The sequence below is a fragment of the Castellaniella sp. S9 genome (assembly GCF_027257175.1).
In the GTDB taxonomy this organism is placed as follows: Bacteria; Pseudomonadota; Gammaproteobacteria; order Burkholderiales; family Burkholderiaceae_B; genus Castellaniella.
Window position 1 is genome coordinate 372,512 of record NZ_JAPFGD010000002.1, and the last position, 56,219, is coordinate 428,730.

Consider the following 56,219-nt stretch of genomic DNA (forward strand, 5'->3'; position numbering starts at 1 on the left):
TGCAGGCCGCGAGGTGGAGGGCTATTCCGGCTTGAGGTGGCTATTGTTCATGCATCCGCCGCAGTTCCTTGCGGATCACCTTGCCGGTCGTCGTCATCGGCAGTGAGTCCATGAATTCCACCAGGCGCGGATATTCGTGCGCGGCGGCCTTGCGGCGCACGTGGTCCTGGAGCTCGGCGACCAGTTCGGCGCTGCCCTGGTAGCCGCTGTTGAGCACGATGCACGCCTTGATGATCTCGGTGCGTTCGGCATCGGGCACGCCGATCACCGCAGCCATGCGCACCGCGGGATGGCCCAGCAGGCAATCCTCGATCGGGCCTGGGCCCACACGATAGCCCGCCGTGGTGATGACGTCGTCGCCGCGCCCCATGAACCAGATGAAGCCGTCGGCGTCGCGTTTGCCCCGGTCGCCGGTCAGCAGGTAGTCGCCGGCGAAGCTGTCGGCCGTGGCGCGCGGGTTCCACCAATATTCCAGGAACATGACGGGGTCGGGACGGTGCACGGCGATGTGGCCTTCGACGTCGTCGGGGAGGATCCTGCCCGCGTCGTCGATGATCTGCACGTCGTGACCCGGCACGGGCCGGCCCATGGCGCCGATGCGCGGCTCGAAGAGGGCGGCGCACGACGAGACGATCATGTTGCATTCGGTCTGGCCATAGAACTCGTTGATGGTCAGGCCGAAGTTCTGGCGGCCCCATTCGATGAGCTCCCTGCCCAGGGTTTCGCCGCCGCTGGCGATCGAGACGAGCGCGAATGGGCCATGGCGCCCCGGATCGCCGGCCGCCCGCAGCAGCTTGAGGGCGGTGGGCGGCAGGAAGGTATGGGTGACGCCATGGCGCGCCATGAGTTCGAGCGCAATGTCCGCGTCGAACTTGGGCAGGCGGCAGGTCAGTACGGGAATCCCATGATGCAGGGATGGCATCAGCACATCCAGCAGGCCGCCGATCCAGGCCCAGTCGGCCGGCGTCCACATGAGCTGCGCCCGGTCGGGAAAGAAATTGTGCGAGATCTCGACCCCCGGCAGGTGGCCCAGGAGCACACGATGGGCATGCAGTGCGCCCTTGGGCTTGCCGGTGGTGCCCGAGGTGTAGATGATGAGCGCGGGGTCCTCGGCCAGGGTGTCGACGGCGGTGAATGCGCCGTCCTGGTCCTCGACGGCCTGCCAGAACGCATGCAGGCCGGGGACCGCGGCGCCGCCATCGATGCTGAAGACGGACGCGAGTTCGGGCAAGCCCTCCCGGATGGCGGCGATCTTGTCCAGGCTGTCTGCGTTGGTGACCAGGGCGCGGGCGCCGGAATTTTCCAGCCGGTATTGCAGGGCCTCGGTGCCGAACAGGGTAAACAGCGGCACGGCGATGGCGCCGAGCTTGTAGATGGCGATGTGGGCGATCGCGGTTTCCAGCGTCTGCGGCAAGAGGATGCCGACGCGGTCGCCGCGATCCACGCCCTGGGCCCTGAGGGCCTGGGCGAACCGGTCGGACCAGGCCTTGAGCTGGTCGAAGGTATAGCGCCGTGCGCCGTCGGGCGTCTCGACGATCAGCGCGAGGCGCCCGCTGCCGTCGGCCCACTTGTCGCAGGCGTCCACGCCGATGTTGTAATGCTGGGGGATGGACCAGGTGAAAGCCTGTCTGGTGTGTTCGTAGTCGGCGCCGGCCTGCAGCATGGGTACCTCGCGAAAGTTATTCTGATTCTGGGTCGATGGTGCCTCTATCGTACTGCGATTGGCGCGCGCGTGGACCTGGACGGAAACCGCGGCGCCCCAGATCCTGGAGGCGCCGCGGCGGGGGCTGCGGTCGGAGACCGGTCCGCGCGAGGGCGGCCGGCCGGCGGGAATGCGGACCTCAGTCGATGAGCGTCCAGTCGCCGCTCTTGATTTCCAGCATGCGGAAGGCGCTGAGATCCAGGCCCATGTGATCGGTCGGCGACAGGTTGAATTCGCCGCCGGTGCCCATCAGGCCCTTGGTGTTCTCGATGGCGTCGCGGACCTTTTCCTTGTCGGTGCTGCCGGCGCGCTTGATGGCGTCGACCGCGATCATCAGGCCGTCGTAGGCATGGCCCCCGAACGTGGACACGTCGGATTTCCAGCGCTCTTTGTAGGCCTTGCTGTAGGCGGTGACGACGGGTTTTTGCGCGTCGCTGTCGGGCAGCTTGTCGGCCACCACCAGGGCCGCGCAGGGCAGGCGCACGCCTTCGGCGGCATCACGCGCGAGCTTGATGAACTCGTCCGAGCAGACGCCGTGCGCGTGGTAGAGCGGCAGCGTGATGCCGAGCTGCTTGTAGCTGCGGCTGGCCAGCGCCGGGCCTTGGCCCAGGCCGATGATGAAGACCGCCTGTACATCGCCGTTGTTCTTGATCTTGGTGAACTGCGGGCTCATGTCGGTGTCCTTGGGACCGTAGGTCTCTTCGGTCACGATCTGGATGCCATAGCCGTCCACCACCGCTTCGGCTTCTTTCTTGCCCGACTGGCCGAAGCCGCTGGTCTCGGTCACCAGGGCGATCTTGGTGATGCCCTGCTTTTTCATGTCCTCGAAGACCTTCTCGGCGGCCATCCGGTCGGTATGGGGCGTCTTGAAGAGCCATTTCTTGACCGGGTCGATGATCACGGTGGCGCCGGCCAGGGAGATGAACGGGATGCCGGCCTTGTCGACCAGGGGATACATCGACATGGTCGACCCGGTGGTGGTGCCGCCGATGATGAGGTCGACCTGATCGTCGTGGATCAGGCGCTTGGCAAAGCCGTTGGCCTTGTTCGAGTCGCTGCCGTCGTCATAGTAGACGAGCTCCAGTTGGCGGCCGAGCACGCCGCCTTCCTTGTTGATCGACTCGATGTACATCTCGAGGGTCTTGACCTCGGGGTCGCCCAGGAAGGATGCGGGGCCTGTGGCCGAGAGGACCGAGCCGATCTTGATGGGATCGGCGGCGGTCGCGCCGAGGCTGACCATGGCCAAAGCCGCGCCAGCCACCCAATGCTTGATAGTGAACTTCATGGTTTGTCTCCTTGAGGGTCGACTAGGTTTTCTATGACCAGGGCGATGCCCTGGCCGACTCCGATGCACATCGTGCATAGGGCGTACCGTCCGCCGCGGCGGGCCAGTTCGTACATGGCGGTGGTCACCAGCCGTGCGCCGCTCATGCCGAGCGGATGGCCGATGGCGATCGCGCCGCCGTTGGGATTGACATGAGGCGCGTCGTCGGGCAAGCCCAAGTCCCGCAGGACGGCCAGGGCCTGGGCGGCGAACGCCTCGTTCAGCTCGATGACGTCCATCTGGTCCAGCGAGAGCCCGGTCTGTGCGAGCACCTTGCGCGTGGCGGGCGCCGGGCCCATGCCCATGATGCGCGGCGCGACGCCCGCGGTGGCCATGCCGACCACGCGCGCCCGCGGCGTCAGGCCGTGGCGCCGCGCCCCTTGCGCCGACGCCAGCAGCAGCGCACAGGCGCCGTCGTTGACCCCCGAAGCGTTGCCGGCCGTCACGCTGAGGCCGGGACCGTTGATGCCCTTGAGGCGGGCCAGGCCCTCGAGCGTGGTGTCGGGGCGGGGATGCTCGTCGGTATCGAAGAGCAGGGGATCGGCCTTGCGGCGCGGGATCTCGACGGGAAGGATCTCGTCCTGGAACCGGCCGGCGGCGTGGGCGGCCGCCCAGCGCTGCTGGCTGCGCAGGGCGAAGGCGTCCTGGTCCGCGCGCGTGACGCCGAAATCCTCGGCCACGTTGTCGGCCGTCTGCGGCATGGAGTGCGTGCCGTAGGCCTCGTCCAGGCGGGGATTGACGAAGCGCCAGCCGATCGTGGTGTCGAAGATCGCCGCCTGGCGCGACCAGGCCTTGTCGGCCTTGCCCATGACGAAGGGCGCGCGCGACATGCTCTCGACACCGCCGGCGATCATCAGGTCCGCCTCGCCCGCCTTGATCGAGCGCGCCGCCAGCCCGACGGCGTCCATCCCCGAGCCGCAGAGGCGGTTGAGGGTGGTTCCCGGGACGGTATCCGGCAGGCCCGCGAGCAGCGCCGCCATGCGGGCCACGTTGCGGTTGTCCTCGCCCGCCTGGTTGGCGCAGCCGTACAGGACGTCATCGATGGCCGCGGCGTCCAGCCCCGGCGTGCGGCCCATCAGGGCGCGCATCGGCAGGGCGGCGAGATCATCGGCGCGGATGGCCGACAGGGCGCCGCCGTAGCGTCCGATGGGGGTGCGTATCGCATCGCAGATGTAGGCGTCCATGCCGGCCTCAATGTTGTTTCGGGCGCTCATCGAACACGCGTCGGGCCTTGCCGGTCTGGGTGCGCGGCAGGCTGCCGTAATGCGTGACCGAGACCTTGGTCGAAATGCCGATGTTGGTCTTGATGTGGTGCTGCAGGCGCTTGGCGATCTCGGAAATCTGCGCCGCGTCCAGCGCGTCGGCGTCGTGCTGCAGCTCGCAGCGGATCTCGACGTTGTCGAGGTGGCCTTCGCGCGTGAGCATGATCTGGTAGGTGCCCGCCAGCGCCGGATCGCGCAGGATCTGCTCCTCGATCTGGGTGGGGAAGACATTGACCCCGCGGATGATCAGCATGTCGTCCGAGCGCCCCGTGATGCGGCCCATGCGGCGGAAGCTGCGCGAGGTCGGGGGCAGCAGGCGCGTCAGGTCGCGGGTGCGGTAGCGGATGATCGGCAGGGCCTCCTTGGTGAGCGAGGTGAAGACCAGTTCGCCTTCCTCGCCGTCGGCGACCGGCTGGCCGGTCTCCGGATTGACGATCTCGGGATAGAAATGGTCCTCCCAGATCACCGGGCCGTCCTTGGATTCGACGCATTCCGAGGCGACCCCCGGGCCCATGACTTCGGACAGGCCATAGATGTCCACGGCGTCCAGGCCGAGCTTGCGTTCGATCTCGCCGCGCATGCCCTCGCCCCAGGGTTCGGCGCCGAAGATCCCCACCTTCAGCGAGATGTCCTCGGGGGCGATGCCCTGGCGTTCGAATTCCTCGGCGATCACCAGGGAATACGAGGGCGTCACCATGATGATGTCGGGACGCAGATCCTGGATGAGCTGGACCTGTTTTTCGGTCTGGCCGCCGGACATGGGGATGACGGTGCAGCCCGCGCGCTCGGCCCCGTAGTGGGCGCCCAGGCCGCCGGTGAACAGGCCATAGCCGTAGGCGACGTGGCAGATGTCGCCAGGGCGTCCGCCCGCCGCGCGGATCGAGCGCGCCACCAGGTCGGCCCAGTTGTCGATGTCGTTGAGCGTGTAGCCCACGACCGTCGGTTTGCCGGTGGTGCCCGAGGAGGCGTGGATGCGGGCGATGCGCTCGCGCGGCACCGCGAACATGCCGATGGGATAGTTCTCGCGCAGGTCCGCCTTGGAGGTACAGGGGAACTTGGCGATGTCGGCGAGGGTCTTGAGGTCGTCCGGATGCACGCCGCGCGCGTCGAAGGCGCGCTTGTAGTGGGGCACGTTCTCGTAGGCATGGCGGACGGTCCACTGCAGCCGCTGCAGTTGCAGTGCGGCGATTTCATCGCGGCTTGCGCGCTCGATGGGCTCGAGGTCTCCGGGTTTGGGTTGCTTGACGGGCATGGGGTGTCTCCTGGTGTGCTTGATCGTTCAGGCCTGGGGCGCCGGGTCGGATCCGTCCGCCAGCGATTCGGTGACCAGGCCCTGGATGCGGTGCGATTTGCCGCGGAACAGCGCGATGTCGCGTTCCCTAGTGAGGTTGCGCACGGTGATGTCGTAGACCCCGCTGCGGCCCGCCAGGGCGCGCTCGGCGGCGCTGGCCTGCAGCACGTCGTTTTCGTGCGCGGGAGCGAGGAAATCGATCTGGCAGGCCGAGGCGACCGTGTTGTGGTCGTAGCTGTTGCAGGCGTAGGCGAAGGCGGTGTCGGCCAGCGTGAAGATCATGCCGCCGTGGCACATGCCGTGGCCGTTGAGCATGTCGCGGCGCACCGTCATGGTCAGCGTGGCCGTGCCTGGGCCGACGGCCTGCAGGGCCATGTCCAGTGCATGGGCGGTGCGGTCGCGGCGCCACATGGCTTGCGCGGCGGCCTGGGCAACGGCCTGGGCGTCGTGGCGGGTCTGGGTGTTGCGGGCGTCAGTCATGGATGGGCCTTGCGGAATGAATGGCGTGCTGGATCAAAGGGGAAAGCCGGTAGCGGTCCTCGCCGTAGGCGGCGGCGACGTGGTTCAGGACCGTGCCGATCGACGCCGCGCCGAGGCGGTCGGCCCACTCCAGGGGGCCCAAGGGATAATTGACGCCCAGGCGCATGGCCTGGTCCACGGCCTGCGCCGTGCAGACGCCCTGGTTCACGGCGTCGGCGGCCTCGTTGGCCAGCATCGCGACCGTGCGCATGACGAGCATGCCCGGGACGTCGCCGATGCGCGCGACCTCGTGGCCCGCGGCCTGCAGCAGGCCCACGGCGTCGGCGATCGCATCGGCGCCGGCCTGCCGGGCGGCGGCGATCGCCACGCAGGAGGCCTGCGCGAAATCCAGCGCCAGGTCCAGCAGGACCGTGTCGGCCTGGCCGTTGTCGGCGGCGCGGCGGGTGGCGGTGCGGCCGTCGGTCAGGTACAGGGCCGCGCGGCCGATGCCGGCGATGCGCTGGTCGGGCGCCGCGGCGGCGCGCCGATGGGTGATGCCGCGCGCTTGGAGGCGGTCGGCCAGGGCTTGCGCCGCGGGGCTGTCGCCGTGGAGCGTGATGTCCGCGGGCGCGGCGCGCACAGCCTCGAGGCGCGGCGTAGGCCCCTGTGCCTGCGGCCGGTAGTCGTGGAAACCCTGTCCGGTCTTGCGGCCCAGTCGCCCGGCGTCGACCAGCTCCTGTTGGACCAGCGAGGGCTGGAAGCGCGGGTCCTGGTAGAAGGCGTTCCAGACCGAACACGTGACGGCGAAGTTGACGTCGTGGCCGATCAGGTCCATGAGCTCGAAGGGGCCCATGCGAAAGCCGCCGCTGGCGCGCAGGATGTGGTCCAGGGTGGCCGGGTCGCCGGCCTGCTCGAGCAGCAGGCGCAGGCCCTCGGCGTAATAGGGGCGGGCGACCCGGTTGACGATGAATCCCGGGGTCGAACGGGTATGCACCGGCGTCTTGCCCCAGGCGGCCGCCGTGTCGTGGAGGGTGGCGGCGGTGGCCGCGTCGGTGTCCAGCCCCGAGACGATCTCGACGAGCTGCATGCGCGGGGCCGGATTGAAGAAATGCATCCCGGCCAGTCGCCCGGGGTGTGCCAGCGCCGCGCCGATCGCGGTGATCGGGATGGACGATGTATTGCTGGCCAGCAGGCTATCGGACGCCAGGATCGTTTCCAGCCGGCGGAACAAGGCCTGCTTGGCCTCGAGCTGTTCGACGATGGCCTCGATCGTCAGCGCCGCGGGCGCCAGCGCCTCGAGGCTGTCGGCGATCGAGACACGCGCCCCGGCGGCTTGCGCCAGGCCGCTGTCCAGGCGGCCCTTGGCCGCGAGGCCGGCGAGCTGGCCGCGGATGCGTTCCGCGGCCTCGGCCGCGGCGCCGCCGCGCGCGTCGTGCAGCAGCACCTCGTGGCCGGCCAGGGCGGCCACCTGCGCGATGCCGGCACCCATGGTGCCGGCGCCGATCACCGCAATGCGGGCGTCAGTCTCCAGTCGGGCCAAAGGGTCAATCTCCGGTGAAGCGGGCAGGCCGTTTTTCGTTGAAGGCGGCCACGCCCTCGGCATAGTCGGCGCTCCAGCCCAGTTCGCGCATGAAGCCGCCCTCCATCGAGAGCTGCTGCTCGAGGGTGTGCATCGGGGCCGTATGCATGGCCTGGCGGGTGCGCACCAGCGCCTTGGTCGGGGCCTGGGCGAGCTGTCGTGCGATGCGGTCGACCTCGGTGCCGAAGTCGCCATCGGCCACGCAGGACCAGATCAGGCCCCAGTCCGCGGCGCGGCGCGCAGGGAGCTTGTCGGCCAGCAGCGCCAGACCCATGGCGCGGGCCATGCCTATGCGCTGCGGCAGGAACCAGGTGCCGCCGGTGTCCGGGATCAGCCCGATCTTGCTGAAGGCCTGCAGGAAGGCCGCCGATTCGGCCGCAACCACCAGGTCGCACGCCAGGGCGATCGAGGCGCCTGCGCCGGCCGCGATGCCGTTGACCGCGGCGAGGGTGGGCACGCGCAGGTTCTGCAGCGTCAGGACCAGGGGCTTGTAGAAATGCTCGACCGTGTGGCCGAGGTCGGGCATGCGGCCCGCCTGGATCTGCATGGCGCGATCCCCGAGGTCCTGGCCGGCACAGAACCCGCGTCCCGCACCGGTCAGCACCAGTACCCGCACGCCGGCGTCGGACTGGATCCGCTCGAGCGCGTGGCGCACCTCGGCATGCATGGCCTCGGTGAAGCTGTTGAGCTTGTCGGGGCGGTTGAGCGTGAGCCGGGCGATTCCGTCGGCGGATTCAAAAAGGATGTTGGCGTAGTCCATGGCGGTTCCCTGAGGGTTCAGACGTGGCGCCGGCGCTGCACGACGCGGAAGCGGTTGGCGACGAAGGCCGAATCGGCATAGGAGGCATTGGCCGCCGGGTTGCCGCCCGTGCCGTGGAAATCGGAGAACGCGGCCGATTGGTTGACGAACACGCCGCCGGTCAGGTTGATCGACAGGGCGACCTGGGCGCGCCAGGTCGCCTGCGTCATGGCCTCGATGACGGGCTCGCGCGTGCTGTAGATGGCGGCGGTCAGCGCCCCGTGGCGGCGGACGATGTCCTCGGCCAGGGCGATCGCGGATTCGCTGTCCGTGGCCCGCACCATGAAGCTGATGGGGCCGAATTGTTCCTGCGAATAGTGTGCGGCGTCGGCGGCATCGCAGGCGACCAGCACCGGCGTGCGCACGCGCGCCCGGGGGAAATCCGGGTTGTCCAGGGCCTTGGCCGCCAGGATGACCTGCCCCATGGCGCCGGCCGAGGCCTGCTCGATGCGCGCCAGGGTGTCGTCGGACTGGATGGCGCCCAGCACCGCGTGGGCGACCTCCGGCTTGGACAGGAAGACCTCGATCGCGGCGGCCAGGTCCTGGCCCACCTGCTCGAAGGTCTTGTGTCCCTCGTCGGTGTCGATGCCGGCGGCCGGCAGCACCAGGGCCTGCGAGGTGGTGCACATCTGTCCCGAATACAGCGACAGGGTGAAGGCGAGGTTGCGCAGCATGGCGCGGTAGGCGTCGGTGGATTCGATGACGATGGTGTTGACGCCGGCCAGTTCCGCATAGACCTGCGCCTGGCGGCAATGGTCGATCAGCCAGTGGCCGAAGGTATTGCTGCCGGTGTAGTCGATCGAGCGGACCTCGGGGTGGCGGAAGAGCGCCTGCGCCGCCTCGCGGTCGGCGGGCACGCACAGGGCCGCCAAGTTGGGATCGAGGCCGTGCTCGGCCAGGACCTCGCGGATCACGCGCACCGTGATGGCCGCCGGCAGGACCACCTGGCTGTGGGGCTTGAGCAGGACGGGGTTGCCGGTCGCGAGGGCGGCGAACAGCCCCGGGTAGGTGTTCCAGGTGGGGAAGGTCGCGCAGCCGATGACCACCCCGACGCCGCGTCCCACGATTTCGTAATTTTTCCGCATCACCAGGGCCGGATGCTTGCCTTGGGGCTTTTCCCAGGTGGCCTCATGGGGGATGAAGGACATTTCGCGCCAGGCGTAGGCGACGGCCTCCAGGCCGCGGTCCTGGGCGTGCGGCCCGCCGGCCTGGAACGCCATCATCCAGCCCTGGCCGCTGGTCATCATGACCGCGTGCGCGATCTCGAAGCTGCGGCGGTTGAGGCGCTCGAGGATCTCGAGGCAGACGCCCACCCGGCCCTCCGCGCCGACCGCCTGCCACTGCGGCATGGCCCGCAGGGCGGCGTCCACCAGGGCCTGGGGGTCGCATACGGGATAGCGCACGCCCAGCTCGACGCCGTAGGGCGAGATCTCGCCATCGTGCCAGCCGGACTGGCCGGGCTGGTCGAGTTCAAAGGAGCGGCCCAGGTGGGCCTCGAAGGCCGCGCGGCCGTCCGCGGGCGCGGCCTCCCCGTACGCCTTGGGACTGGGCGATTCGGAATAGGGCGACCAGTAGCCCCGTTCGCGGATGGCCGTCAGGGCGGAATCGAGGGTCTGTCGGTGCTTGTCCAGCAGTGCGTGCGGCATGAGGCCTCCTTGGCGGCGAATCCCGGTTTTCCGGGTGCGCCCCGGCTCAACGACCTTAACATTACGAACAAATTAGCGTGTTGTCAACGAAATGTATCGCTTTGGAGTGTGGTTATTTGTGGCCTAAAAGATTCCCGCCCATTGTCTGTGGAATTAAAAAATTCATATATATCAATGACATAATGATGATGTAGCCTCAGATTCATTTCGTATTCCCTGGCGAATGCTTTCATATAAAGGAAAACCCCAACCCGAAAGCGATACAAAATAACTTGACATCATCATGTCGTTCGTAACATGATGACGGCGTCCATTGCCACGGCCGGACGCCCCCCTTTGTTTCACCCACAATCAGACCCCCAATGACGGAGGAGTTATGTCAAGCAAAGAACGCTACGCGGACAAGATGGAGTTTCCGCCCGAGATCCAGCAGCCCAATGTCTATCCGCTGTCCTGGCACTCCAAGACCAAGAAACTCCAAGAAGTGTGGGAGGCCTCGCTGCGCGAGTACTGGGAGCCCGAAAAACTGCCCTGGGACACCCTGGACGTCGAAAGCTATTCCTGGGAGGAACGCGAGTGCATCGCCTACTGGTGGACGCTGCTGTCGGTCTTCGACGCCTCCGCGCCCCCGGTGTTCGCCGAGGCCCTCATCAAGACCTACGAGGTCCACGAGGAAGACCCGGTGCGCAAGTGCTTCTTCTCGGTCACCAGCGACGAGCAGAACCACGAGATCATGTGCGGCCTGTCCATCACCAAGCTGCTCGAGCATCCCGATCCCCTGACCTACGAGCCCAAGACCGACATCGGCAAGCGCCTGCAAAAGAACGCCCGCTGGCTGTATTTCAATGGCGCGCGCTACTGGAACGGCTACAAGCAGGCCGTGCCCAAGTACGACCTGGCGGTGCTGTTCAGTTCGTTCCTCATGGGCGAGATCGCCGCGGCCACCATCTTCAAGCAGATGTACGAGAACTCGCGCGAGCCCGTCTTCAAGGAGGCCTTCAAGAACATCGGCCGCGACGAGGGCCGCCACATGGCCATCTGTATGGCCGTGATGGAGCGCGACTATCCCGGCATCAGCGAGGAGCACAAGGCCGTCGTCACCAAGCAGATTCGCGCCGGCTACCTGTTCCTGTCGGCCGTGCTGTTCGAGCCCCCGATGGAATTCTGGGACCTGCCCGAGGACTTCATCGCCAACCAGCGCGAGGCCGAGCAGATCGCCCGCGATGCCGGATTCGGCATCCCCACCTACGAGGCCAAGCTCGAGAACTGGAAGAACGCCATGCTCAACCTCAAGGGCGTGCTGGACCGCTACGGCATCCCGTTCCCGGCGATTCCCGAGGTCGGCATCACCGGCGAGGAAATCTCCGACGTCGAGATGCAGGACATCATTCCGGTGTTCTAATCGCACCGTTCGATGTCGTGGGCCCATCCGGCGGACACCCTGATCCGGCGGGCGGGCCCTCTACCAGGGCGGTCGGCGAAGGCGCCGGCCGCCGTTCATATTGATTTCAGGAATTCCTATGGCACGCGTCACCATCGAGCCCTCCGGCAAGACCATCGAGGTCAAGGGCAACGACACTGTATTGATGGCTCTGGAAAAGGCGGGTTACGCGCTGCCGAACAACTGCCGGGCGGGCGCCTGTGGCGAGTGCAAGGTCAAGGTCCTGTCGGGCCAGTATGACCAGGGCATGGTCCTGGACATGGCGCTCTCGCAGGACGAGCGCCGCCAGGGCTATGGCCTGATGTGCATGGCCAAGCCGATCTCGGACGAGATGGTGATCGAGTGGGGCGACGCCGAAGCTCGGCCCAAGCTGTTCCCGCCGCGCGAGGGCGCGCTGTTCGTCGTGATCGACCGGCGCGAGCTCGCCTCGCGCATCATCGAACTGCGCCTGCGTCCGGTGGGCCAGCCCATCCGCTACTGGCCGGGCCAGTACGTGACGCTGGGCGACGAGCGCGGCGGCATCCCGCTGCGCGCCTACTCGATCTCGAACGCGCCGCGCCCCGACGGCGAGATCTCGCTGCAGATCTCGCGCGCCGACGGCGGCGTCACCAGCGCCTGGGTGCACGATACCGTCCAGGTGGGCGACAGTCTCAAGATCAACGGCGCTTATGGCACCTTCATCGGCGACCCTTCGGTCGAGACGCCCGTGCTCTGCCTGGCGGCCGGCACCGGCCTGTCGCCCATCATGGACCTGGCCGAGGCCGCATTGCGCCGCGGCTACAAGAAACGCGTGGACCTGGTTTTCTCCGCCAGGACGCGCGCCGACGTCTATGGCGTGGGCATGATGTCCTGGTGGCGGACCAAGCACCGAAATTTCGACTATAAAATTACGCTCACGCGCGAGCAGGCCGAAGGCTACCTGCACGGGCGGATCGACGCGATCCTGCCCAAGCTGTATCCCGACCTCTCTGCGCACAGTCTGTTCGTCGCCGGCAGTCCCGAGTTCGTGGACGCCTGCGTGGCGGTGGCCAAGACCCTCGGCGCGCGCGACGGCTTCATACACAAGGAAGGATTCTTCGCCCAGCAGCAGCATGCCGATGCCGAAGGCAGGTCTTTCTGAAACACACGACAGGACCCAGCGTCCCAGGGCTGACTTGATCCAATCCATTCAACGCCGCCTCGAGAGTTTCCGCCAACAGCGCCGCATGCGTGCGGGCTCCCTGATCATATCGGTCTTCGGCGACGCGGTCCTGCCGCGGGGCGGGCGCATCTGGCTGGGCAGCCTGATACGCCTGCTCGAGCCGCTCGACCTGAACGAACGCCTGGTGCGCACCTCGGTCTTTCGGTTGGCCAAAGAGGAATGGCTGCAGGCGCAGGCGCAGGGCCGGCGCGCGGAATACGTCCTGACGCACGCCGGGCGGCTGCGCTTCGAGGAGGCCTCGCGCCATATCTATGCCTCCTACGCCCCCATCTGGGACCGCCGCTGGCGCCTGATCCTGGTGGTGGGCGACCTCGATCCGCGCGAACGCGAGCGGCTGCGCCAGGCGCTTTTGTGGCAGGGTTTCGGCGCCTTGAACGCGGATTGCTTCGTCCATCCCTCCACGGACCTCGTGGCCGCCTTCGACACGCTGGTGGCCGACGGCCTGTCCGACCTGCTGGGCCGGCTGGTGCCGCTGCTCGCGGCCGACTCGCGGTCGGCCCTGTCGGCCTCCGATGCCGAGCTCGTCGCGCGCGCCTGGAACCTCGACAAGCTCGCTGAATCCTATAGCGGTTTCGTCTCGGACTATCTGCCGGTGCTCGCCGAACTGCGGCGGGACCGCTTTGCGCAGATCGATCCCGAGGAGGCCTTTCTGCTGCGGATCCTGCTGATCCACGACTACCGACGCCTGCTGCTGCGGGATCCGGAGCTCCCCGAGGTGCTGCTGCCGCAGGACTGGCCGGGACAAACGGCACGCATCCTGTGCCGCGAGCTGTATCGCCGCCTGTTCGAGCCCTCCGAGCGCCATCTGGACGAGCACATGCGCCTGGCCGACGGCTCCAACCCGCCCCTGCAGCCCGAAGGACTGGAACGCTTTCCCACCGACGATCCGCTGGCCGTGATCTCGCTCTGATCCGCTCCGTCCGGTGGCGGGCATCGCCGTATCGCCTCACGGGCGCCGGCGCGGGGATTTCTGCGCCGCGCACGACCCTTCATTTCCTATTTGATACATAAAATTCTTTTTATGGCATTTTTTTGTCATTCAAAAATAAGCGCCGTTTCACAGGCTGAGCTGATGAATCCATCAGGTGAGACGATCGTCATATTGATGGTTTTCCCCTATAAGGCGGGGAAGGTTGTCAGAATCGCTTGCGAAATCCTTCCAAATTCTCTACTTTTACACTGATACGTAATATGTGAGTGAACTCGATTAATTTGTATTATTAAGTCAGCCAGAGCGGCGGCCGCCACCGGCTCCCGGGACTGACTGTTTTTCCAGCACCCAAGGAGGCAAGACAATGACAGAACATGACGGCCGGCTCGCCGGCCCGATGGCCCCCCGGGGGGACACGTGATGCAGGCCGAGTTCTTGCAGTTTCTGTTTTCCGGGCTGACGGTGGGGACCACCTATGCGCTGGCCGCCCTGGGCTTCAACCTGATCTACAACGCGAGCAACGTCATCAACTTCGCGCAGGGCGAGTTCATCATGCTGGGCGGCATGCTGGCGGTGTTTTTCACGCAGGCCGGGGCGCACTGGGCGGTGGCCTTTGCGCTGGCGATCCTGGTGCCGGCGCTGGTGGGCGTGCTGCTGGAAAAACTGGCGATCGAGCCGGTCAAGGAGGCCGAGACCGTCACCCTGATCATCATCACCATCGGTGCTTCGCTGGTGATCCGCGGCGTGATCCAGGTGTGGCTGGGCAAGGGCGCGCACAGCCTGCCGCCCTTTTCCAACAACGACCCGATGTTCATCCTGGGCGCCATGCTGCTGCCCCAAAGCCTCTGGGTGTTCGGGGTGACGGCGATCGTGGTGGCGGTGCTCTGGTATTTTTTCAGCCGCACGCTGGCCGGCAAGGCCATGCTGGCCACGGCCTACAACCGCGTCGCCGCGGAGCTGGCCGGCGTGAACACCAACTGGGTGCTGTTCATGAGCTTTGCGCTGGCCGCGGCGCTGGGGGCGCTGGGCGGCATCCTGATCACCCCGATCACGCTGACCTCCTACGACGTGGGCATCATGCTGGGTCTGAAGGGCTTTGTCGCGGCGGTGGTCGGCGGCCTGGGCAACGGCCTGGGCGCGGTGGTGGGCGGCCTGCTGGTGGGCATTCTCGAGGCCATGGGCGCGGGCTACATCTCCTCGGCCTACAAGGACGCGATCCCCTTCGTGCTGATCCTGCTGATCCTGTTCTTCATGCCGCGCGGGCTGTTCGGCGGCAAATCGACGGACCGGGTGTGACCATGCGCAAGAACGCCTACATCGGCCTGGCCGTGCTCGTGGTGATCCTGGCCGTCATGCCCTTCATCGTGCCCAACAGCTACTACCTGGACATCGTGATCCGCATGTGCATCAACGCGGTCATCGTGCTGAGCCTGAACCTGCTGGTGGGCTATGCCGGGCAGATCAGCCTGGGCCACGCGGGCTTTGTGGGCATGGGCGCCTACGCCTCGGCGGTGCTGCCCACCCACCTGGGCTGGCATCCGCTGCCGGCGCTGCTCGCGGGGGCCGCCTGTACGGGGCTGCTGGCGCTGATCGTGGCGCGGCCCATCCTCAAGCTGCGCGGCCACTACCTGGCGATGGCCACCCTGGGCCTGGGCATCATCATCAACATCGTCATCCGCAACGAGGCCGCCTGGACGGGCGGCCCCGACGGCATGCCGGTGCCCTCGATGGCGCTCTTCGGCTTCGAGCTGGTGCGCGACATCCAATGGTACTGGGTGATTGCCGTCATCCTGGTGCTGAGCATCCTGGGCGCCATCAACCTGATCGATTCGCCGTTCGGGCGCGCGCTGCGCGGCCTGCACGGCTCGGAGGTCGCCTCGCAGGTCGTCGGCGTGGACGTGCCTCGCTACAAGGCGGCGGTGTTCGTGCTCTCGGCGGTCATGGCCAGCGTCATGGGCAGCATCATGGCGCACTACATCGGCTTCGTCAGTCCCGACGTGTCCAATTTCTTCCACTCCATCGAGCTCATCACCATGGTGGTGGTGGGCGGCATGGCCTCGGTGTTCGGCTCGGTGCTGGGCGCGGTGCTGCTCACGGCGCTGCCGCAGATGCTGGCGACCTTCGAGGGCTGGGAAACCGTGGTGTTCGGCGCGATCCTGATGCTGTGCATGATCTTCCTGCCGCGCGGCCTGGTGCCCACGCTGGCGGCGCGTTTCACGAAGGGGGGCTAGCATGGCCTTGCTCGAAGTCTGCGACCTGTCCATCCACTTCGGCAACGTGCGTGCCGTCCAGAACGTCAGCTTCTCGGTCGAGCAGGGGGTCGTGTATTCGGTGATCGGCCCCAACGGCGCGGGCAAGACCACGCTGTTCAACCTGATCACCGGCATCTACCGGCCCACGGCGGGCGCCATCCGCCTGGACGGCCAGGACATCCAGGGCAGCTCCCCCGACGCGCTGGCGCGCCGCGGCGTGGCGCGCACCTTCCAGAACCTGCAGGTCTGGATGAACATGAGCGCCATCGAGAACGTCATGGTGGGCGCGCACCTGCGCCTGGACCGCAGCATGTTCAAGGCGATGCTGCGCCTGCCGGCGCTGCGCAACCGCGATCGGGCCCTGCGCGAGGAGGCCGCCGAGCTGATGCGCTTCGTCGGCCTGGGCGGCTACGTCGAGGCGCGCGCCGACAGCATGCCCTACGGCGCGCTCAAGCGCCTGGAGATCGCGCGCGCCCTGGCGATGCAGCCGCGCATGATCTTCCTGGACGAGCCCGCCGCGGGCCTGAACCCCAAGGAGACCCAGGACGTGGACGCGCTCGTGCGCAGAATCGCCGCCTCCGGCATCACCGTCGTGCTGGTCGAGCACGACATGAAGATGGTGATGAACCTGTCCGACCGCATCCTGGTGCTGGACTACGGCAAGCGCCTGGCCGAGGGCACCGGCCCCGAGGTCCGCCAGAATCCCGAGGTCATCGCCGCCTACCTCGGCGGCCACGCCTGAAGGAGCCGACATGCACGCACTGGACATCATTCAGGAAGAACACCGCAACCTGTGGCGCATCGCGATCACCATCGATCTGGTGGCCGACGAACTGGCCGCGGGCAATACCGTGGACGTAGGCTTTTTCACGGCCTTGTTCGACTACATCCATGAATTCATGGACGGCTGCCATCACGCCAAGGAGGACGAATACCTGTTCCTGGCCATGCGGCGGCGCAGCGCCGAGGCGGCGACCATACTCGATCGCCTGCAGGCCGAGCACCGCAACGGGCCGGCCAACTTGCAGGCCCTGCGCGCCCAGCTGGCCGGGGGCACGCCGTCGCTGGTGCGCAACGAGGCCTTCATCGCCGGCCTGCGCGGCTATGCCCAGGACTTGAAGGGCCACATCCGGTCCGAGGAAAAGGACGCCTTTCCGCTGGCGCGCGAGGTGCTCGAGCCCGAGGACTGGGTCGGCATCAACGCGGCCTTCGGCGACAACACCGATCCGCTGTTCGGCGAGCAGGCACGCGCCGAGTACCGCGAGCTCTATCACCGCATCGCGACGCTGGCGCCCGAGTCCATCGGCCTGGGCGGCAGCAGCGCCGGCGGCTTGCGGCACCTGTCGGCTGCGGGGGCCGACAGCGCGCTGCTGCAGGTCACGGGGCTGGAGTCCTGTTACGGGCGCATCCAGGCGCTCAAGGGCATTGATCTGGAGGTGCGCAAGGGCGAGCTCGTGGCGCTCATCGGGGCCAACGGCGCGGGCAAGACCACGTTCCTGCGCACGCTCTCGGGCGTGCAGCCCATGAGTGCGGGCAGCATCCGCTTCAACGGCCAGGACATCTCGCGGCTGCGCTCCGATCTGCGCGTGCGCCGGGGCATCTGCCACAGCCCCGAGGGGCGGCAGGTCTTCGGGCCGCTGGCCATCGAGGACAATCTGCGCCTGGGCGCGTATACGCGCCCGCGCGGCCAGGCCGAGCAGGACCTGGAGCGCGTCTACGCCATGTTCCCGATTCTCAAGGAAAAGCGCCGCCTGCCCGCCGGCACCCTGTCCGGCGGCCAGCAGCAGATGCTGGCCATCAGCCGCGCCCTGATGGGGCGCCCGCGCCTGCTGCTGCTCGACGAACCCTCGATGGGCCTGGCGCCGCTCTTGGTCGAGGAGGTCTTCAACGTGATCAAGGCCCTCAAGGCCGAGGGCATCACCATCCTGCTCGTCGAACAGAACGCCTTTGCCGCCCTGGGGATCGCCGATCGCGCCTACGTGCTCGAGACCGGTCGCATCGTGCTCTCGGGCACGGGGCGCGACATGAGCCAGAACGAGCAGGTGCGGGCGGCCTACCTGGGCATGTGAGGGGCCGCAAGGCCGGCCATTGGATCCACAACATTCACCGCTGCAAGAGGAATTCATCATGAGCAAGCAATTCGCCTCCGTCGCCGACCTGGAGGAAAAAAAGACCACCTTTGCCCAGCTCTCCGAGCATTGCTGGTCCTACACCGCCGAGGGCGATCCCAATACCGGCGTGATCATCGGCGATGAGGCCGTGCTGATCTGCGATGCGCTGGCCACGCCGGTCATGGCCGCGCGCCTGATCGCCGAGATCCGCCAGGTCACCGACAAGCCCATCAAGTACGTCGTGCTGTCGCACTATCACGCCGTGCGCGTGCTGGGCGCCTCGGCCTATCGCGCCGAGGGCATGCAGGAGATCATCGCCAGCCAGGCCACCTACGAGATGATCGTCGAGCGCGGCGCCCAGGACATGCAATCGGAATACGAGCGCTTCCCGCGCCTGTTCCAGGATTTTGAGTCGATCCCGGGGCTGACCTGGCCGACCCTGGTGTTTCCCGACGAGATCACCCTGTGGATGGGCGAGGATCTGGAGGTCAGGATCATGCATCCGGGCCCGGGCCATACGCGTGGCGACACCGTGGTCTGGATGCCATCGGAGCGCGTGCTGTTCTCGGGCGACCTGGTCGAGTACGGCGCGGCCTGCTACACGGGCGATGCCCAGCTCGAGGAGTGGCCGGCGACGCTCGATGCGCTGGCGGCGCTGGGCGCCGAAAAGCTCGTGCCCGGGCGCGGCCCGGCGCTCGATACGCCCGAGAAAGTCGCCGCCGGCCTGGCCTACACCCGGGACTTCGTGACGACGCTGTACGGCTCGGCGCGCGAGGCGGTGGCCCGCGGCCTGGACCTCAAGGCGGCGATGGCGCACATCCGCGCGGCGATGGACCCGAAGTTCGCCGACGTGTTCATCTACGAGCACTGCTTGCCGTTCGACGTGGTGCGCGCCATGGACGAGGCCCAGGGCATCAAGCACCCCAGGATCTGGACGGCCGAGCGCGACAAGGAAATGTGGCACGCCCTGCAGGCCTGAACTTCGACACCATAAGAATTCGTATCGAGGAGACCCCCCCCCCATGCTCAGCACTTATCAGTACCCGAAGTATGAATATTCCATGCCGCCCGAACTGCGGGGCGGTGTGACCACGCGGCATCCCGTGGTCGTGGTCGGCGCCGGCCCCGTGGGCCTGGCGGCGGCCATCGACCTGGCCCAGCAGGGCGTCCCGGTGATCCTGCTCGACGACGACGACACGGTGTCGATCGGCTCGCGCGGGGTCTGTTATGCCAAGCGGGCGCTCGAGATCCTGGATCGCCTGGGTGTGGGCGACGAGTGCGTGGAAAAAGGGGTCAGCTGGAACGTGGGCCGCACCTTCTTTCGCGAGGAGGAGGTCTACAATTTCAACCTGCTGCCGCAGGCCGATCACAAGCGTCCCGGGATGATCAACCTGCAGCAGTATTACCTCGAGGAATACCTGGTGCGGCACGCGCAGGCCTTGCCCGATCTGGACCTGCGTTTTCGCAACAAGGTCATCTCGGTCAGCCCGGAGGCCGACGGCGTGGCCTTGCAGGTCGAGACGCCCGACGGCATCTACACGCTGGATGCCGACTGGATGGTGGTCGCCGACGGGGCGCGCAGCAGCATCCGCCGCATGATGGAACTCGAGGTCGACGGCAAGATCTTCATGGACCGCTTCCTCATCGCGGACGTGGTCATGAAGGCCGATTTCCCGGCCGAACGCTGGTTCTGGTTCGATCCGCCGTTCCATCCCGGCCAGTCCGTGCTGCTGCATCACCAGGCCGACAATGTCTGGCGCATCGATTTCCAGCTCGGCTGGGATGCCGACCCCGAGGAGGAAAAGCGCCCCGAGCACGTCATTCCGCGCATCCGCGCCATGTTGGGCGACGACCGGGAATTCGAGCTGGAATGGGTCAGCGTCTATACCTTCCAGTGCCGCCGGATGAGCAAGTTCCGCCACGGCCGCGCGCTGTTCGTCGGAGACGCGGCGCACCAGGTCTCCCCCTTCGGCGCCCGCGGGGCCAATTCCGGCATCCAGGACGTCGACAATCTGGTCTGGAAGCTGCGACTGGTGATCGAGGGCAAGGCGCCGGAGTCCCTGCTGGACACGTACTCCGACGAGCGCGTCTACGCCGCCGACGAGAACATCCTGAACTCCACGCGATCGACCGATTTCATCACCCCCAAGAGCCGCATGTCGCTGGTGTTCCGCAACGCGGTCCTGACGCTGGCGCGTGACTATCCCTTTGCGCGTGCGCTGGTGAACTCCGGGCGGCTCTCGGTTCCCAGCTGCCTCGAGGATTCGCGCTTGAATACGCCGGACACGGCCTCATTCCTGGGCGACATGGCGCCCGGCACGCCGGGCGACGACTGCCCGATGCGCGCTCAGGTGGACAATTTCTGGCTGCTGGACAAGCTGGGCAACCGTTTCCAGCTTCTGGTCTACGTCGAGGATCCCGCCAAGGTGCCGCAGGCGTCCGCCCTGCAGGCCCTCATGGCCGGCGACCTGCCCATCGAAGTCATCCTGGTGACCCCGCGCGGCGGCCGCTCGCCCGACGGCCTGCGCGTCTTCGAGGACTACACCGGACGCTTTGCCGAGCGCTACGACGCGCATCCGGGCACGACCTACCTGTTGCGCCCCGACCAGCACGTCGCCGCCCGCTGGCGCAAGATCGACCCGAACGCCGTGCGCAGCGCGCTGGCGCGCGCAACCTGCAAGCTCTAGGAGCCATCATGTCTCTCAATCTGCGGCCCAACCTGGGCGAACAAGGCAAGCGCTATATCCGGGCATACACGCCCGGCGATGATTTCTATGAGGAATTGATCGAGCTGCACCGCGACCTCAGCGAGGAGCAAAGCGCGCAGGTCAATGCGCGCCTGATCCTGCTGCTGGCCAACCATATCGGCGATCTGGCGGTCTTGCGCGAGGCCATGGCGATCGCGCGCAAGCACGTCTGAGCTTCAGGGTCCACGCGCCTGCGGGCCGCAAGCCGGTCCGTGGGCGGCCCTCAGTTCCAGCGGCCGTTGCGCCCGCCTACGCTGTGGCTGCCCGCGCCCAACAGGAGGACGGCGAGGCTGTTGAATAGAAAGAAACCCTGCAGTTCGAGGCCCCAGCCGCCTGACTGGCCGAGGGTGAACAAGTGGTTCATGTGAGCCAGGCCGATGGCGAACAGCATGTTGACCAGGGCGAGCAGGGCGCCCAGGCGGGTATACAGGCCGAGTATCAGCAGCACGGGTGCGAGGATCTCGCCCAGATAGGCGCCGTAGGCGATGAAGGCGGGCAGGCCGTTCGCGGCCAGGGCGTTGCCGATGCGAGCCACGCCGGTGTCCAGCTTGGACAGTCCATGCAACAGCAGCAGGATGCCCAGGTTCAAGCGCAAGACCAGTTTGCCCAGGTCGTCCAGAACGGTCGATGACATGTGCGGATCCTTGGAGGGCCTGTTGAGACTCCGGTGGTCGGGGCGACATGATTCGAACATGCGACCCTCTGCTCCCAAAGCAGATGCGCTACCAGGCTGCGCTACGCCCCGACGTTAGAGGGCCGATTCTAGCATGGGAGCCACGCAGGATTGGGGCCTTCAGGCCGGGGTCCGAAGCTTCAGTTCGGGCAGGGTATAGGCCTGGTGACGGTACACCCAGGCCGGCCATAGGGCGTGGGCCAGCGCCGTGCGCGCCAGGTCCGGGTCGGCAGGCATGGGCGCGTAGCCGTCCGGTGCGGTATATCGGTAGGTCCGCGCCGCCTGCTGCGGTTCCAGGACCACCAGCGTATCGCCGCTGAGGTAGCCGTAGTTGTCCTCGAATTGCATCATGGCGCGCCCGCCGCCGCCGCGGGTCAGGTCATGACCGATCATGGGGTGGCTGTCGCTCACGCCGATCAGCGACAGCAGCGTGGGCGGCAGGTCGATCTGGCTCACGATGCGCTCGTCGCGGCGGGGGGCGACGCCGCCGCCCAGGATCAGCGCGGGGATGTGGAAATGCCGCAAGGGCACGAGCTGCGCGCCGCCGACGCGCGAGTCATGGTCGGCGACGATCAGGAACACGGTGTGGTCCCAGTAGTCCGACTGGCGCGCCTGCTCGAAGAACCGGCCGATGGCCCAGTCCGCATAGCGCACGGTGTTCTCGACGGTGGCGGGGTTGCCCTCGACGGGAAAGCGCCCCGCCGGGTATTCCCAGGGCGTGTGGTTGCTGACCGAGAACGCCAGCGTCAGGGTGGGTTGCGCGCCGTCGGCCGCCAGCAGCGCGTGCAGCTTGTCGAACATGTCCTCGTCGCTGGCGCCCCAGGTGCCGACGAAGGCCGGCGACTCGAAGGTGGGCAGATCGTACAGTTCGTCGAAACCGTTGCCGAGGAAGAAGCTCTTCATGTTGTCGAAGTGGGCTTCGCCGCCGTAGATGAAGCGCGAGCGGTAGCCGTGCCGCTTCAGCAACTGGGCCAGTGTAAAGAATCGGCTCTGGGCATTGGTCAGGCGCAGCGCCGCATCCGAGACCGTGGGCGGGAAGCCGGCGCTCACCGCCTCCAGGCCGCGCACCGAGCGCGTGCCCGTGGCATACGCGCGCGTGAAGTTCCAGCCTTGCGCGGCCAGCGCATCGAGGCAGGGGGTCAGGCCCGCGCCGCCCAGGTTGCCGACGTACTGGGCGCCCAGGCTTTCTTCGACGATCAGCACCAGGTTCAGCGGCCGGGCCGGATTGCGGCTGGCCTGCTGGGCATGCAGCGAGGGAATGTCGGTGTCCGAGGGCGGCGGAAAGCCCGCCTGTTCATGCACCAGGGCGTGCATCTCGGCCTCGGGCATGTCGCCGTAGACGTCGGCCGCGGAGCGCTCGTTCTTGATGGCGTAGAGGGCGAACAGGACGCTGTAGAGCGAATTCAGGGGCAGGGTGTTGAGCAGGCTGTCGCCGCACCAGGCCACCGAGGCCGGGTTGATGGGACGGTGTCCCAGGGTGCCGCGGATCGCCAGCACGATGGCCGCCGCGATCGCCAGGCTGATGACGGGCCGCCACCAGAATCCCGGCAGCACGTCCGGTTCGGCGCGGCCGAACCAGGCCCACCCCAGGCCGATCGCCAGCGCCAGCACGAGGACGGCGGCCAGCAGGACCAGCTTGTAGCCCTTCCAGAGCATGCCGAAGACTTCCTTGGGGTACTTCAGGTACTCGATGTAGAGGCGGTTGGGCCGGCTGTCGTATTCCAGGATGAATTGCGGCGTCGAGACCTCCAGCAGCACCATCAGGATCCAGGCCGCCATCAGCCAGGCGCCGGTGATCGCGATCGCCAGCGGACTGTCGCCCACCCAGGGTGCGAGCAGGGCCGGGATGCCGGCCCACATGGCGACCTGGTTGAGGTCGATGCGCAGGCCCCAGGCGAGGATCTTGCGCGGCCCTCCGGCGGCGCGCACGCGCGGCCACAGCCAGGCGATCAGCAGGATCCGGCTGAGCGTCAGCAGGATCAGCGCGGCGAGGGCGAAGGCCAGGACCTGGGTGCCCATTGCTCAGGGCACCAGGGCGATGCCGAAGCGCACCACCGGGCTGGCCTTTTGCTGGTATCCAAGCAGGGTTTCACCGTATCCGCGGAAGTACTGCGCGTACAGGTAGCCGTTCATGTGCAGGAAGGTATGCCGCAGCGGCCAGGCGGCCTCGAGCTGTACGGCGTTGCGGCCTTCGGAACCCTGGCGATAGAGGCCGCTGAGGGCCCAGCTGTCATCCTGCGCCCAGCGCAGCTTCCAGTCGATGCGGCCCAGATAGTCGGGATAGCGCATGTCGCGGTCGGTCGAGAAATAGTATTTGAACCGGGGCGTGAAGCTCAGTTGGCTGCCGCCCTCGAAGCGGTAGTTGAATGCCGGCTGGACGTAGAGATCGTTCAGCGAACGGGAATCGTCGTCGTTCTTGCCGTTGGACAGGTGCTCGACGCCCGCGTTCAGGCCGACCGACCAGTCGTGCGACCGGGATTCCCACAAGACGTCCTTGTTCCAGAACAGGCTGGGATTATAGGAGGTGTCGACGAAGGGGATGGAGTCCGAATGCAGGTCCCAGAGCGAGGTCTGGGTATAGCCGAAATACCAGTTGTCCATGAAGCCGGCCTTGGCCGGATCCTCGGGACTGAGCAGCCGGTACTTGAAGCTGAGCTGGAAGCGCGCGTCGGCGCCGTCGCGGTTGCCGACGATGAAGTAGATCGGCTCGTAGGGCGAGATCGCGTTGCGGAACGTGTCGAACGGCGAGGGCTCGCCCTCGGCGATGCCGGACCCGGACCCGGACCCGGATTCGGCCGCGGCCGCGGCCGCGGTGGCCATGGCGCCGGCGCCGGCCACCAGCTTGGCCCCCCCTCGGCCGGATCCGCCATCCACCACATCGAGGGCCAGCGCCGAGTCGGGCTGGCCCTCGATGCGCAGGCGCCGCAGCCCTGACGCGCCCTCGGGGGCGGTGGCGGTCCAGGCAATCTGCGCGAAGGTATTGGCCGGCAGCACGATCGTGTCCGGCGGGCTGGACAGGGTGAAGCGCAGGCTGCGCGAGCGGCCGGCCCCATCCTGCAGGCCGGCCTCCAGCGTGGCCGGCGGCACGACCGTCAGCGCGTTGCCCGTGTCGTTGAAGATCACGCCCTGCAGCTGGATAGCCTGCCCGGCCTGGACGCTGGGCTGGGTCAGTCGGTATACGATGCCGGCATGCGCTGCCGGAAGTGAGGCGGCTGCCAGCCAGAGCGGCACGAGGCGCCGGAAGAGCTTGCGAAGCGGCGGATGGATCATGGGCATGCCGGGCTATAAAGGGGATACTGCGGAACTTTAGCACTTGCGCGCTAAAATGCCCGTTTCCCGGTGTGACAGCACGCCGGCAAGCGCCGCCCTTAGCTCAGTTGGATAGAGCAACGGCCTTCTAAGCCGTAGGCCGCAGGTTCGAATCCTGCAGGGCGGGCCAGATCAGAACAGCCACAGCCGGACATGCACCCAGCCCGCATCCTGGGCCGCCTCTACGGCTTCGAACAGCGGGATGGACAGGAAGTAGGGCAGGGCGTCACGCATGGTTTTCCAGACCCCCGGCAAATCCACGGTGACCCGTTGCGGCGTGCGCCAGAGGCTCGGGCGCGGCCCAAAGCGCGGGACGCGCGCGCAATAGGCATCGTAGCCGGCGCCAAAGGCCGTGTGCAGCAGTTGCTCCTCCTCGGCCACGATCCAGCGGAACACCGCGAACGCCGCCAGGGCCAGCGCCAGCCCCACCACCAGGCTGCCCGTCTGCAGGCCGATGCCCAGCACCGCCAGGACGGAAAAGACGTACAGCGGGTTGCGGCTGACCGAATAGGGGCCGTCGGCGATCAATTCCGCCCCTTTGCGTCCGCCCAGGTACAGCATGCAGGCGCAGCGGCCGAGCAGGGCGAGGAGCATCAAGCCCAATCCCAGCCATTCGAGGCCCTGGTTGACCCAGCCGGCCTGCGGCCAGGCCGACGCGATCCATGGCGATGCGAGGACGGCCGCGACGCCCAAGAGGGTGAGCGCGTGGCGACGCAGGACCTGGGCCTGTGCCAGGCGCGCCCAGACGACATCGAGGCCGGGGCCCGCTCCTCGTATTTCCGAGGGCTTGGAGAAAAAAACAGGATTCGACATGGAGGCCTCCGTTGAGTGACGGAGCCACCTTAGCGCCATCGTCCCGAAAAACTTACGAATTCTGCTGACGGGATGCTGAAAATACCTCTGGGCGACGAGGCGCATCGGGAGGCAAAATCAGGCGGACCTCTGTCCAGCTTGGCGTGTCGGCATGCGATGAGGTGATGGCCAGCTCCCAGCCCTGCAGCTCACAGACGCGTTGCGCGATCGCCAGCCCCAGGCCGCCGGTCTCGGTCGGGCTGCTGGACTTCAGGTCGGTCCGGCCATCGCGCCACTCTCGAAGCCTGGCGAGCCGCTCGGCGGGGATGCCGGGGCCGTCATCGTGGAATCGCAGCGTCGCCGGTTGTGCGAGGCCGACGGTCAGGGTGGCGGGGGCGGCGTGCTCGATCGCGTTGCGCAGCAGATTGCGCAGCACGATGAGCAGCGCGTAGGGATCGAGCCGGCAGACGCTGCCGGGCGGGACCCGATTCAGCAGTGTGAGTCCCCGGGCCTGGGCCGTGGGCTGCATGGCGAACCAGGCCTCGTCCAGAGCGCCGGCCAGATCCACGGACTGGATGCGGGCAGGATCGATGCTGTTCATCGCGACGGCCCCCGACAGGCTGGCGGCCGCCGCATCGATCTGGGTCAGCATGCGTTGCAGCCGCTCGCACAGCGGTGAGTCGGACGCTGTTTCCAGCAGGGCCATTTCGACGTCCGTGCGCAGCGCCGCCAGGGGTGTACGCAGCTCGTGGCTCAGATTGGCGGCGAATTGACGCTCGAACGCCATCGAGCGGTCGACGTGATCCTGAAGGCAGTTGAAGGCCTCGATCAGTTGAGCGGCTTCGTCTCCGCGTGGCGCGGGCGCGGGCGCGCCGCCGCGGCTCCAGGCGGACAGACGCTCGGAGACGATGCCGATGGGGGCCACGACGCGGCGCGCCAGACGACGCGCCAGCAGCCACGCGCATATCAGGGCCGCCACGGCCCCCGCCGCCAGCACCCCGCCAAACGCCCGCACGCGGTCTTCATGGGCCGTGGCGTCGTAAAGGACGTAGAGCCGGCCCTGGGGAACCGCCTCGACCCAGGTATGCCAGGTGCGGCCGTCACGATGCAGCTCGCGGGCGCCCGCGGCCTGGTCGAACAGATCGTCCTCGGGCGGGCGCGCGTCGGCCGGCAGGACCCAGGCCTGGATCCTGCCGCCATCGCTGGCCCGGGCCGACAGGACGGTGGATGGATTTCGCTGGGCCCGCAGGTCGTCGCGCAGCGCCTGCACCTGGCCGGCCAGCACCTCGTCGACCAGGTCGTCCTCCATCTGGGCGAACGCCTCATAGGCGAGCAGGCAGATGACGAGCAGGAATAGCGCGACCGAGCCGGTCAAGGCCCAGGTCACACGATTGGCGAGCGACATCGGCCGCACGGCGCTCAGTCCGGTTGGCGGCTGCTGGCCAGTCGCCATCCCTGCCCCGGGACGACGACGATATCCGGCCCGCCGGCCTCGCGCAGGCGCCGGCGCAGCAGATGCACTTGATCGTGCAGGGCGCGCTCGGACGGCGGCCCGTCCGGCCACAGCGTGTCCTTCAGCCGCGCCTGGGACACCGGGCGGCCCGGCGTGCCCAGCAGCAGCTCCAGCAACAGCACCGATTTGCGCGGCAGCGGCAGGGCCTTGTCCCCGACGGTGGCCGCGTGCGTGCGGGGGTCGTAGCCGAGGTCTCCGAATACCGCGACCTCGGGTTCGTGCCCGCGTCCGCGGCGCAGCAGCACCCGCAGGCGCGCGACGACTTCGGCCAATGCGAAGGGCTTGATCAGATAGTCCTCGGCGCCGTGCTCGAAGGCGAGCAGCTTGTCCTCCATGCGATCCCGTGCGGTCAGAACCAGCGTCGGGCAGCGCAAGCGTTCGTCGCGCTGCATGGCGCGCAGCAGGTCCATGCCGCTCATTCCCGGCAGGCCCAGGTCCAGCACCATTGCCTCGAAGCCCGCTGCGCTCAGCATGGCCAGCGCCCCCTGGCCGTCATAGGCCGCATCCGGCGTGTAGCCCTGGCGTTCGAGGTAGCCGTAGAGATTCGCGGCGATCGTGGGGTCGTCCTCGACGATCAGGATGCGTGCGCTGGGCATCGGGGGCGATCCGGCTCGGCCGCCTGTCGGGTCAGGAGACCCGCGCGGCCTGCTGCAGCGCCTGCGCCAGATCCGCCTTCAGGTCGTCGACGTGTTCCACGCCCACCGACATGCGCACGAAATTGGGTTCGATGCCGGCGGCCCGCATGTCGGCCTCGGTCATCGAGCTGGCCCACATCGAGGCCGTGTGCACGGCCAGGGTCTCGACCCCGCCCAGGCTGACGGCCTGCGTCGCCAGACGCAGGGCCGAGACGAAGCGCTGGGTGGCATCGAACCCCCCACGCAGCGAATACGCCACCACCGCGCCGTAGCCTGTCATCTGGCGCGCGGCCAGTGCATGCTGCGGATGGCTGGCCAGGCCCGGATAATAGACCTTTTCAATCTCCGGCCTCGACTCGAGCCATTGCGCCAGGGCCAAGGCGTTGGCGTTGATGCGTTCCATGCGCAGGGGCAGTGTGCGCAAGCCGCGCAGCAGCAGCCAGGCGTCCATGGGCGAGAGCACGGCGCCCAGCGTGACATGCATGTGCCAGATCTGCTCGGCCAGGGCCTCGCTGCAGCAGATCGCCCCCGCCATCAGGTCGTGGTGGCCGCCCAGGTACTTCGTCGCGCTGTGCACCACGATGTCGATCCCCAGGTCGTGCGGGCGCTGGTTCAGCGGCGAGGCGAAGGTGTTGTCGGCGATGGTCAGAATGCCGCGTTCGCGCGCCAGCGCGGCGACCGCCGCCAGGTCGGTGATCGACAGGGACGGATTGACGGGGGTTTCCAGCATGATCAGCCGTGTGTCCGGGCGCAGTGCGGCGCGCAGCCCGTCCAGGTCGGTCTGATCAAAAAAGCTGACCTCGACGCCATAGCGGGTCAGGACGTCGGAAAACAGTTTCGACGTGCTCATGTAGTGGCGCTGCTGGGCCACGACGTGGTCGCCCGCCTTGAGCAGGGCCAGGACGGTGGTGCAGATCGCGCCCATGCCCGAGCCGGTCAGCAGCGCGGTCTCGGTGCCTTCGAGCTCGGCGAGGATGGCCTCGACGCGCTTGTGCACGGGATTGCCATGGCGGGTGTAGAAATTGGCCGGCCGGGGCGTGGTGGAGATCTCCGCGAACTGTTCCGCGGTATCGGCGCGAAACGTGGCGCTGTAGTGGATGGGGGCGACGACCGCGGCATCCGTGGCGAATGCGGCATCGCCGTGCAGCACCGTGGTTTCCCGATGCCAGTCGGGAAGGTTCGCGCAATCGCGCCGGGGGGCATTCATGGGGGCTCCTGTGGGCTTGGATGGGATAGCGCCCATCATACGCCCGCCGCCCCCAGCGCTATAGATAGGGACTGGCGAGCCAGATGACACGGTTGCGCAGCCGCTTGATGAAGGGGATCGCCGCCAGGGACTCGCGCGTGACGGCCTCGGCGTCGGCGATCTCGCGGTCGATGCGTGCCTCGATCTGGCCGGCCAGCTGCGGGTCGTAGACCTCCATGTCGAGCTCGAAATTCAGGCGCAGGCTGCGGGGATCCAGGTTCGAGGAGCCCACGTAGGACCAGCCGCCGTCGATGGTCAGGAGCTTGGAGTGGTTGAAGGTCGAGCGGCTGCGCCAGATGCGGCAGCCACCGGCCAGCACCTGGTCGAGCTGCGCGGTCATGGCGTAGTTCACCAGGCGCAGGTTATTGCGTCCGGGGATGACGATGTCGACCTGGATGCCGCGCCGCGCAGCCGTATTGAGCGCCCCCATCAGAATCTGGTCGGGCAGGAAATAGGGCGACTGGATGCGCACGTGGCGCTGGGCCACGGCCAGCGCGCCCAACAGGACGTTGTGGCTGGCGGCGATGAAGCGGTCGGGGCTGGAGCGCACGCAGCGGGCCGGTACGTGCGGCGCGGGCACGTCGGGGCTGGTCACGCACCATTCCTCGATGGGCAGTCGTTCGCGTGTGGTGAATTCCCAGTCGTTGGCGAACACGGCGAACAACTGCGTGGCCACGGGACCTTCGATGCGGAAATGCGTGTCGTGGGTCGCATGGCTGCCGGCCAGCGAGGCCATGAAGCCCTCGCGGATGTTCATGCCGCCGGTGAAGCCCAGGTGGCCGTCCACGAACAGGATCTTGCGATGGCTGCGCAGGTTGGCGTAGGGCATGCGCAGGCCCAGGGGGTTGGTCATGAACAGCTCCGCCCGGATGCCGTTGCGCAACAGCAGGCGGATGATCGGCGGATGCGAGTACTTGGAGCCGATGGCGTCGATCAGGACGCGGATCCTGACGCCCCGCTGGTGGGCGGCCCGCAGCGCCTCGGCGAAGCGCAGGCCGATGCGGTCGTGGTCGAAGATATAGGTCTGCAAGGCGATGCAATGCTGCGCGCCGTCGATGGCGTCGATCATTGCCGGGTAGGCCTCGTCGCCGCTGTCCAGCAGGGTGATCCGGTTGCCGTCGTGCAGGGGAAAGCGGCTGATGCGGTCGCAGAGCACGCGCAGCGATGCGAACTGCGGGCCGGCCCGCGAGGCGACGTCGGTGAAGGGCCTGCGGGCATGGTTGACGTAGTCCTTGATGCTGCGGCTGCGCTGGATCGACAGCTGGTCGTGGCGGATGCGGTTGATGCCCGCCACCAGGTACAGGACGGGGCCCACCAGCGGCGACATCAGAATCACCCCGACCCAGGCGATGGCGGCGCGCACGTCGGACTTGTTCATGGCGGCATGGATTGCCGCGGCGGCGCCGATGCCCAGCGACGCCAGCGCGGTCACGTGGGGCCAGTACTCGGCCAGGAAGGCGGTCAGCGCATCCATGGCGGTGTTCAGGCGCCGGGCGGCGTGCCGGGCCGCTGGACCAGGGAGTCGAACCAGTCGGCATTGGGCGCGCCCTGGCTAGCGTACGACTGGGCGGTCGAGTGCGCGCGCCAGACGCCGCCGCCGATGCCGGGGACCGGGCGGACCCGATACCAGAACCAGCGGCCGTCCGCGTCCTGCGCGGCCCAATTCCAGCCTTCGGGGGCCGCGGACCAGTCGGGTGCGGGGGGCGTGTCCTGCATGGCGATCCTTCGGTACGTCGCAAGAGGTCCGGGCGTGGACCTGCGGGTTCCCGCAGTTTACCCGGCCCTCAGCAGATTTTGCCGGATCTTGTCGTAGCCGAGGTTGAACAGGAAGCCGTAGGGCAGGTAGAACAGTACGAATCCGATGTCCAGCACCAGCGCGTGCCAGATCGAGACCTCGAGCCACCAGGCCACGAAGGGGATGGCGATGAGGATCAGGCCGAATTCGAAGCCGAAGGAATGCGCGATCCGGACCCGATAGCTGCGCTCGAATCCCCATCGCGCCTGGAGGCGGTCGAAGAGCCAGTTATAGAGCATGTTCCAGAGCACCGCCATGGTGGCGATGACGGCGGTCAGCACGCCCATGTCGAATATGGACTCGCCCGTGATCCAGGCGGCCGCGGGCGCCGAGATGCCGATGGCGAGGACTTCGAAGAGCAGGGCGTGGATAAGGCGTTCCGAGGGACTGCGTTCGTGGATCTGCATGGAGAGGGCTGGGATGGCGGTGTCGTCACCGCGAACTCGCGCATCAAGCGGGGTCGTCCTCGCTTGCGAGGCCTGACGGGCCTCTGGTCTCCTGAACTGGCGCCGAAACAGGGCCTTGAAGGAATTTTGGGGTGACCGATGGGGCTCGAACCCACGACAACCGGAATCACAATCCGGGACTCTACCAACTGAGCTACGGTCACCGCCGGCTCGGAAAAACGGGCAGGTATCCCGTCAGACCGAAGAATGGCGATTCTAGCATGAACCGGGGCGGTTTTGTGCCGCGCGCGGCAGCCCTTGATCACCGGCGCGTTTTCCTTCATGTTATGGTTGAACCCGGCACCGCGCGGGCGATGTCGGGACCTTCGCCGCGAACCGGGTGCCGCGTCTCGTCCTCGGGGCATGGCGCCAGTTACACAGGAATGCGCTCATGGCACAAATATTCGTCGTACACCCCGAGAATCCGCAATCCCGGCTGCTGCGCCAGGCCGGAGAACTCCTCGCCGAGGGCGGCCTGGTGGCCGTCCCCACTGACTCCAGCTATGCCGTGGTGGCCCGCCTGGACGACAAGGCGGCCGCCGACAGCCTGCGCCGGCTGCGCGGCCTCGACGATCGCCACCACCTGACGCTGCTATGCCGCGACCTGGCTGAAATCAGTCATTTCGCGCGCGTCGACAATGCCCAGTACCGCCTGCTCAAGATGGCGACCCCGGGGCCCTGGACCTTCATCCTCGAGGCCACGCGCGAGGTGCCGCGGCGGGTGTCGCACCCGTCGCGCAAGACCATCGGCATCCGCGTGCCCGACCATCGCGTCGCCCTGGCGCTGATCGAGGCGGCGGGCTCGCCGCTGATTTCCACGACGCTGATCCCTCGGGACGAGGAATTGCCTCTGAACGACGCCCAGGATATTTTCTCCCGCTACGAGCACGAGCTCGCCGCGGTGGTCGACGGCGGCCCCTGCCCCTTCGAGGCCACTACAGTCATCGACCTGACGGGCCCGGCCCCGCAGGTGGTGCGCCGGGGGCGCGGCGACCCGGCGACCCTGGGCCTGGCTTGATACTCGCGAAACCCGCGCCGGCGGGTCGGATCCCGGCGGCTGTCCGGCACGGAGCACCATGGAATCCTTGATCCAGACCATTACGGTCTACGCATTGCCGGTCCTGTTCGGCATCACCCTGCACGAGGCGGCGCACGGCTACGTCGCGCGCATGTTCGGCGATCCGACGGCCTGGCAGGCGGGGCGCATCAGCCTCAACCCCCTGCGGCATATCGACCCGATGGGCACGATCGTGGTGCCTATCGTGCTGCTGTTCACCTCCAAGCTCATGGGCGGGGGCGGCCTGCTGTTCGGCTGGGCCAAGCCGGTGCCCGTCGACTGGGGCCGCCTGCGCCGTCCCAAGCGCGACATGCTCTGGGTCGCGCTCGCGGGCCCGGCCTCGAATCTCGTCATGGCGGTCCTCTGGGCCATTTCCCTGCGCCTGATGGCGGGCACGGGAATGGCCGGCGGCGAGGGGGACTTCTGGGTCCGCATGGCCATCGCGGGTGTGCAGGTCAATCTGATCCTGATGGCCTTGAACCTGGTGCCCTTGCCGCCGCTGGACGGTGGCCGCATCGTCTTCAGCCTGCTGCCGCCGCGTCTGGCCTGGCAATACTCCCGGATCGAGCCCTACGGCCTGGTGATTCTGATCGTCCTGATGTTCACCGGCGTGCTGTGGGTGATCCTGCGGCCGCTGCTCGCCTTCGGCCAGTTGATCGTCAACGCTTTCCTGTGAGCCCGGACTATTCATCCGGTACACTGGCAGCTTTATAATCGGGGCCTCGTATCCCCAGATGCTCAGGAGGCAGCGCTCATCATGGCCCGCTCGGATTCATCCTCCCCCACCTTCCAGGGCAGCATGGTCGCGCTCGTGACGCCCATGCACCCCGACGGACGACTGGACATGGAGGCCTTCCGGAAATTGATCGACTGGCACGTCGAGCAAGGCACCGACGGCCTGGTGGTGGTCGGAACCTCGGGCGAATCGCCCACCGTGACGGTGGACGAGCAGGCCGAGCTGATCGCGATCGCCGTGCAGCACGCGGCGGGCCGGATTCCCGTGATCGCCGGCACCGGCGGCAACTCGACCGCCGAGGCGATCGAGCTCTCGCACCACGCCAAGGCGGCGGGCGCGGCCGCGGGCCTGTCGGTGGTGCCGTACTACAACAAGCCGACCCAGGAAGGCCTGTACCAGCATTTCCGCAGTGTGGCCGAGGCGGTCGACCTGCCGTGCATCCTGTACAACGTGCCCGGGCGCACGGTGGCCGACCTGTCCAACGACACCATCCTGCGGCTGGCGCAGGTGCCCGGCATCGTCGGCGTCAAGGACGCCACCGGCAACATCGGCCGGGGTGCCCAGCTCATCGCCGAGGCGCCGGCCCATTTCCAGGTGATCAGCGGCGACGATCCGACCGCCGCGGCCCTCATCCTGATGGGGGGGCGCGGCAACATCTCGGTGACGGCCAATGTCGCCCCGCGCCTCATGCATGAATTGTGCGCCGCCGCATTGCGTGGCGACGCAGCCGAGACCCGCCGCCTGAACGCCCGGCTCAGCGCGCTCAACCGCGTGCTGTTCCTCGAAGCCAATCCCATCCCCGTCAAGTGGGCGGTGGCTGAAATGGGCCTGACCCAGCTCGGCTATCGCCTGCCCTTGACGCCCCTGGACCCCCAGTACCGCGCCGTCGTGCGCCAAGCCCTGATTGATGCAGGTTCTCTCTGAATGAAGACAAAACGCACGCCGACCCCCTGGGTCCAGACGGCTCTTGGATTGAGCCTGCTGGCGCTGGCCGGTTGCTCCACCCTGGGGCAATTGACCGGCCAGTCCGAGTCCATCGAATACAAGAGCACGGTCTCCGGCGACCCCCTGGTCATTCCGCCGGACCTGACCAAGGCCAACCAGAGTCCGCATTACCAGGCGCCCGAAGGAACGGCCCGCCTCAGCGACTATGCCGCCAGCCGCCAGGCGCAGACCAACGTCTCCCCCGCGGACCGGGTCCTGCCGCAGCAGGCCGGGATGCAGGTCATGCGCGACGGCGCGCTGCGCTGGCTGGTCGTCGATCAGCCGGCCGAGACGCTGTTCCCCAAGGTGATCGAATTCTGGGGCGAACAGGGCTTCACCATCCAGTCACAGGATCCGCGTGCGGGGCTCATACAGACCGACTGGGCTGAAAATCGCGCCAAGATCCCCGAGGGCTGGCTGCGCAGCGCCCTGGGCAACGTCATCGACCAGGTGTTCGACAGCGGTGAACGCGATCGCTTCACGACCCGTATGGAGCGGGCCAACGGCAAGACCGAGATCTACGTCAGCCACCAGCACATGGAGGAAACGCCCACCGGCGATGGCGCCGGCTTCAAATGGGTGTACGGCAAGGAGGATCCGGGCCTGAATGCCGCCATGCTGGCGCGCCTGATGGTCTACCTGGGCGCCAGCGAGCAGCAGGCGCAGGCCCGGCTGGCGTCCGCGGGCGACGAGGCCGCCCCGGTGGCGGCGGCGCAAATCGGCGCGGGCGAGGCCGCTCTGAGCCTGAACGAGCCCTTCGACCGGGCCTGGCGGCGCGTGGGCGTCGCCATCGACTCAGCGCGATTCACCGTCGAGGACCGCAACCGCGAGCAGGGCGACTACTACATCCGCTATCTGGATACGGACACGGGTGAAAAGATCGAGCAGCCCAATATGTTCGGCCGCCTGTTCGGGTCGCGCAACACCGCCGAACCCCTGAAGCTCCGCGTCCACGTCGCCCAGGACGGCACCGGCACCCGGGTGACCGTGCTCGACGAGGCGGGCCAGCCCAAGACCGACGCCACCGCGCAGCGCATCATGACGGTGCTGTCCAAGCACCTCAACGAGACGCGCTGAGGCGGCGTCCCGGCCCTGTCCCGCGCCAGCGGGGCGGGGCCGCAAGGGGCCCGCGTCGGGGGCTTAGGCGGCCGCCAGGCGGGCGGTCGCCGCGGTCGCCGGCTCGCCGTCCAGGATCTCTCCGAACCAGGCCAGTTCCCGTCCCAGGGCGGCCACTTCGCCGACGATGATCAGGGCGGGCGAGCGGATGGCGTGCCGACGCGCCTGGTTCTCGACGTTCTCCAGTGTCGCGTACAGCGCCCGCTGTCCGCTGCGCGAACCGTTTTCCACGATGGCGCAGGGTGTGTCCGGCGCAAGACCGCCGGCCAGCAGCTGCGCGCGCAGGCCCGCCAGGCGCTCCACGCCCATGTAGTACGCCCGCGTGCGCCCGGATTCGGGCTCGGCGTCGGCGCACGCCCCGCCGCGGCGGTGTGCGGTGGCCAGGGTCAGCGACTGGGCGTGGTCGCGGTGGGTCAGCGGAATGCCGGCGTAGGCGCCGCAGGCGAGGGCGGCCGTGATGCCGGGAACCACCTCATAATCGATGCCGTGCCGCCGCAGGTGCTGCAGTTCCTCGCCGCCGCGCCCGAAGACCAGGGGATCGCCGCCTTTCAGGCGCACGACGCAGCGGCCTTGACGGGCGTGCGATACCATCAGTGCGTGGATGCGGGCCTGGGTGGCCTCGTGTCGGCCGCCGGGCGCCTTGCCTACGTCGATCAGCAGGGCGTCGCGCCGCGCCAGGGACAGGACCCCGGCATCGACCAGGCGATCGTGCAGGATGACGTCCGCCTCGTTCAGGGCGCGCAGGCCGCGCAAGGTCAACAGGCCGGGATCGCCGGGGCCGGCGCCGACCAGCAGCACCCGGCCACGCGGCGGCGCCGCCGCCTGCGCCAGTGCCTCGTCGAGCAGGCGTTCGGCCTCGTCGGGCCGGCCGCGGCGCAGGGCGCCCAGGACCGGACCGTCCAGCAGCCAATCGTAGAATGCCCGGCGCGCCCGCAGGCCCGGCCGGGCCGCGCGGATGGCGGGCCGCCGGCGTCGGGCCAGATCGGCCAGTGCGCCCAACGAGTGATCGAACAGGGATTCGATGCGCTCGCGCAAGCGGCGCGCGATCACCGGCGCGCTGCCGCCCGAGGAAATGGCGATCGTCACCGGCGACCGGTCCACGATGGCCGGCACCTGGACGCTGGACAGCTCGGGATCATCGACCACATTGCAGAACAGGCGGCGCGCAGCGGCAGCCTCCGAGACCTTGCGGTTGAGTGCGCGATCGTCGGTGGCGGCGATGGCCAGCCAGGCGTCGTCCAGCCAGGCGGGATTGAATTCTCCCAGGCGCAGGTCGATCTCGCCGGCGTGGGCGCGCGCCAGTACGCGGGGATGGGCCGCGCGCGCGCCCACCACGACGCGGGCGCCGGCGGCCAGCAGCAGGGCGATCTTGCGATCGGCGACGGGGCCGGCGCCAACGACCAGCACGCGGCGGCCTTTCAGGTCGGCGAACAGGGGGAAGTGATTCATACGGTCGGGGTGTGCGCCGTGATGGCCTGTGTGCGCACCAGAAAATCGCCGAAACCCTCGCCGGACTCGCGGCGCGCGGCGTATTGTTCGAACACGGCGTCCAGGCTGGACAGGATCGCCGCCTCGTCGATGTTCTCGCGGTACAGGACGTTCATGCGCTCGCCCGTGAAATCCGCGCCCAGGCGCAGGTCGTAGCGGCCCAGCGCGCGCCCGACCAGCGCGATTTCGCCCAAGTAGGGCCGCGAGCAGCCGTTCGGACAGCCCGATATCCGCAGCAGGATGGGCGCATCGGCCAGGCCGTGTTTCTCGAGCAGGGCCTCCAATTTGGCCAGCAGCACGGGGGCGTAACGCTCGCTCTCGGCCATGGCCAGGCCGCAGGTGGGCAGCGCGACGCAGGCGATGTGGTGGCGGCGGATGCCGCTTTGCTCGCGATAGCCGTCCAGCCCATAGTCCTCGACCAATGCGTCGATGGCCGGGCGGTCGGCCTCGTCGACGTTGGCGATCACGAGATTCTGGTTGCAGGTCATGCGGAACTCGCCCTTGAGGATCCTGGCGATCTCGCGCATGCCGGTCTGCAGGCGCAGGCCCTCGCGGTCCCACAGGCGGCCCGAGGCAATGTACAGCCCCAGGTGCCAGCGGCCGTCCTCGCCCTGGGACCAGCCGTAGCGGTCGCCGTTGCGCTCGAAGCGATAGGGTCGCGGCGCGTGCAGCGTCCGGCCGCTGCGGGCCTGGATCTGTTCGCGAAACCAGTCCACGCCCAGCCGGTCGACGGTGTATTTCAGGCGCGCGTGCTGGCGCGCCTGGCGGTTGCCGTGGTCGCGCTGCAAGGTCACGACGGCTTCGGCGACTGCGATCAGGTCGTCCGGCGCGACGAACCCCATCAGCGATCCCAGACGCGGATAGGTGGTGGGGTCGCCGGCGGTGGCCCCCATGCCGCCGCCGACGGCGACGTTGAAGCCCAGCAGCGCGCCGCCCTCGATGATGGCGATCAGGCCCAGATCGTTGGCGAATACGTCGCAGTCGTTGGTGGGGGGAATGGCGATGCCGATCTTGAACTTGCGCGGCAGGTAGGTCGCGCCGTAGATCGGTTCCTCGTCGAGCGCCTCGGAGACCTGCTCGCCGCCCAGCCAGATTTCCGCGTAGGCGCGGGTGCGCGGCAGGAAATGATTGGACAGGCGCAGCACCCACTCCTGGACGAGGGCGTGCTGGCTGGACAGATGGGGGTTGACCGCGCTGACCACCTGGCGGTTGACGTCGCCGCAGGCGGCGATGGTCGTCGCCCGCGCGTCGCGGATGCCCTGCATGAAGGCACGCAGGTCGCGCTTGACGATGCCGTGCCACTGGAAGGTCTGGCGCGTGGTGATGCGCAGCCCCCGCGTGGCGTACCGGCTGGCCAGCGCATCCAGCGCCAGCCACTGGGCGGGGCTGACGACGCCGCCGGGCAGGCGCGCGCGCACCATGAAGGCGTAGGCGGGCTCCAGCTTCTGCTTGCGCCGTTCCTCGCGGATGTCGCGGTCGTCCTGCATGTAGCTGCCGTGGAATTTCAGCAGCTTGGTGTCGGATTCGGGGATGGCGCCGGTGACCGGGTTTTCCAGCTCGCGGGCGATGGTGCCGCGCAGGAAATTGCTGGCGGCCTTGATGTCTTCCAGGGGGGACAGCGGTGAAATGCTCATGGGATCCTGCGTGGGTGGGGATTCAATAGACGTCGCGCGCGTAGCGGCCCTGCGCGGCCAGTTCGTCGAGCCATTGCCGGGCGCCTTCCTCGTCCAGGCCGCCCTGGTCGCGGGCGATCTCCAGCAGCGTGGCATGCACGTCGCGCGCCATGCGGGTCGCGTCGCCGCAGACGTAGACGTGGGCCCCGCCCTGGATCCAGTCGTAGACCTCGGCGCCGCGCTCGGCCAGGCGATGCTGGACGTAGACTTTCCCGGCCTGGTCGCGCGAGAACGCCAGGTCGATCCGCTGCAGGGCGCCCGCCTTCAGGGCCTGCTGCCACTCGGTCTGGTAGAGGAAATCGCTGCCGAAGTGGGGATTGCCGAAGAACAGCCAGTTGCGGCCCGCCGCGCCGGTCTCGGCGCGCGCCTGGATGAAGGCGCGGTAGGGGGCCACCCCGGTGCCCGCGCCGATCATGATGATGTCGCGCCCCGGATCGGCGGGCAGGCGAAAGCGCGTGTTCTCCTCGACGAATACCGGCGCTTTGGCGCCTTCGGGCAACTGGCTGAGAAAGCGCGAGGCCACGCCCCAGCGGTCCTCGCCCTCGCGCTCGAAGGCCACGTTCGCCAGCGTCAGGTGGACCTCGTCCTCGGCGACGGCGGCGCACGAGGCGATGGAATACATGCGCGGCGCAAGGGGGCGCAGGGCGGCCACCAGTGCGTCGGCCGGCCAGCGTGCGGGCCAGGCACGCAGGGCGTCGATCAATTGGTGGCCGGCCATGTAGGCGGCCAGCGCCTCGCGCGACTCGGGGCGCAGCAGGGTGTGGAGCCCCTCGTCGCCGGCGCGCTCGGCCAGCGCCTGCAGGAACGGCCGCGTCAGTACGGTCAGTTCCCGGTGGCTGCGCAGCCATTCGCCTAGCGGGCGTGTCGCGCCCTGGTGTTCGACCGGCGCGGCGGCGTCCAGCCCCGCGGCCTCGACCACGCGCGCCACCAGCGCCTCGTCCTGCACCGGCCAGACCCCCAGGGCGTCGCCCGGTTCGTAGTGCAGGCCGCTGCCTTCCAGGGACAGCTCGAGGTGGCGGATGTCCTTGTCGCTGTCGCGACCCGTGATGGGCTGGTTCAGCAGCAGTTCGGCGTGGAAGGGCTGGTCGCGGGTGACCTTGCCGGGCTGGACCCGCAAGGGCGTGACGGTCGCGCCGGCCGGCGCCTCGGCGGCCTTCAGCTGCTGGCGGGCATGCGCCAGGGCGGCGTCCTGCCACGGCGAGGCCACGGTTTCGATGTCCAGGTCGGCGGCGCCCGCCTCTTGCAGGCGTTCGGCCCCCAGTTCGGCCAGGCGCTCGTCGATTTTTTGCGAGATCCCGCAGAACGAGGGGTAGCTGGAGTCGCCCAGGCCCAGGACCGCGTATTTGAGCTTGGGCAGCTTGGGGGCGCGCTTGCCCAGCAGGAACTCCACCAGCGCGATCGAGTCATCGGGCGGCTCGCCGTCCCCCTGGGTGCTCATGACGATGTAGAGCAGTTGCTCTTCCTTGAGCTCGCGCGTGGGGTACTGGTCGGCGCGCACCAGGCGGGCCTCCAGGCCTTGCCCCTGCACGCGCTGCAGCAGGCCCTCGGCGATGCGCTTGGCGTTGCCGGTCTGGCTGCCGTACAGAATCGTCAGGCGCCGCGCGTTGGCGGGCGCGGCGGCGACCGCCAGCGGCGCCGGGGCGCGGGCCGATTGCCGGCCTTGCGCCACGCCGGCGAAATAGCCCGACAACCAACTGAGGGCCTGGGGCTCCAGGCTGTCGGCCAGGTCGGTGATCAGGGCATGTTTGGCTTCGGGCAAATAGGTCGGCGCGAGCATGGCGGTGGCCTTGTCGGTTCATCAAGCTCCTCATTCTATGGAGAGCCTTGGCTGGCGTGAACGACAGGATGCTCATGTCCTTATGCGGCATAAGCAAATGCCCGGCCGTAAGACCGACCGGGCATTTGCGCTCAGGCGGGCCGGGCTTGCGGGTACAGGCGATTGCGGTGCAGGGCGATGGCCTCGCGGCAAATGTCGCTCAGCGTGGTGTCGCCCCAGCGTCCCTCCGGGTGCGCCTCGAGGTAGTCCAGCAGGGCGCGGCGCATGCGCGGCTCCCAGAACCGGTGGATGTGGTCGGCGATGCCGTCCAGGCCGCTGGCCCGGTCGGGCATGGCCTCGAAGAAATGGCCGATGCGATTGGCCAGGCGGATGAGGTGTTCGATATTGGTCATGACGCGGTCCCATCCAGGCTCAGGTGCTCGGGGTGTGTGTATATCGTGTATCTGTTTTCGCGGGCGAAGCCGGCCAGCATCATCCGCGCCTCGTCGGCCAGGCGGACCGCCAGCGAGGTCGGGGCCGAGACCGCCACCAGCGCGCCGATGCCGGCCGCGTGGGTTTTTTGCACCATCTCGAAGCTCGCGCGGCTCGAGACCACGACGAAACCCCGGCCGCGCTCCACCGGCTCGCGCAGCAGCCGGCCGATGAGCTTGTCGAGCGCATTGTGGCGGCCGACGTCCTCATACAGGTAAGCGAGCCCGCCTTGCGCATCGGCCCAGGCCGCCGCATGGGTTGCACCTGTGAGATTGTGCAGGGGCTGGCGACGGCGCAACTCGCCCAGCGCCCGTTCGAGGGCGCGGCCCGTCCATGGCTGCGCCGGGACGGGCAGGGGCGGCAGGTCGCGGCGAACCTGCGCCAGGCTTTCGACGCCGCAGAGGCCGCAGCCCGTACGGCCCGCGAGATTGCGATGGCGCAGCTTGAGCGCGTGCAGCCGGGCCGCCGGGATCTGCACCTGGGCGACCAGCCCCTCAGCCGTGGCGTGGACGGCGACGTCGCGCAGTTCGTCGGCGGATTCGATGATGCCTTCGGTGAATGAGAATCCCAGCGCAAGCTCCTCGATATGCAGCGGCGAAGCGAGCAGCGCGGCATGGGCGATGCCGTTGTATTCCAGCGCGACCGCCTGTTCGCAGGCGATCGCGTCCTGGCCGGCGCGTGCACCGCCGGCCTGCGCGCGCAGCACGGGGCCGACGCAATGGCCGGCTGCGCTGCCGGGGTGGTCGGATAGCGGGTCGTAGTCGGCGGGATGCATGGGCGCAAGCCTACCGCTGCAGGGCGTCCATGGCCTCGCGCTCGCGCAGCAGCCGATCCTGCTGGCCTTCGGTGGCCTGCCAATCCTGTTGCCATGCGGAGGGCGCGGTGACCTTGCGGACCTGGACGGCGGTGACCTTGTATTCGGGGCAATCGGTGGCCCAGTCGGTATTGTCCGTCGTCAGGACGTTCGAGCCGCATTCGGGGAAATGGAAGGTCGTGTAGACCACGCCCGGCTGGATGCGATCGGTGACCGTGGCCTTGAGGACTGTTTCCCCTGCGCGGCTCTGGATGGCGACCCGGTCGCCCTCGACGATCCCGCGGTCCTCGGCGTCGTGGGGATGGATCTCGAGCACATCCTCGCTGTGCCAGGCATTGTTGGCCGTGCGCCGGGTCTGCACCCCCGCGTTGTATTGCGACAGGATGCGGCCCGTGGTCATGAGCAGGGGGAATTTCCGGGTGGACCGTTCCTCGGTGGGCACGTAGCGGGTGATCATGAAGCGGCCCTTGCCGCGCACGAATTCGTCGACGTGCATGATCGGCGTGCCTTCGGGCGCCTGGTCGTTGCAGGGCCACTGCACACTGCCGCCCAGCGCCGCGATGCGGCCGAACGACACCCCGGCGAAGGTGGGGGTCAGGCGCGCGATCTCGTCCAGGATCTCGCCCGGGTGGGCATAGTCCATGGGGTAACCCATCGCCCTGGACAAAGCGCAGGTGACCTCCCAGTCGGCCAGGCCGGCCTTGGGCCGCATGACCTGCCGCACGCGCGAGATGCGCCGTTCCGCGTTGGTGAAGGTCCCGTCCTTTTCCAGGAAGGACGAGCCCGGCAGGAACACGTGGGCATACTTGGCCGTCTCGTTGAGGAACATGTCCTGGACGATGACGCACTCCATGGCCTCGAGGGCGCCGACGACGTGCCGGGTGTTGGGATCGGATTGGGCGACGTCCTCGCCCTGGCAGTACAGGCCCTTGAACGAGCCGCTGTGGGCGGCATCGAACATGTTCGGCAGGCGCAGGCCCGGTTCGGGCTGCAGGGCGACGCCCCAGGCCTGTTCGAACAGGCCCCGGACCTGGTCGTCCGAGACGTGGCGGTAGCCTGGGAATTCGTGCGGGAACGAGCCCATGTCGCAGGAGCCCTGGACGTTGTTCTGGCCGCGCAGGGGATTGATGCCCACGCCTTCGCGGCCGATGTTGCCCGTGATCATCGCCAGGTTGGCGATCGCCATGATCGCCGTGGAGCCCTGGCTGTGCTCGGTGACGCCCAGGCCGTAGTAGATGGCGGCATTGCCGCCGGTGGCATAGAGCCGTGCGGCGCCGCGCAGGTCGGCGGCGGGCACGCCGGTGATCGATTCGGTGGCTTCGGGCGCATTTTCCGGCAGGCTGACGAACCGCATCCATTGGTCGAAGGCCTCGGGTTCGCAGCGCGCCTGGACGAAGGCGTGGTCCACCAGGCCCTCGGTGACGATGACGTGGGCCAGGGCGTTGAGCACCGCCACGTTGGTGCCGGGACGCACGGGCAGGTGGAAGTCGGCCTTGACGTGGGGCCCGTCGACCAGCTCGATGCGGCGTGGATCGATCACGATCAGGCGCGCGCCCTCGCGCAGGCGGCGCTTGAGCCGCGAGGCGAAGACCGGGTGGGCCGCGCTGGGGTTGGCGCCCAGGACGATGGCCACGTCCACGTGCATGACCGAGTCGAAGGTCTGCGTGCCGGCGGATTCGCCGATCGTGGTCTTGAGGCCGTAGCCGGTCGGCGAGTGGCAGACGCGTCCGCAGGTGTCGACGTTGTTGTTGCCCATGGCCGCGCGCACGAGCTTCTGGACCAGGTAGGTTTCCTCGTTGGTGCAGCGCGAGGACGTGATGCCGCCAATGGCGTCGACGCCGTACTTGGACTGGATGCGCCGCAGCTCGGAGGCCGCGTAGCCGATGGCCTCATCCCACGAAACCTCGCGCCAGGGATCGGTGATCTTTTCCCGGATCATGGGCTGGGTCAGACGGTCGGCGTGCGTGGCGTAGCCCCATGCGAAGCGGCCCTTGACGCAGGAATGGCCGCGATTGGCCTTGCCGTCCTTCCAGGGCGTCATGCGGATGACCTGCTCGCCTTTCATTTCCGCCTTGAAGCCGCAGCCCACCCCGCAATAGGCGCAGGTGGTGATCACGGCGTGCTCGGCCTGGCCCTGCTCGATGATGGTGTCCTCGATCAGCGAAGAGGTCGGGCAGGCCTGGACGCAGGCGCCGCAGGACACACAGTCGCTGTCCAGGAACCCGTCGTCCTGGCCGGCAATGATGCGTGAATCGAAGCCCCGGCCGCCGATCGTCAGCGCGAAGGTGCCCTGGACCTCGTCGCAGGCCCGGATGCAGCGGCTGCAGACGATGCATTTCGAGGGGTCGTAGGTGAAGTAGGGATTCGAGGTGTCGGCGCGGTCGTCGAGGTGGTTGGCGCCGTCGAATCCATAGCGCACGTTGCGCAGGCCCACCACCCCGGCCATGTCCTGCAGCTCGCAGTCGCCGTTGGCCGGGCATGTCAGGCAGTCCAGCGGATGGTCCGAAATGTAGAGTTCCATGACGTTGCGGCGCAGCGCGTGGAGCCGCGCGTTTTCCGTCCACACCACCATGTCGCCCTCGACCGGCGTGGTACAGGATGCCGGATAGCCGCGACGGCCCTCGATCTGCACCAGGCACAGCCGACAGGAGCCGAAAGCCTCGAGGTTGTCCGAGGCGCACAGCTTGGGAATGTTGATGCCCGAGAGCGCCGCGGCGCGCATCACCGACGTGCCGGCCGGCACGGCCACGGCGATGCCGTCGATGGTGAGCCGGACGAGTTCCGTGGATGGAGACGGCGGCGTCCCCAGGTCGCGGTCGCGCTTGACGACGGTTTCCAGCATGGCGGGCTCCTAGGCGGTTTGCGCTGCGGCGGGTACGCGGGCGAGGCCGAAGTCCTCGGGGAAATGTTCGAGCGCCGACAGCACCGGGTAGGGCGTCATGCCGCCCAGGGCGCACAGCGATCCGGCGACCATGGTGTCGCACAGCTCGCGCAGCAGCGCGGCCTGTTCCTCGCGAGCCTCGTCGCGGCGGATCTTGCCGATGACCTCGGTGCCCCGTACCGAGCCGATGCGGCAGGGGGTGCACTTGCCGCAGGACTCGATGGCACAGAATTCCATGGCGTATTCGGCCATGGCCGCCATGTCGACCGTGTCGTCGAAAGCCACCACGCCGCCGTGCCCGAGCATGGCGGAAATCCCGATGAAGGCTTCGTAGTCCAGCGGCGTGTCCCATTGGGATTCCGGCAGGTACGCGCCCAGGGGGCCGCCCACCTGCACCGCGCGCAGCGGCCGGCCCGATGCGCTGCCGCCGCCATAATCGAACAGCAGCTCGCGCAGGGTCAGGCCAAAGGCCTTTTCCACCAGGCCGCCGCGGCGGATGTTGCCGGCGATCTGGAACGGCAGGCTGCCGCGGGACTTGCCCATGCCGAAGTCTCGGTAGTGGGCGGCGCCCCGTGCGAGGATGATGGGCACCGTGGCGAGGGAAATGACGTTGTTGATGACGGTGGGGCAGCCGAACAGGCCGCGCACGGCGGGCAGGGGCGGCTTGGCGCGCACCATGCCGCGGCGCCCCTCCAGGCTGTCCAGCAGGGCCGTTTCCTCGCCGCAGATGTAGGCACCGGCGCCGCGCCGCAGCTCGATGTCGAAGGACAGGCCCGAGTCCTGGATGTTTTCGCCCAGCCAGCCGCCCTGTCGGGCCAGCGCCAAGGCGGCGGCCAGCACGGCCTCGGCCTGGGGATATTCAGAACGCACGTACAGATAGCCGCAGGACGCGCCCACCGCCAGCCCGGCGATGGCCATGCCCTCGATCAGCGACAGGGGATCGCCCTCCATCAGCATGCGGTCGGAAAACGTGCCCGAGTCGCCCTCGTCGGCGTTGCACACGATGAACTTGCGCGGCGCCGGCGTATCCAGCACGGTGCGCCACTTGATGCCTGTCGGGAACGCGGCGCCGCCGCGGCCTCGCAGGCCCGAGTCGGAGACCTCGGCGACGATGTCGGCGGGCGCCATGGCCAGCGCCCTGCGCAGGCCGGCAAATCCGCCGTGCGCCTCATAGTCCGGGATGCTGAGCGGGTCGATCACGCCCACGCGGGCAAAGGTCAGGCGTTCCTGCGTGCGCAGGAACGGGATATCGTCGGTCGGACCGTGGCACAAGGGGTGGTCCGCGCCGTCCGCACAGGCGGCCTCCAGGACCGAGGGCACGTCGGCGAGCGACACCGGTCCGTAGGCCACGCGGCCGGCCGGCGTCTGCACCTCGACCAGGGGCTCCAGCCAGTGCATGCCGCGCGAGCCGTTGCGCACGACGCGCAGCGCGATCCCGCGGCGGGCGGCTTCGTCGCGGAAGGCCCCGGCCAGGGCGTCGGCGCCCATGGCGATGGCGGCGGTGTCCAGGGGCACGTACAGGGTTTTCATCTCAGGCCTCCGGGCACTGCGCCAGCAGGGCATCCAGCTTTTCGGGACTCATGCGGGCATGGGGCCGGCCGTTGATCATGACGGCAGGCGACTGGGCGCACAGCCCTAGGCAATAGACAGGGTCCAGCGAGACCTCGGCCGTGCCCGCCGCCGCGACCCGCGCCTCGGCGTGCGCATACAGGGCCTGCCCGCCGCAGGCCTGACAGGATTCGGCGCGACAGACCTCGAGACGCACGGGCGCCGGCGCCGCGCGCCGGAAATGGCTGTAGAAGCCGACCACGCCATGAACCTCGGCGCGCGAGCGCTGGATGCCTGCGGCGATCTGGACCACGGCGGCGTCGGGAATGTAGCCGATCGCGTCCTGCACGGCATGCAGGATGGGCAGCAGCGAACCTTCCTGCCCCGCATGCCGCAGCAGGATGTCGCGCACCAGCTCAGTGGGGTCCAGCGGGCATGCCGCAACCGTGTTCCGAGGTGCATCCATGGGTCGTCTCCTGGGCATCGACGGCGAGCGATGCGCCTTAATATGTTTTAATTTGCATAATGATATTCCGGCCGTTGACTTACTCTACTATAGAAAATGATTTGGATTCAATAAGATAAAAAGTGCATATAAAAACAGGGGTACTGATTTATATGTATAAAAATTCCTATTAATAGATTTGGGAGAAGGCATGGCGGTTTATCGATTCAAACCGAAGCTCAAATCCGAGTGGTTTCTGGAAAAGCAGAGCGGCGAGATCCTCGCCATGGGCGAGGTCCTGCAATTGCTCGCCGCCGTGGACGAATGCGGCCACATCGCCGGCGCCTGTCAGGCGCGGCGCATCTCCTATCGCCATGCCTGGGGCCTGCTGCGCAAGGCCGAGGCGGAATTCCAGACCGCCCTGATCGAGACCTCCCGGCGGCGCGGCTCGCGCCTGACGAACTTCGCCCGGCATCTGCTGTGGGCCAATCGCCGCATCGACGCGCGGCTGGCGCCGACCTTCGAGAGCATCGCCTCCGAGCTGCAGGACGAACTGCAGCGCCTCTATTCCGAGGAGCTGTCCGTCTTGCGCCTGCACGCCAGCCACGGTTTCGCCGTCGAGGGCCTGATGCGCCTGGCCAACGACCAGGACATGATGCCGCTCGAACTGCGCTATCGCACGGGGATCGAGGCGCTGGCCTCTCTGGACCGCCGGGAATGCGACCTGGCAGGCTTCCAGGTGCCGGGCGCCTCGTATGAAAAACCGATCCTGCGGCACTACGCGCGCTGGCTCAACCCCGACCGCATGCTGCTGCTGCACCTGGCCGAGCGCAACACCGGCCTGTTCGTCCAGTCCGGCAATCCCAAGGACATCCGCTCGATCGCCGACCTCGTGCGCCCCGACGTGCGCTTCGTCAATCGGCAGATCGGCTCCAGCACCCGCTACCTGGTGCATCTGATGCTCGAAGAGCTGGACATCGATCCGAACGAGGTGCGGGGCTTCGACACCGGCGAATTCACGCACATGGCCATCGCCGCCCACATCGCCAGCGGCATGGCCGACGTCGGCATCGGCGTGGAGACCGCGGCCTGGCGCTGCGGCCTGGCCTTCATCCCGCTCGCCAAGGAACGATATTTCTTCGGGATCAACAAAGATCTGGTGGGGACCCACGCCTTGCAGCGCCTGCTCGACCTGATGAACGGCGAGGCCTACCAGTCATACGTCAAGGACCTGGTGGGCTACGATTGCCGGCTGATGGGGCAGGTGCAGACGCTGGAGCAGGCCTTCGGCAAGGACATTCCCAGGGCGCTGCATTAAGGTGGCTGCGAGCGCACCGGGCGGCTCAGGCCCGCCAGTGCGCCCAGCCTTCCTCCAGCCATTCATCCAGCATGGACCGGACCCCGGCCGGCAGCGCGCGCACCGCCTCGGCCGCCAGCCAGCGGCGGTCGGCCAGCGCTTCGAGGCCAGGCTGCGGCGCGGCAGGGGCGACCTCGCCATTGATGAACAGCTGCCCGCCGCCATACATCAGCCGCGTGCAGCGATCCAGCACCAGCCGTCCCTCGGGGACCGCGTCCGCCAGCGAGATCGGCTCGTCGGGCGGATCGAACAGGGCACTGTCGGGCAGGGTGGTCAGCCACTGGCCCAGGAACCGGGCCGCCACCGCCTGGTCCAGCCGTATCCGTTCCAGGGTGTCGAGCGTGGCGGCGATCAGCGCCTCGGGCAAGGCGGCGGGGTGGCGAGTGGCGGGTGCGCCCGCGTCCTCGTACAGGCCCGACAGATCCGGTCCTGGCAGGGCGGGCTGGCCGTAGAGTCCGGGGTCCTCGAGGAACTGCGCCGAGACCTGGTCGGCCGCGGCTTCCAGCAGGCCGCGCGCCAGGGCGGCGCGGCTGGGCACGCGAAAGCCGATGGAGATCGTCATGCAATCGCCGATGGCGATGCCGTCGTGGCTGGCATGCGGCGGCAGATACAGCATGTCGCCGGGTTCGAGGACAAAGTCCTGCTCGGGCCGGAAGTCCTGGAGGATCTTCAGCGGCAAGCCCGGCACCAGCGCGCGGTCCGCCTGCTGGCTGATGCGCCAGCGCCGCCGGCCGTGCGCCTGCAGCAGGAACACGTCGTAGCTGTCGTAATGCGGGCCGACGCCGCCGTCGTCGGAGGCGATGCTGATCATCGTGTCGTCCAGCCGCGCATCGGAAATGAAGCGGAAACGCCGCATCAAGCCCGCGATGGCATCGTCGTGCAAGTCCACGCCCTGCACCAGCAGCGTCCAGTTCGGGCGTGTCGCCGGAGGCAGACGCGTGAAGGGGCCGCGTTTCATGGCCCAGCCGCGCGCACCATGCGAGACCAGCCGCGATTCCACTTCCTCGCGCCGGGCGAGGGTCTTGATGTCGGCCATCGTCAGCGGTGGCGCGAAGTCCGGGATCGCCTGGCGGATCAACAGGGGCTTGCGCTGCCAGTAGTCCCGCATGAACGCCTGCGGCGTCAGGCCGCCCAACAGTGCCGCGGGCTGGTCGATGTCGAGGATGTCGGTGCTCATGATGGCCTCACAGGAAATCGCGGCGCAGCTGATAGAGCAGTTCCAGCGCCTCGCGCGGCGTGAGCGTGTCGGGATCCAGGTTCTGCAGGGCCGACTTGAGGGGCGCGTCCGGATCCTCGTCCTCGTCCTCGACCTCCTGGATGAATAGCGCCAGTTGGGAATCCGCGCGGTTGCGCGCCTCGAGCTCGGCCAGCTCGCGCCGGGCATGGCGGATGACCACCTGGGGAATCCCGGCGCGCTGCGCCACGTGCAGCCCGTAGCTCTGGTTGGCGGGCCCTTTGCGCACCTCGTGCAGGAACACCACCCCGTCGGCCGTGTCCGCGGCCGCCAGGTGCACGTTGAGGGCGCCGTGGGCCTTTTCCGGCAGGCGCGTCATCTCGAAATAATGCGTGGCGAACAGCACCAGCGCGCGGTTGTGCGTCAGCAGCCGGTGGGCGATGGCCCAGGCCAGCGCCAGCCCGTCGTAGGTCGACGTCCCGCGCCCGATCTCGTCCATCAGCACCAGGCTGCGCGGCGTGCTGGCGGCCAGGATCGCGCCGGCCTCCATCATTTCCATCATGAAGGTCGAGCGCCCGCCCGCCAGATCGTCGGCCGCGCCGATGCGCGTGAAGATCCGGTCGATCGGGCCGATCTCGGCGCGGCTGGCCGGCACGTAACTGCCCATGCGCGCCAGCAGCGTGATCAGCGCCACCTGGCGCATGTAGGTGGACTTGCCGCCCATGTTGGGGCCCGTGATCAGCAGCATGCGGCGTTCCGCATCCATGGCGCAATCATTGGGGGTGAAGACCTCGATGCTGTGCTCGACCACCGGGTGGCGGCCGGCCTCGATCAGCACCTTGGGCGCGTCGCACAGCGTCGGCGCCGTCCAGCCATTGTCCAGCGCATGCCTGGCGAGGCTGGCGAGCGCATCGATCCGTGCCAGCGCCGCGGCGCTGCGCGCCAGCGCCCCCGCGTGCGCCGCCGTGTGTTCCAGCAACTCGTCGAACAAGGCCTTTTCGCGGGCCAGGCCGCGTTCGCGCGCCGACAGGACCTTGTCCTCCCAGGTCTTGAGCTCGGGCGTGATGTAGCGCTCGGCGTTCTTCAGCGTCTGGCGGCGCCGGTAGTCCGCGGGCACCTTGTCGGCCTGGCCGCGCGTCACCTCGATATAGAAACCATGGACGCGGTTGTACTCGACCCGCAGATTGACGATGCCGGTGCGCTCGCGTTCGCGCGCCTCGATCTCCAGCAGGAACTCGCCGTTGTCGCCGGCCAGCTTGCGCAGCGTATCCAGTTCCTCGTCGTAGCCCTCGGCGATCACCCCGCCTTCGCGGATCATCAGCGCCGGCTCCGCGGCGACGGCGCGCGCCAGCAGCGCGCGCAGCGCATCCTCGACCGGGATGGCCCGCACGTCCTCCAGCAGCATGCCGCCCGCCTCGAAACGTGCCTCGGCGAGGGCCGCGATCGCGGGCAGGCCGCCCAGGGCCTCGCGCAGGCTCGCGAGCTCGCGTGGCCGGATCGTGCGCAGCGCCAGGCGGGTCGCCATGCGTTCCAGGTCGGGCAGCGCGTCCAGGGCGCGCGACAGCTCGCGCAGCGCCGCCGCGGCGTCCCCGTCGCGCGCCTTCAAGAGGCAGGTGATGGCGTCCTGGCGCGACCGCGCCTTGGGATTCTCGCGCAGCGGCGCCTGCAGCCAGCGGCGCAGCTGGCGGCTGCCCATCGGCGTATGGCAGTGATCCAGGGTCGAGAACAGCGTGGGCCCCTCGCCGTCGCCCAGTGATTCGGTGAGCTCCAGATTGCGGCGGGTCGCGGGATCCAGCACGACGTACTCGCCGCCCGCATCCACGGCGAGCGTTTGCACATGGCTGAGCGCCTGGGACTGCGTGGCGCCCACGTAGCGCAGCAGGGCTCCCGCCGCGCGTGTGGCCAGCGGCAGCGGATCGAGGCCGAAGCCGCCCAGCACGTCCACGCCGAAATGCGTCATTAGCGTTTCGCGGGCGCCGTCGGTCTCGAAATGCCATTCCGGTGCGCGGCTGACCGTCAGGCCCGCGGCCTCGGCGGGCGGCTCGGCGCGCTCCGCGCACAGCAGCTCGGCCGGCGCGATGCGCCCCAGCTCCGTATCCAGCATGGCGGGGGCGCATTCGCAGACCTTGAATTCGCCGTTTGCCAGGTTCATCCAGGCCAGCCCGACCGCGTCGCGCTGGCGTCCCTGCCCAGCCACGAGGGCGGCGATGATCCGGTCGGACTTCGCCGGCAGCAAGGCATCGTCCGTCAGCGTGCCGGGCGTCACCACGCGCACGATCCGGCGCTCGACCGGTCCCTTGCTGGCGGCGGGATCGCCGACCTGCTCGCAGATCGCAATCGATTCACCCAGCGCCACCAGGCGTGCCAGGTAGCCCTCCATCGCATGGAAAGGCACGCCCGCCATCGGGATGGGAGCGCCATTGGAGGTGCCGCGCTTGGTCAGCGTCAGGTTCAACAGACGCGCCCCACGCTCGGCGTCCTCGTAGAACATCTCGTAGAAATCACCCATGCGGTAGAACAGCAGATGCGGGCCGGCCTGGGCCTTCAGCTTTAGATACTGCTGCATCATGGGGGTGTGGTTGGAGAGGTCGGGGGTGGACATGCTAGGGAATTGATCTGCTTGGTTGGGAGGGCCTGAGGGTATTATCGTCGATGGTGAAGGTATGAGTGGGGGCGGTTGAGCTTTGGCGGCCAACATCGATGGCAAAAACAAGAACCTCTATCTGGACCTGCACCGTCGTTTTCACTTTACGCTGTACGATGCGGCTGACATGCCGCTGATCCGCGACACCACGGAAACGCTATGGCTGCGCTGCGGTCCGGCCCTGAACGCCGTGCTGGAGGATTACGTGCCCAATCTCAAGCGCAACGATTACCACCGGGCCACGGTCGAGGCCTTGAGGGAGGGTGACATGGGCAAGGTCGTGCAATGCATCCGCCAGGACATCCAGGAAGCCGGCGTCTACATCGACCAGCAGCTGCGGACTATGCGCGATGCCTGAATCGCAAGCCATGGGCGGCGAGGCCGCCAGGCGTTTGCCGTTCTTCACCATCGGCCACTCGAACCGTGACCTCGAATCCTTTGTTGCGTTGCTGGACGAGGCCGGCGTCGAATGCGTCATCGACATCCGGACCGTGCCGCGCTCGCGCGCCAATCCGCAGTTCAATCGGGACGCCTTGCCCGATGCGCTGGCCGCCCATCAGGTGTCGTACGAGCACCTGGCGGCCTTGGGCGGCCTGCGTGGCAAGTCGAAGTCCGTGTCCCCCGAGGTCAATGGCTTCTGGGAGAACGACAGCTTTCACAACTATGCCGACTACGCGCTGTCCGAGGCCTTCCGCGAGGGGCTGGACCAGTTGCTGGCGCGCGGACGCACCCTGCGTTGCGCCTTCATGTGCTCCGAGGCGGTCTGGTGGCGCTGCCATCGCCGCATCGTCGCCGACCACCTGCTGGCGCGAGGCGAGTCGGTCTTCCATATCATGGCACCGGGCCGCATCGAGCCCGCGCGCCTGACGCCGGGCGCAGTCCCCCGGCCTGAGGGCGGGGTGGTTTATCCGGGTGAATCCGGGCCCAGGCCTTGAAGGCCGGGAAGGGCGCCGTCGGGCCGGGTGACTGGGGATCGCTCGCGGACGACGGTAACGCCGCGCGGGTCGAGACCGATGTCGCCGGCCTGTTCCTCGGCGCAGACGCCAAGGTCGGTCACGGTTGGCGGCTTGGCGTGGTCCTGGGGCACACCGATGGGCGGGTTCGCGTGGACCAGCGCGCCTCGCGCTCGAGCGTCAAGAGCGACACGGGCGCCGTCTACGGCGGCCGCGGCTGGGATCTGGGCGCCGCGGGCCGCCTCAACTGGCTGGCCGGCGCAGCCTACACCCGCCATGCCGTCGACAGCCGGCGTGAACTGACGATCGGCGTGGCCGCCCTGGCCAATCTTCGACCCACAATCCCAAGTATTTATCGCACAAGGGGATTGTCGAATAAGTCACGCATTGTCCATGGACTTGTCCACATCTTGCGTGGACAAGTCCGGCGCGATGGCCGACGCCGCTAAAATAGCCCGCGTCTGCATGGCCGGCGCATCGATCCACGGCCGCTACTTCGAGGATGACAACCATGGATGACCTGAACAAATTCGTCGCCGCCTTGCCCGACCTGCACCACATGGCGGTCCAGGGCCTGATCACCCTGATCATTCTGGTGGTGGGCTGGACACTGTCCTCCCTGGCCGCGCACGGCGTGCGGCGCCTGGCCTCGCGCTCCACCCGCATCGACCCCACGGTGGTTCCGATCCTGCGCAGCGTCACGGTGTGGACCATCCGCACGGTGGTGCTGCTGGCGGTGCTGGCGCGCCTGGGCGTCCAGACCGCGAGCCTCATCGCCATGCTGGGCGCCGCCGGCCTGGCGGTCGGTCTGGCCCTGCAGGGTACGCTGCAGAACATCGCCGCGGGCATCATGCTGCTGATCCTGCGCCCGGTGCGCGCGGGCGAATATGTATCGATCGCGGGGCAGGGCGAGGGGACGGTGGACGAGGTCGGGCTGTTCATGACGCGGCTCATCCAGTTCGACGGGGTGCACCTGCTGTTGCCCAACAGTTCGGTCTGGGGCAATGCGGTGATCAACTACAGCCGCAACGCCTCGCGGCGCCTGGACGTCGCCATCGGCGTGCGCTATGGAGACGATCTGGACCAGGCGATCGCCGCGCTGCGCGCGCTCGTGGAGGGACGCGACGATGTGCTGCCGGATCCCGCGCCGAGGGTGATGGCCACGGAATACCGCGACAGCGCCGTGATGGTCAATATCCGGGTATGGACGCCCGCCGACAAGTACTGGGATTTGCGCTTCGACCTGTATCGCGAGGCGGCGCAGGCGCTGCAGCGCGCCGGCCTGAAGACGCCGATTCCCTTGCGCGAGGTGCGCGCGGTGCCCGCCGCGTCGGCTGCCGCCGCGGCGGAAGACTGACGGGGCTATTCGACCATTCGATTCAAGCGTTCGGCATCCAGCGGCTTCTGGCCGTTCTCGACGCGCTGCCCCAAGTCTTCCATGGCCTTGCACAGGCGCGTGATCCGTTTTTCCTGGCTGGCGGCATGGTCGATGAGTTCGTGCAGGACCTGGATCAGCGGGTCGTCGTCGCCGCGATCGACCGCGTAGGCGGCGAATTCCGCGGCGCCCTGGGTGGGGCCTTGGGCAGTACGCGCTTCCGGGCGTCCGCGGTCGAGCAGGTCCTGCAGCGGCTTGGCCGTCCAGTCCGTCTGGCAGGGCAGGGGCGCGGCGCCTTCGTCCGTGGGCGGTACGGACCCGGCCGCCTGAGCCGGCGCCTGCGCGGGTGCCCCGGCTGGCGCGGGAGCCTCGGCCGAACCCGGTTCCTCGCTTGCATGCGCGTCGTCCTTGAGGATGACGCGCGCCGGGTTGCCCACCGCCGTTGCGCCTGGCGGCACGGGTTTGATCACCACGGCGTTCGAGCCGACGCGGGCGTGCGCGCCGACCGTGAAGCCGCCCAGGATCTGGGCGCCCGCGCCGACCACCACGCCCTCCTCGAGGGTGGGGTGGCGCTTTTCGCCCTTGTACAGGCGGGTGCCGCCCAGGGTGACGCCCTGGTAGATGGTGCAGTCGTCGCCCACGACGGCGGTCTCGCCGATGACGACGCCGAATCCGTGGTCGATGAAGACCCGCCGGCCGATCTGCGCGCCGGGGTGGATTTCGATGCCGGTGAGGATGCGGCCCAGGTGCGAGACGAACCGCCCCGCCCACAGCCAGCCGCGGCGCCACAATCCGTGGGCCAGCCGGTGCACCAGGATGGCGTGCAGCCCCGGATAACAGGTGAGGATCTCGAGGCGGCTGCGTGCCGCCGGGTCGCGCTGGTGTATGCAGTCGATGTCTTCGCGTAGCTGTTTGAACATGATCATTCCACGTGTGGCAGCCCCGTGTCGCCCGGGCCGCCGCGGGCGGCGCGTGCGGTCTTGACCATGGCGGTGCACATGCCGCGCAGCATGTCGACCTCGTCGGTGCTGGGGCGGGCGCGGGTCAGGAGCTGGCGCATGCGGGGCAGGAGCTTCTTGGGGTGCAAGGGATCGAGAAAGCCGACCTCGACCAGGGCCTGCTCGAGATGCGCGAGCATCGCCTGCAGGCGCGCGCTGCTGGCCGGATCGGCGCCGGGGTCGTGCCGGGCGTGCGTGTCGGGCAGCCGGGCATCGCCGGACAGGGGCAGCAGGGCATAGCGCAGTTCCCAGGCCGCGAGCTGCAGGGCCTGCGAGACGTTGAGCGAGCTGTATGCCGGGTTGGCGGGGATGTGGCAGACATTCTGGCACAGGGTGATGTCCTCGTTGGACAATCCCGAGCGCTCGGTGCCCAGCACCACCGCCACGCCGGTGAGGTCGCTGGCGGCGAGGTGCCGCGCCGCCAGGACGGCCGCCTCGCGGATGTCGCAGGGCGGTGGCCCCAGCGCGCGTGCGCGCGCCGTCAGCGCAAAGGCCAGGGTCGTCGGCCCCAGCGCCTCGGCGAGACTGGCCCGGATCTGCGCGTGCCGCAGGACATCGCCCGCGCCGCTGGCGAGCGCGATCGCCTCGGGGTGTGCCAGGACATCGGGCAGCGCGGGGTCGACCAGCGTCAGGTCGCCGAAGCCCATGGTCTTGATCGCCCGCGCCGCCGAGCCCACGTTGCCGGGGTGGCTGGGACTCACCATGATGAACCGCACGCGTCCGAATGGACCGGCCGTGGCGGCCGCGTTTTCAGGGGGTTCTTGTGGAGTCATTTAAAATAGAGGACTTTCCATGCCCTAGCCGGTGTTGTCGTTGCAAACAGCCGGTGTGGCCTGTACGCTTGGCAAAGCAGTTTTTCTCTGGAATTCTATGCATCCGATGCTCAATACCGCCATCAAGGCGGCCCGCCGCGCAGGCACAATCATCAACCGCGCGAGCCTGGATCTCGAACGCCTGAACGTGGCGCGCAAGGGGCCCAAGGATTATGTCACGGAAGTCGACCGTGCCGCAGAGGAAGCCATCATCGACATTTTACGCACGGCCTATCCGGACCACGCCATCCTGGCCGAGGAAACGGGCGAACATGGCGCCGCTGGAGGCGTCCCGCCGGACTTCCAGTGGATCATCGATCCGCTGGACGGCACCACGAATTTCATCCACGGCTTTCCGAACTACGCCGTGTCGATCGCGCTGCTGCATCGCGGGCAGCCCGCCCATGCGGTGATCTATGACCCCTCGCGCAACGAGATGTTCACCGCCAGCCGCGGCAGCGGGGCCTTCCTGAACGACCGGCGCGTGCGGGTCTCGGGCTGCACGCGCTACCATGACGCCCTGCTGGCCTCGCATGTGCCGAAATCCACCGCCTTGCCGGCGGATTCGCCCTTCTCGCCGATGCTGGCCGATTGCGCCGCGGCGCGGCGCACGGGCTCGGTGGTGCTGGATCTCGCCTACGTCGCCTGCGGGCGCCTGGACGGTTTCTGCGGCGTGCGCCTCAAGCCCTGGGACATGGCCGCCGGCGGCCTGATGGTGCTCGAGGCCGGCGGCCTGCTGTCGGACTTCGAGGGCGAGCAGGG

The 56,219-nt window shown here is 68.1% G+C and carries 50 protein-coding genes, 3 tRNA genes and 1 pseudogene (1 of these 54 cut by a window edge); 22 read left to right on the forward strand and 32 right to left on the reverse strand.

What is annotated here, in order from left to right; translation table 11 throughout:
* Positions 1 to 40 precede the first annotated feature (40 nt).
* From OOZ48_RS04465 to paaN, 8 genes are all read right to left on the reverse strand, one after another.
* Entirely contained in the window at positions 41 to 1,663 is a 1,623-nt protein-coding gene (locus OOZ48_RS04465; RefSeq protein WP_269496031.1) for an acyl-CoA synthetase, read from the reverse strand.
* A gap of 178 nt (positions 1,664 to 1,841) precedes the next feature.
* Positions 1,842 to 2,987: an ABC transporter substrate-binding protein gene (locus OOZ48_RS04470; protein WP_269496034.1), complete on the reverse strand. Its 1,146-nt coding sequence runs from the start codon at positions 2,985 to 2,987 to the stop codon at positions 1,842 to 1,844.
* Positions 2,984 to 4,210, reverse strand: a complete 1,227-nt coding sequence (pcaF, locus tag OOZ48_RS04475; protein WP_269496329.1) for a 3-oxoadipyl-CoA thiolase — start codon at positions 4,208 to 4,210, stop codon at positions 2,984 to 2,986. The genes OOZ48_RS04470 and pcaF overlap by 4 nt, the downstream gene beginning before the upstream one ends.
* A gap of 7 nt (positions 4,211 to 4,217) precedes the next feature.
* Complete coding sequence (gene paaK, locus OOZ48_RS04480; RefSeq protein WP_269496037.1) at positions 4,218 to 5,540, reverse strand: phenylacetate--CoA ligase PaaK; 1,323 nt, start codon at positions 5,538 to 5,540, stop codon at positions 4,218 to 4,220.
* A gap of 27 nt (positions 5,541 to 5,567) precedes the next feature.
* Positions 5,568 to 6,059 carry a hydroxyphenylacetyl-CoA thioesterase PaaI gene (gene paaI, locus OOZ48_RS04485; protein ID WP_269496040.1) on the reverse strand — a complete coding sequence of 164 codons (492 nt, stop codon included), beginning with the start codon at positions 6,057 to 6,059 and terminating at the stop codon, positions 5,568 to 5,570.
* A complete protein-coding gene (locus tag OOZ48_RS04490) occupies positions 6,052 to 7,578 on the reverse strand; it encodes a 3-hydroxyacyl-CoA dehydrogenase (protein ID WP_442867525.1) in 1,527 nt (508 codons plus the stop codon). Before OOZ48_RS04490 ends, paaI begins: the two co-directional genes overlap by 8 nt.
* 4 nt (positions 7,579 to 7,582) lie before the next feature.
* Positions 7,583 to 8,377: a 2-(1,2-epoxy-1,2-dihydrophenyl)acetyl-CoA isomerase PaaG gene (paaG, locus tag OOZ48_RS04495; RefSeq protein WP_269496045.1), complete on the reverse strand. Its 795-nt coding sequence runs from the start codon at positions 8,375 to 8,377 to the stop codon at positions 7,583 to 7,585.
* Positions 8,378 to 8,394: 17 nt separating this feature from the next.
* Positions 8,395 to 10,062, reverse strand: a complete 1,668-nt coding sequence (paaN, locus tag OOZ48_RS04500; RefSeq protein ID WP_269496048.1) for a phenylacetic acid degradation protein PaaN — start codon at positions 10,060 to 10,062, stop codon at positions 8,395 to 8,397.
* 376 nt (positions 10,063 to 10,438) lie between these two features.
* Between paaN and OOZ48_RS04505 the strand changes: the two genes are divergently transcribed.
* From OOZ48_RS04505 to OOZ48_RS04555, 11 genes and pseudogenes are all read left to right on the forward strand, one after another.
* Entirely contained in the window at positions 10,439 to 11,464 is a 1,026-nt protein-coding gene (locus OOZ48_RS04505; RefSeq protein ID WP_269496049.1) for a hypothetical protein, read from the forward strand.
* A 118-nt stretch (positions 11,465 to 11,582) separates the two neighbouring features.
* A complete protein-coding gene (locus tag OOZ48_RS04510) occupies positions 11,583 to 12,623 on the forward strand; it encodes a 2Fe-2S iron-sulfur cluster-binding protein (RefSeq protein ID WP_269496052.1) in 1,041 nt (346 codons plus the stop codon).
* A gap of 34 nt (positions 12,624 to 12,657) precedes the next feature.
* Positions 12,658 to 13,614, forward strand: coding sequence for a phenylacetic acid degradation operon negative regulatory protein PaaX (gene paaX, locus OOZ48_RS04515; RefSeq protein WP_269496054.1), 957 nt, complete (start codon positions 12,658 to 12,660; stop codon positions 13,612 to 13,614).
* A gap of 441 nt (positions 13,615 to 14,055) precedes the next feature.
* The gene (locus tag OOZ48_RS04520) at positions 14,056 to 14,931 is read left to right on the forward strand and encodes a branched-chain amino acid ABC transporter permease (RefSeq protein WP_269496055.1); all 876 of its coding nucleotides are present in this window, start codon (positions 14,056 to 14,058) and stop codon (positions 14,929 to 14,931) included.
* A 2-nt stretch (positions 14,932 to 14,933) separates the two neighbouring features.
* A complete protein-coding gene (locus tag OOZ48_RS04525) occupies positions 14,934 to 15,866 on the forward strand; it encodes a branched-chain amino acid ABC transporter permease (RefSeq protein WP_269496056.1) in 933 nt (310 codons plus the stop codon).
* A gap of 1 nt (position 15,867) precedes the next feature.
* Positions 15,868 to 16,629: an ABC transporter ATP-binding protein gene (locus tag OOZ48_RS04530; RefSeq protein ID WP_269496057.1), complete on the forward strand. Its 762-nt coding sequence runs from the start codon at positions 15,868 to 15,870 to the stop codon at positions 16,627 to 16,629.
* A gap of 10 nt (positions 16,630 to 16,639) precedes the next feature.
* Positions 16,640 to 17,038: pseudogene (locus OOZ48_RS04535) on the forward strand (hemerythrin domain-containing protein); the annotation flags it as partial.
* Between the two features lie 216 nt (positions 17,039 to 17,254).
* Positions 17,255 to 17,956: an ABC transporter ATP-binding protein gene (locus tag OOZ48_RS04540; protein ID WP_269496331.1), complete on the forward strand. Its 702-nt coding sequence runs from the start codon at positions 17,255 to 17,257 to the stop codon at positions 17,954 to 17,956.
* Between the two features lie 58 nt (positions 17,957 to 18,014).
* Complete coding sequence (locus OOZ48_RS04545) at positions 18,015 to 18,977, forward strand: MBL fold metallo-hydrolase (RefSeq protein ID WP_269496058.1); 963 nt, start codon at positions 18,015 to 18,017, stop codon at positions 18,975 to 18,977.
* 43 nt (positions 18,978 to 19,020) lie between these two features.
* Positions 19,021 to 20,685 carry an FAD-dependent oxidoreductase gene (locus OOZ48_RS04550; protein WP_269496059.1) on the forward strand — a complete coding sequence of 555 codons (1,665 nt, stop codon included), beginning with the start codon at positions 19,021 to 19,023 and terminating at the stop codon, positions 20,683 to 20,685.
* Positions 20,686 to 20,693: 8 nt separating this feature from the next.
* Positions 20,694 to 20,918, forward strand: a complete 225-nt coding sequence (locus OOZ48_RS04555; RefSeq protein WP_269496061.1) for a DUF2783 domain-containing protein — start codon at positions 20,694 to 20,696, stop codon at positions 20,916 to 20,918.
* 50 nt (positions 20,919 to 20,968) lie between these two features.
* Here the strand turns inward: OOZ48_RS04555 and OOZ48_RS04560 are convergent, their stop codons facing one another.
* The 4 genes from OOZ48_RS04560 to OOZ48_RS04575 all read right to left on the reverse strand — a co-directional run bounded on the left by OOZ48_RS04560 (position 20,969) and on the right by OOZ48_RS04575 (position 24,688).
* Complete coding sequence (locus OOZ48_RS04560; RefSeq protein WP_269496062.1) at positions 20,969 to 21,379, reverse strand: DoxX family protein; 411 nt, start codon at positions 21,377 to 21,379, stop codon at positions 20,969 to 20,971.
* A gap of 34 nt (positions 21,380 to 21,413) precedes the next feature.
* Positions 21,414 to 21,490, reverse strand: a tRNA-Pro gene (locus OOZ48_RS04565).
* 48 nt (positions 21,491 to 21,538) lie between these two features.
* Positions 21,539 to 23,437 carry an LTA synthase family protein gene (locus OOZ48_RS04570; protein ID WP_269496064.1) on the reverse strand — a complete coding sequence of 633 codons (1,899 nt, stop codon included), beginning with the start codon at positions 23,435 to 23,437 and terminating at the stop codon, positions 21,539 to 21,541.
* Positions 23,438 to 23,440: 3 nt separating this feature from the next.
* Positions 23,441 to 24,688 (reverse strand): phospholipase A, encoded by a 1,248-nt coding sequence (locus tag OOZ48_RS04575; RefSeq protein ID WP_269496066.1) that lies wholly within the window; start codon positions 24,686 to 24,688, stop codon positions 23,441 to 23,443.
* 92 nt (positions 24,689 to 24,780) lie between these two features.
* Here OOZ48_RS04575 and OOZ48_RS04580 point away from each other — a divergent pair.
* Positions 24,781 to 24,857 (forward strand) — tRNA-Arg (locus tag OOZ48_RS04580).
* A gap of 2 nt (positions 24,858 to 24,859) precedes the next feature.
* On the opposite strand, the gene OOZ48_RS04585 is transcribed toward OOZ48_RS04580, so the two are convergent.
* From OOZ48_RS04585 to OOZ48_RS04620, 8 genes are all read right to left on the reverse strand, one after another.
* The gene (locus OOZ48_RS04585; RefSeq protein WP_269496068.1) at positions 24,860 to 25,540 is read right to left on the reverse strand and encodes a methyltransferase family protein; all 681 of its coding nucleotides are present in this window, start codon (positions 25,538 to 25,540) and stop codon (positions 24,860 to 24,862) included.
* Positions 25,541 to 25,592: 52 nt separating this feature from the next.
* Positions 25,593 to 26,972, reverse strand: coding sequence for a sensor histidine kinase (locus OOZ48_RS04590; RefSeq protein WP_269496069.1), 1,380 nt, complete (start codon positions 26,970 to 26,972; stop codon positions 25,593 to 25,595).
* Entirely contained in the window at positions 26,939 to 27,628 is a 690-nt protein-coding gene (locus tag OOZ48_RS04595; protein WP_269496070.1) for a response regulator transcription factor, read from the reverse strand. Before OOZ48_RS04595 ends, OOZ48_RS04590 begins: the two co-directional genes overlap by 34 nt.
* A 31-nt stretch (positions 27,629 to 27,659) precedes the next feature.
* Positions 27,660 to 28,874: a trans-sulfuration enzyme family protein gene (locus OOZ48_RS04600; protein WP_269496071.1), complete on the reverse strand. Its 1,215-nt coding sequence runs from the start codon at positions 28,872 to 28,874 to the stop codon at positions 27,660 to 27,662.
* Positions 28,875 to 28,932: 58 nt separating this feature from the next.
* Positions 28,933 to 30,387, reverse strand: a complete 1,455-nt coding sequence (locus OOZ48_RS04605) for a phospholipase D-like domain-containing protein (RefSeq protein WP_269496073.1) — start codon at positions 30,385 to 30,387, stop codon at positions 28,933 to 28,935.
* Between the two features lie 8 nt (positions 30,388 to 30,395).
* Positions 30,396 to 30,629 (reverse strand): hypothetical protein, encoded by a 234-nt coding sequence (locus OOZ48_RS04610; protein WP_269496075.1) that lies wholly within the window; start codon positions 30,627 to 30,629, stop codon positions 30,396 to 30,398.
* Positions 30,630 to 30,686: 57 nt separating this feature from the next.
* The gene (locus OOZ48_RS04615; RefSeq protein ID WP_269496077.1) at positions 30,687 to 31,115 is read right to left on the reverse strand and encodes a multidrug/biocide efflux PACE transporter; all 429 of its coding nucleotides are present in this window, start codon (positions 31,113 to 31,115) and stop codon (positions 30,687 to 30,689) included.
* A 127-nt stretch (positions 31,116 to 31,242) separates the two neighbouring features.
* Positions 31,243 to 31,318, reverse strand: a tRNA-His gene (locus OOZ48_RS04620).
* A gap of 227 nt (positions 31,319 to 31,545) precedes the next feature.
* Here OOZ48_RS04620 and OOZ48_RS04625 point away from each other — a divergent pair.
* The 4 genes from OOZ48_RS04625 to bamC all read left to right on the forward strand — a co-directional run bounded on the left by OOZ48_RS04625 (position 31,546) and on the right by bamC (position 35,008).
* Positions 31,546 to 32,172 carry an L-threonylcarbamoyladenylate synthase gene (locus OOZ48_RS04625; RefSeq protein WP_269496079.1) on the forward strand — a complete coding sequence of 209 codons (627 nt, stop codon included), beginning with the start codon at positions 31,546 to 31,548 and terminating at the stop codon, positions 32,170 to 32,172.
* A 58-nt stretch (positions 32,173 to 32,230) separates the two neighbouring features.
* The gene (locus tag OOZ48_RS04630) at positions 32,231 to 32,887 is read left to right on the forward strand and encodes a site-2 protease family protein (protein ID WP_269496081.1); all 657 of its coding nucleotides are present in this window, start codon (positions 32,231 to 32,233) and stop codon (positions 32,885 to 32,887) included.
* A gap of 81 nt (positions 32,888 to 32,968) precedes the next feature.
* Positions 32,969 to 33,871, forward strand: coding sequence for a 4-hydroxy-tetrahydrodipicolinate synthase (gene dapA / locus OOZ48_RS04635; RefSeq protein ID WP_269496083.1), 903 nt, complete (start codon positions 32,969 to 32,971; stop codon positions 33,869 to 33,871).
* A complete protein-coding gene (gene bamC, locus OOZ48_RS04640) occupies positions 33,872 to 35,008 on the forward strand; it encodes an outer membrane protein assembly factor BamC (protein ID WP_269496086.1) in 1,137 nt (378 codons plus the stop codon). It begins immediately after the preceding gene.
* Between the two features lie 63 nt (positions 35,009 to 35,071).
* Here bamC and cysG read toward each other — a convergent pair whose 3' ends face one another.
* The 8 genes from cysG to OOZ48_RS04680 all read right to left on the reverse strand — a co-directional run bounded on the left by cysG (position 35,072) and on the right by OOZ48_RS04680 (position 46,165).
* Entirely contained in the window at positions 35,072 to 36,496 is a 1,425-nt protein-coding gene (gene cysG, locus OOZ48_RS04645; protein ID WP_269496088.1) for a siroheme synthase CysG, read from the reverse strand.
* Positions 36,493 to 38,169 carry an assimilatory sulfite reductase (NADPH) hemoprotein subunit gene (cysI, locus tag OOZ48_RS04650; RefSeq protein ID WP_269496090.1) on the reverse strand — a complete coding sequence of 559 codons (1,677 nt, stop codon included), beginning with the start codon at positions 38,167 to 38,169 and terminating at the stop codon, positions 36,493 to 36,495. The genes cysG and cysI overlap by 4 nt, the downstream gene beginning before the upstream one ends.
* A gap of 22 nt (positions 38,170 to 38,191) precedes the next feature.
* Entirely contained in the window at positions 38,192 to 39,985 is a 1,794-nt protein-coding gene (locus OOZ48_RS04655; RefSeq protein ID WP_269496092.1) for an assimilatory sulfite reductase (NADPH) flavoprotein subunit, read from the reverse strand.
* Positions 39,986 to 40,116: 131 nt separating this feature from the next.
* Entirely contained in the window at positions 40,117 to 40,377 is a 261-nt protein-coding gene (locus tag OOZ48_RS04660; protein ID WP_269496094.1) for a formate dehydrogenase subunit delta, read from the reverse strand.
* On the reverse strand, positions 40,374 to 41,231 hold the full coding sequence (gene fdhD / locus OOZ48_RS04665) for a formate dehydrogenase accessory sulfurtransferase FdhD (protein ID WP_269496096.1): 858 nt from the start codon (positions 41,229 to 41,231) through the stop codon (positions 40,374 to 40,376). Before fdhD ends, OOZ48_RS04660 begins: the two co-directional genes overlap by 4 nt.
* Before the next feature lie 10 nt (positions 41,232 to 41,241).
* Positions 41,242 to 44,112 (reverse strand): formate dehydrogenase subunit alpha, encoded by a 2,871-nt coding sequence (gene fdhF / locus OOZ48_RS04670; RefSeq protein ID WP_269496099.1) that lies wholly within the window; start codon positions 44,110 to 44,112, stop codon positions 41,242 to 41,244.
* Positions 44,113 to 44,121: 9 nt separating this feature from the next.
* Positions 44,122 to 45,681 (reverse strand): formate dehydrogenase beta subunit, encoded by a 1,560-nt coding sequence (locus OOZ48_RS04675; RefSeq protein ID WP_269496101.1) that lies wholly within the window; start codon positions 45,679 to 45,681, stop codon positions 44,122 to 44,124.
* Between the two features lies 1 nt (position 45,682).
* Positions 45,683 to 46,165 (reverse strand): NAD(P)H-dependent oxidoreductase subunit E, encoded by a 483-nt coding sequence (locus OOZ48_RS04680; RefSeq protein WP_269496103.1) that lies wholly within the window; start codon positions 46,163 to 46,165, stop codon positions 45,683 to 45,685.
* Between the two features lie 190 nt (positions 46,166 to 46,355).
* Here OOZ48_RS04680 and OOZ48_RS04685 point away from each other — a divergent pair, with 190 nt between their 5' ends.
* Positions 46,356 to 47,462 carry a substrate-binding domain-containing protein gene (locus tag OOZ48_RS04685; RefSeq protein WP_269496105.1) on the forward strand — a complete coding sequence of 369 codons (1,107 nt, stop codon included), beginning with the start codon at positions 46,356 to 46,358 and terminating at the stop codon, positions 47,460 to 47,462.
* A 25-nt stretch (positions 47,463 to 47,487) separates the two neighbouring features.
* Here the strand turns inward: OOZ48_RS04685 and OOZ48_RS04690 are convergent, their stop codons facing one another.
* Positions 47,488 to 48,678, reverse strand: a complete 1,191-nt coding sequence (locus tag OOZ48_RS04690; protein ID WP_269496107.1) for a JmjC domain-containing protein — start codon at positions 48,676 to 48,678, stop codon at positions 47,488 to 47,490.
* Positions 48,679 to 48,685: 7 nt separating this feature from the next.
* The gene (mutS, locus tag OOZ48_RS04695; RefSeq protein ID WP_269496110.1) at positions 48,686 to 51,277 is read right to left on the reverse strand and encodes a DNA mismatch repair protein MutS; all 2,592 of its coding nucleotides are present in this window, start codon (positions 51,275 to 51,277) and stop codon (positions 48,686 to 48,688) included.
* Positions 51,278 to 51,359: 82 nt separating this feature from the next.
* Between mutS and OOZ48_RS04700 the strand changes: the two genes are divergently transcribed.
* The 4 genes from OOZ48_RS04700 to OOZ48_RS04715 all read left to right on the forward strand — a co-directional run bounded on the left by OOZ48_RS04700 (position 51,360) and on the right by OOZ48_RS04715 (position 53,629).
* Positions 51,360 to 51,677 (forward strand): FCD domain-containing protein, encoded by a 318-nt coding sequence (locus tag OOZ48_RS04700; RefSeq protein ID WP_269496112.1) that lies wholly within the window; start codon positions 51,360 to 51,362, stop codon positions 51,675 to 51,677.
* Positions 51,670 to 52,254, forward strand: coding sequence for a DUF488 domain-containing protein (locus OOZ48_RS04705; RefSeq protein WP_269496114.1), 585 nt, complete (start codon positions 51,670 to 51,672; stop codon positions 52,252 to 52,254). Before OOZ48_RS04700 ends, OOZ48_RS04705 begins: the two co-directional genes overlap by 8 nt.
* Entirely contained in the window at positions 52,251 to 52,721 is a 471-nt protein-coding gene (locus OOZ48_RS04710) for an autotransporter outer membrane beta-barrel domain-containing protein (protein WP_269496116.1), read from the forward strand. Before OOZ48_RS04705 ends, OOZ48_RS04710 begins: the two co-directional genes overlap by 4 nt.
* Before the next feature lie 62 nt (positions 52,722 to 52,783).
* Positions 52,784 to 53,629: a mechanosensitive ion channel family protein gene (locus tag OOZ48_RS04715; protein WP_442867526.1), complete on the forward strand. Its 846-nt coding sequence runs from the start codon at positions 52,784 to 52,786 to the stop codon at positions 53,627 to 53,629.
* Positions 53,630 to 53,634: 5 nt separating this feature from the next.
* Here the strand turns inward: OOZ48_RS04715 and cysE are convergent, their stop codons facing one another.
* Positions 53,635 to 54,567, reverse strand: coding sequence for a serine O-acetyltransferase (cysE, locus tag OOZ48_RS04720; RefSeq protein ID WP_269496118.1), 933 nt, complete (start codon positions 54,565 to 54,567; stop codon positions 53,635 to 53,637).
* Between the two features lie 2 nt (positions 54,568 to 54,569).
* Positions 54,570 to 55,418: an RNA methyltransferase gene (locus tag OOZ48_RS04725; RefSeq protein WP_269496119.1), complete on the reverse strand. Its 849-nt coding sequence runs from the start codon at positions 55,416 to 55,418 to the stop codon at positions 54,570 to 54,572.
* A 97-nt stretch (positions 55,419 to 55,515) separates the two neighbouring features.
* Here OOZ48_RS04725 and OOZ48_RS04730 point away from each other — a divergent pair, with 97 nt between their 5' ends.
* Positions 55,516 to 56,219, forward strand: partial view of an inositol monophosphatase family protein gene (locus tag OOZ48_RS04730; RefSeq protein ID WP_269496121.1) — the 5' portion only. It continues 76 nt past the right edge of the window; 704 of the gene's 780 nt are visible here — the first part of the coding sequence; the start codon lies at positions 55,516 to 55,518; the stop codon falls past the right edge of the window.

Coding starts and splice junctions, on each gene's coding strand:
- OOZ48_RS04465 (WP_269496031.1), bottom strand. CDS start 1,663: ATGCTGCAGGCCGGCGCCGACTACGAACACACCAGACAGGCTTTCACC.
- OOZ48_RS04470 (WP_269496034.1), bottom strand. CDS start 2,987: ATGAAGTTCACTATCAAGCATTGGGTGGCTGGCGCGGCTTTGGCCATG.
- pcaF (WP_269496329.1), bottom strand. CDS start 4,210: ATGGACGCCTACATCTGCGATGCGATACGCACCCCCATCGGACGCTAC.
- paaK (WP_269496037.1), bottom strand. CDS start 5,540: ATGCCCGTCAAGCAACCCAAACCCGGAGACCTCGAGCCCATCGAGCGC.
- paaI (WP_269496040.1), bottom strand. CDS start 6,059: ATGACTGACGCCCGCAACACCCAGACCCGCCACGACGCCCAGGCCGTT.
- paaG (WP_269496045.1), bottom strand. CDS start 8,377: ATGGACTACGCCAACATCCTTTTTGAATCCGCCGACGGAATCGCCCGG.
- paaN (WP_269496048.1), bottom strand. CDS start 10,062: ATGCCGCACGCACTGCTGGACAAGCACCGACAGACCCTCGATTCCGCC.
- OOZ48_RS04505 (WP_269496049.1), top strand. CDS start 10,439: ATGTCAAGCAAAGAACGCTACGCGGACAAGATGGAGTTTCCGCCCGAG.
- OOZ48_RS04510 (WP_269496052.1), top strand. CDS start 11,583: ATGGCACGCGTCACCATCGAGCCCTCCGGCAAGACCATCGAGGTCAAG.
- OOZ48_RS04520 (WP_269496055.1), top strand. CDS start 14,056: ATGCAGGCCGAGTTCTTGCAGTTTCTGTTTTCCGGGCTGACGGTGGGG.
- OOZ48_RS04525 (WP_269496056.1), top strand. CDS start 14,934: ATGCGCAAGAACGCCTACATCGGCCTGGCCGTGCTCGTGGTGATCCTG.
- OOZ48_RS04530 (WP_269496057.1), top strand. CDS start 15,868: ATGGCCTTGCTCGAAGTCTGCGACCTGTCCATCCACTTCGGCAACGTG.
- OOZ48_RS04545 (WP_269496058.1), top strand. CDS start 18,015: ATGAGCAAGCAATTCGCCTCCGTCGCCGACCTGGAGGAAAAAAAGACC.
- OOZ48_RS04550 (WP_269496059.1), top strand. CDS start 19,021: ATGCTCAGCACTTATCAGTACCCGAAGTATGAATATTCCATGCCGCCC.
- OOZ48_RS04555 (WP_269496061.1), top strand. CDS start 20,694: ATGTCTCTCAATCTGCGGCCCAACCTGGGCGAACAAGGCAAGCGCTAT.
- OOZ48_RS04560 (WP_269496062.1), bottom strand. CDS start 21,379: ATGTCATCGACCGTTCTGGACGACCTGGGCAAACTGGTCTTGCGCTTG.
- OOZ48_RS04570 (WP_269496064.1), bottom strand. CDS start 23,437: ATGGGCACCCAGGTCCTGGCCTTCGCCCTCGCCGCGCTGATCCTGCTG.
- OOZ48_RS04575 (WP_269496066.1), bottom strand. CDS start 24,688: ATGATCCATCCGCCGCTTCGCAAGCTCTTCCGGCGCCTCGTGCCGCTC.
- OOZ48_RS04585 (WP_269496068.1), bottom strand. CDS start 25,540: ATGTCGAATCCTGTTTTTTTCTCCAAGCCCTCGGAAATACGAGGAGCG.
- OOZ48_RS04590 (WP_269496069.1), bottom strand. CDS start 26,972: ATGGCGACTGGCCAGCAGCCGCCAACCGGACTGAGCGCCGTGCGGCCG.
- OOZ48_RS04595 (WP_269496070.1), bottom strand. CDS start 27,628: ATGCCCAGCGCACGCATCCTGATCGTCGAGGACGACCCCACGATCGCC.
- OOZ48_RS04600 (WP_269496071.1), bottom strand. CDS start 28,874: ATGAATGCCCCCCGGCGCGATTGCGCGAACCTTCCCGACTGGCATCGG.
- OOZ48_RS04605 (WP_269496073.1), bottom strand. CDS start 30,387: ATGGATGCGCTGACCGCCTTCCTGGCCGAGTACTGGCCCCACGTGACC.
- OOZ48_RS04610 (WP_269496075.1), bottom strand. CDS start 30,629: ATGCAGGACACGCCCCCCGCACCCGACTGGTCCGCGGCCCCCGAAGGC.
- OOZ48_RS04615 (WP_269496077.1), bottom strand. CDS start 31,115: ATGCAGATCCACGAACGCAGTCCCTCGGAACGCCTTATCCACGCCCTG.
- OOZ48_RS04625 (WP_269496079.1), top strand. CDS start 31,546: ATGGCACAAATATTCGTCGTACACCCCGAGAATCCGCAATCCCGGCTG.
- OOZ48_RS04630 (WP_269496081.1), top strand. CDS start 32,231: ATGGAATCCTTGATCCAGACCATTACGGTCTACGCATTGCCGGTCCTG.
- dapA (WP_269496083.1), top strand. CDS start 32,969: ATGGCCCGCTCGGATTCATCCTCCCCCACCTTCCAGGGCAGCATGGTC.
- bamC (WP_269496086.1), top strand. CDS start 33,872: ATGAAGACAAAACGCACGCCGACCCCCTGGGTCCAGACGGCTCTTGGA.
- cysG (WP_269496088.1), bottom strand. CDS start 36,496: ATGAATCACTTCCCCCTGTTCGCCGACCTGAAAGGCCGCCGCGTGCTG.
- cysI (WP_269496090.1), bottom strand. CDS start 38,169: ATGAGCATTTCACCGCTGTCCCCCCTGGAAGACATCAAGGCCGCCAGC.
- OOZ48_RS04655 (WP_269496092.1), bottom strand. CDS start 39,985: ATGCTCGCGCCGACCTATTTGCCCGAAGCCAAACATGCCCTGATCACC.
- OOZ48_RS04660 (WP_269496094.1), bottom strand. CDS start 40,377: ATGACCAATATCGAACACCTCATCCGCCTGGCCAATCGCATCGGCCAT.
- fdhD (WP_269496096.1), bottom strand. CDS start 41,231: ATGCATCCCGCCGACTACGACCCGCTATCCGACCACCCCGGCAGCGCA.
- fdhF (WP_269496099.1), bottom strand. CDS start 44,112: ATGCTGGAAACCGTCGTCAAGCGCGACCGCGACCTGGGGACGCCGCCG.
- OOZ48_RS04675 (WP_269496101.1), bottom strand. CDS start 45,681: ATGAAAACCCTGTACGTGCCCCTGGACACCGCCGCCATCGCCATGGGC.
- OOZ48_RS04680 (WP_269496103.1), bottom strand. CDS start 46,165: ATGGATGCACCTCGGAACACGGTTGCGGCATGCCCGCTGGACCCCACT.
- OOZ48_RS04685 (WP_269496105.1), top strand. CDS start 46,356: ATGGCGGTTTATCGATTCAAACCGAAGCTCAAATCCGAGTGGTTTCTG.
- OOZ48_RS04690 (WP_269496107.1), bottom strand. CDS start 48,678: ATGAGCACCGACATCCTCGACATCGACCAGCCCGCGGCACTGTTGGGC.
- mutS (WP_269496110.1), bottom strand. CDS start 51,277: ATGTCCACCCCCGACCTCTCCAACCACACCCCCATGATGCAGCAGTAT.
- OOZ48_RS04705 (WP_269496114.1), top strand. CDS start 51,670: ATGCCTGAATCGCAAGCCATGGGCGGCGAGGCCGCCAGGCGTTTGCCG.
- OOZ48_RS04715 (WP_442867526.1), top strand. CDS start 52,784: ATGGATGACCTGAACAAATTCGTCGCCGCCTTGCCCGACCTGCACCAC.
- cysE (WP_269496118.1), bottom strand. CDS start 54,567: ATGTTCAAACAGCTACGCGAAGACATCGACTGCATACACCAGCGCGAC.
- OOZ48_RS04725 (WP_269496119.1), bottom strand. CDS start 55,418: ATGACTCCACAAGAACCCCCTGAAAACGCGGCCGCCACGGCCGGTCCA.